The 56,873-nt window shown below is 54.3% G+C and carries 55 protein-coding genes and 1 tRNA gene (2 of these 56 running past the window's edge); 19 read left to right on the forward strand and 37 right to left on the reverse strand.

The genetic code is table 11. The features are described 5' to 3' along the window. A protein-coding gene (locus GQE98_RS10800; RefSeq protein WP_202526229.1) for a D-alanyl-D-alanine carboxypeptidase crosses the window boundary here: on the forward strand, window positions 1-337 show its 3' end. Its footprint begins 1,139 nt before the window's first position; only the last 337 of its 1,476 coding nucleotides appear in the window; its start codon lies off the left edge, out of view; the stop codon is at window positions 335-337. A 4-nt stretch (window positions 338-341) separates the two neighbouring features. Here GQE98_RS10800 and GQE98_RS10805 read toward each other — a convergent pair whose 3' ends face one another. Further along, window positions 342-1,202 (reverse strand): MBL fold metallo-hydrolase, encoded by an 861-nt coding sequence (locus GQE98_RS10805; protein WP_161315647.1) that lies wholly within the window; start codon window positions 1,200-1,202, stop codon window positions 342-344. Between the two features lie 106 nt (window positions 1,203-1,308). Here GQE98_RS10805 and GQE98_RS10810 point away from each other — a divergent pair, with 106 nt between their 5' ends. From GQE98_RS10810 to GQE98_RS10835, 6 genes are all read left to right on the forward strand, one after another. Continuing rightward, window positions 1,309-1,593: an ArsR/SmtB family transcription factor gene (locus GQE98_RS10810; RefSeq protein ID WP_161315648.1), complete on the forward strand. Its 285-nt coding sequence runs from the start codon at window positions 1,309-1,311 to the stop codon at window positions 1,591-1,593. An 18-nt stretch (window positions 1,594-1,611) separates the two neighbouring features. Further along, on the forward strand, window positions 1,612-2,055 hold the full coding sequence (locus GQE98_RS10815) for a YeeE/YedE family protein (protein WP_161315649.1): 444 nt from the start codon (window positions 1,612-1,614) through the stop codon (window positions 2,053-2,055). Between the two features lie 2 nt (window positions 2,056-2,057). After that, window positions 2,058-2,483 carry a DUF6691 family protein gene (locus GQE98_RS10820; RefSeq protein ID WP_161315650.1) on the forward strand — a complete coding sequence of 142 codons (426 nt, stop codon included), beginning with the start codon at window positions 2,058-2,060 and terminating at the stop codon, window positions 2,481-2,483. Window positions 2,484-2,569: 86 nt separating this feature from the next. Further along, window positions 2,570-3,337 carry an SDR family NAD(P)-dependent oxidoreductase gene (locus GQE98_RS10825; RefSeq protein ID WP_161315651.1) on the forward strand — a complete coding sequence of 256 codons (768 nt, stop codon included), beginning with the start codon at window positions 2,570-2,572 and terminating at the stop codon, window positions 3,335-3,337. Between the two features lie 8 nt (window positions 3,338-3,345). Continuing rightward, a complete protein-coding gene (locus tag GQE98_RS10830) occupies window positions 3,346-4,077 on the forward strand; it encodes a hypothetical protein (RefSeq protein ID WP_161315652.1) in 732 nt (243 codons plus the stop codon). Beyond that, on the forward strand, window positions 4,078-5,127 hold the full coding sequence (locus tag GQE98_RS10835; RefSeq protein ID WP_161315653.1) for an AbrB family transcriptional regulator: 1,050 nt from the start codon (window positions 4,078-4,080) through the stop codon (window positions 5,125-5,127). Window positions 5,128-5,133: 6 nt separating this feature from the next. On the opposite strand, the gene GQE98_RS10840 is transcribed toward GQE98_RS10835, so the two are convergent. Together GQE98_RS10840 and GQE98_RS10845 are read right to left on the reverse strand one after the other, a co-directional pair. After that, window positions 5,134-6,462 carry an MATE family efflux transporter gene (locus tag GQE98_RS10840; RefSeq protein ID WP_161315654.1) on the reverse strand — a complete coding sequence of 443 codons (1,329 nt, stop codon included), beginning with the start codon at window positions 6,460-6,462 and terminating at the stop codon, window positions 5,134-5,136. After that, entirely contained in the window at window positions 6,462-7,733 is a 1,272-nt protein-coding gene (locus GQE98_RS10845; RefSeq protein WP_161315655.1) for an NAD(P)/FAD-dependent oxidoreductase, read from the reverse strand. The genes GQE98_RS10840 and GQE98_RS10845 overlap by 1 nt, the downstream gene beginning before the upstream one ends. A gap of 144 nt (window positions 7,734-7,877) precedes the next feature. On the opposite strand from GQE98_RS10845, the gene GQE98_RS10850 reads away from it, so the two are divergent. The 5 genes from GQE98_RS10850 to pgmG all read left to right on the forward strand — a co-directional run bounded on the left by GQE98_RS10850 (window position 7,878) and on the right by pgmG (window position 13,007). Then, complete coding sequence (locus GQE98_RS10850) at window positions 7,878-8,585, forward strand: VWA domain-containing protein (RefSeq protein ID WP_161315656.1); 708 nt, start codon at window positions 7,878-7,880, stop codon at window positions 8,583-8,585. A 5-nt stretch (window positions 8,586-8,590) separates the two neighbouring features. After that, window positions 8,591-9,292 carry a DnaJ domain-containing protein gene (locus GQE98_RS10855; protein ID WP_161315657.1) on the forward strand — a complete coding sequence of 234 codons (702 nt, stop codon included), beginning with the start codon at window positions 8,591-8,593 and terminating at the stop codon, window positions 9,290-9,292. Between the two features lie 74 nt (window positions 9,293-9,366). Beyond that, complete coding sequence (gene galU / locus GQE98_RS10860) at window positions 9,367-10,248, forward strand: UTP--glucose-1-phosphate uridylyltransferase GalU (protein ID WP_161315658.1); 882 nt, start codon at window positions 9,367-9,369, stop codon at window positions 10,246-10,248. Window positions 10,249-10,285: 37 nt separating this feature from the next. Further along, the gene (locus tag GQE98_RS10865) at window positions 10,286-11,593 is read left to right on the forward strand and encodes a UDP-glucose dehydrogenase family protein (RefSeq protein WP_161315659.1); all 1,308 of its coding nucleotides are present in this window, start codon (window positions 10,286-10,288) and stop codon (window positions 11,591-11,593) included. Between the two features lie 34 nt (window positions 11,594-11,627). After that, complete coding sequence (gene pgmG, locus GQE98_RS10870) at window positions 11,628-13,007, forward strand: phosphoglucomutase/phosphomannomutase PgmG (RefSeq protein ID WP_161315660.1); 1,380 nt, start codon at window positions 11,628-11,630, stop codon at window positions 13,005-13,007. 3 nt (window positions 13,008-13,010) lie between these two features. On the opposite strand, the gene GQE98_RS10875 is transcribed toward pgmG, so the two are convergent. The 6 genes from GQE98_RS10875 to GQE98_RS10900 form a co-directional block, all read right to left on the reverse strand. Then, a complete protein-coding gene (locus GQE98_RS10875) occupies window positions 13,011-13,394 on the reverse strand; it encodes a VOC family protein (RefSeq protein ID WP_161315661.1) in 384 nt (127 codons plus the stop codon). A gap of 197 nt (window positions 13,395-13,591) precedes the next feature. Then, window positions 13,592-13,960: a hypothetical protein gene (locus tag GQE98_RS10880; protein ID WP_161315662.1), complete on the reverse strand. Its 369-nt coding sequence runs from the start codon at window positions 13,958-13,960 to the stop codon at window positions 13,592-13,594. 218 nt (window positions 13,961-14,178) lie between these two features. After that, window positions 14,179-15,231, reverse strand: coding sequence for a permease (locus tag GQE98_RS10885; protein ID WP_161315663.1), 1,053 nt, complete (start codon window positions 15,229-15,231; stop codon window positions 14,179-14,181). A 127-nt stretch (window positions 15,232-15,358) separates the two neighbouring features. Beyond that, entirely contained in the window at window positions 15,359-15,667 is a 309-nt protein-coding gene (locus tag GQE98_RS10890; protein ID WP_161316275.1) for a metalloregulator ArsR/SmtB family transcription factor, read from the reverse strand. 29 nt (window positions 15,668-15,696) lie between these two features. Beyond that, window positions 15,697-16,578, reverse strand: coding sequence for a division plane positioning ATPase MipZ (locus GQE98_RS10895; RefSeq protein ID WP_161315664.1), 882 nt, complete (start codon window positions 16,576-16,578; stop codon window positions 15,697-15,699). A 150-nt stretch (window positions 16,579-16,728) separates the two neighbouring features. Next, a complete protein-coding gene (locus GQE98_RS10900) occupies window positions 16,729-17,727 on the reverse strand; it encodes a DUF3179 domain-containing (seleno)protein (RefSeq protein WP_161315665.1) in 999 nt (332 codons plus the stop codon). A gap of 75 nt (window positions 17,728-17,802) precedes the next feature. Here GQE98_RS10900 and GQE98_RS10905 point away from each other — a divergent pair, with 75 nt between their 5' ends. Then, window positions 17,803-18,912 (forward strand): NAD(P)/FAD-dependent oxidoreductase, encoded by a 1,110-nt coding sequence (locus GQE98_RS10905; protein ID WP_161315666.1) that lies wholly within the window; start codon window positions 17,803-17,805, stop codon window positions 18,910-18,912. A 221-nt stretch (window positions 18,913-19,133) separates the two neighbouring features. Then, entirely contained in the window at window positions 19,134-20,201 is a 1,068-nt protein-coding gene (locus GQE98_RS10910; RefSeq protein WP_161315667.1) for a Leu/Phe/Val dehydrogenase, read from the forward strand. A gap of 11 nt (window positions 20,202-20,212) precedes the next feature. On the opposite strand, the gene GQE98_RS10915 is transcribed toward GQE98_RS10910, so the two are convergent. Genes GQE98_RS10915 through GQE98_RS10930 form a run of 4 tightly spaced genes read right to left on the reverse strand, consistent with a single transcriptional unit; the run spans window position 20,213 to window position 24,053 of the window. Next, entirely contained in the window at window positions 20,213-21,082 is an 870-nt protein-coding gene (locus GQE98_RS10915; protein WP_161315668.1) for a lysophospholipid acyltransferase family protein, read from the reverse strand. Between the two features lie 3 nt (window positions 21,083-21,085). Beyond that, window positions 21,086-22,069, reverse strand: coding sequence for a tetraacyldisaccharide 4'-kinase (lpxK, locus tag GQE98_RS10920; RefSeq protein ID WP_161315669.1), 984 nt, complete (start codon window positions 22,067-22,069; stop codon window positions 21,086-21,088). Continuing rightward, a complete protein-coding gene (locus GQE98_RS10925; RefSeq protein ID WP_161315670.1) occupies window positions 22,066-23,331 on the reverse strand; it encodes a 3-deoxy-D-manno-octulosonic acid transferase in 1,266 nt (421 codons plus the stop codon). The genes lpxK and GQE98_RS10925 overlap by 4 nt, the downstream gene beginning before the upstream one ends. A 5-nt stretch (window positions 23,332-23,336) precedes the next feature. Continuing rightward, entirely contained in the window at window positions 23,337-24,053 is a 717-nt protein-coding gene (locus GQE98_RS10930; RefSeq protein ID WP_214646493.1) for a lysophospholipid acyltransferase family protein, read from the reverse strand. Between the two features lie 217 nt (window positions 24,054-24,270). On the opposite strand from GQE98_RS10930, the gene GQE98_RS10935 reads away from it, so the two are divergent. Next, window positions 24,271-26,352: a molybdopterin oxidoreductase family protein gene (locus GQE98_RS10935; protein ID WP_161315672.1), complete on the forward strand. Its 2,082-nt coding sequence runs from the start codon at window positions 24,271-24,273 to the stop codon at window positions 26,350-26,352. Here the strand turns inward: GQE98_RS10935 and GQE98_RS10940 are convergent. From GQE98_RS10940 to GQE98_RS10960, 5 genes are read right to left on the reverse strand one after another with little or no spacing between them, the layout of a single operon-like run. After that, window positions 26,344-26,778, reverse strand: a complete 435-nt coding sequence (locus GQE98_RS10940) for a DUF1489 family protein (RefSeq protein ID WP_161315673.1) — start codon at window positions 26,776-26,778, stop codon at window positions 26,344-26,346. The two genes, GQE98_RS10935 and GQE98_RS10940, sit on opposite strands and share 9 nt — an antisense overlap. A 47-nt stretch (window positions 26,779-26,825) precedes the next feature. After that, complete coding sequence (locus tag GQE98_RS10945; protein ID WP_161315674.1) at window positions 26,826-27,731, reverse strand: hydroxymethylglutaryl-CoA lyase; 906 nt, start codon at window positions 27,729-27,731, stop codon at window positions 26,826-26,828. Next, entirely contained in the window at window positions 27,728-29,749 is a 2,022-nt protein-coding gene (locus GQE98_RS10950; protein ID WP_161315675.1) for an acetyl-CoA carboxylase biotin carboxylase subunit, read from the reverse strand. The genes GQE98_RS10945 and GQE98_RS10950 overlap by 4 nt, the downstream gene beginning before the upstream one ends. 22 nt (window positions 29,750-29,771) lie before the next feature. Further along, window positions 29,772-30,566: an enoyl-CoA hydratase-related protein gene (locus GQE98_RS10955; protein ID WP_161315676.1), complete on the reverse strand. Its 795-nt coding sequence runs from the start codon at window positions 30,564-30,566 to the stop codon at window positions 29,772-29,774. A gap of 9 nt (window positions 30,567-30,575) precedes the next feature. Continuing rightward, window positions 30,576-32,183 (reverse strand): carboxyl transferase domain-containing protein, encoded by a 1,608-nt coding sequence (locus GQE98_RS10960; RefSeq protein WP_161315677.1) that lies wholly within the window; start codon window positions 32,181-32,183, stop codon window positions 30,576-30,578. A 104-nt stretch (window positions 32,184-32,287) separates the two neighbouring features. Between GQE98_RS10960 and GQE98_RS10965 the strand changes: the two genes are divergently transcribed. Beyond that, the gene (locus GQE98_RS10965) at window positions 32,288-33,070 is read left to right on the forward strand and encodes an SDR family NAD(P)-dependent oxidoreductase (protein ID WP_161315678.1); all 783 of its coding nucleotides are present in this window, start codon (window positions 32,288-32,290) and stop codon (window positions 33,068-33,070) included. 68 nt (window positions 33,071-33,138) lie between these two features. Here the strand turns inward: GQE98_RS10965 and GQE98_RS10970 are convergent, their stop codons facing one another. Genes GQE98_RS10970 through GQE98_RS10985 form a run of 4 tightly spaced genes read right to left on the reverse strand, consistent with a single transcriptional unit; the run spans window position 33,139 to window position 37,327 of the window. Continuing rightward, on the reverse strand, window positions 33,139-33,744 hold the full coding sequence (locus GQE98_RS10970) for a 2-hydroxychromene-2-carboxylate isomerase (RefSeq protein WP_161315679.1): 606 nt from the start codon (window positions 33,742-33,744) through the stop codon (window positions 33,139-33,141). Window positions 33,745-33,756: 12 nt separating this feature from the next. After that, window positions 33,757-34,893: an acyl-CoA dehydrogenase family protein gene (locus GQE98_RS10975; RefSeq protein ID WP_161315680.1), complete on the reverse strand. Its 1,137-nt coding sequence runs from the start codon at window positions 34,891-34,893 to the stop codon at window positions 33,757-33,759. Window positions 34,894-34,925: 32 nt separating this feature from the next. Further along, on the reverse strand, window positions 34,926-36,113 hold the full coding sequence (locus tag GQE98_RS10980) for an acetyl-CoA C-acyltransferase (RefSeq protein WP_161315681.1): 1,188 nt from the start codon (window positions 36,111-36,113) through the stop codon (window positions 34,926-34,928). 41 nt (window positions 36,114-36,154) lie between these two features. Continuing rightward, window positions 36,155-37,327: an isovaleryl-CoA dehydrogenase gene (locus GQE98_RS10985; RefSeq protein ID WP_161315682.1), complete on the reverse strand. Its 1,173-nt coding sequence runs from the start codon at window positions 37,325-37,327 to the stop codon at window positions 36,155-36,157. Between the two features lie 253 nt (window positions 37,328-37,580). On the opposite strand from GQE98_RS10985, the gene GQE98_RS10990 reads away from it, so the two are divergent. Next, a complete protein-coding gene (locus GQE98_RS10990) occupies window positions 37,581-38,480 on the forward strand; it encodes a LysR family transcriptional regulator (RefSeq protein ID WP_161315683.1) in 900 nt (299 codons plus the stop codon). 7 nt (window positions 38,481-38,487) lie between these two features. On the opposite strand, the gene mgtE is transcribed toward GQE98_RS10990, so the two are convergent. The 4 genes from mgtE to GQE98_RS11010 form a co-directional block, all read right to left on the reverse strand. Then, entirely contained in the window at window positions 38,488-39,891 is a 1,404-nt protein-coding gene (mgtE, locus tag GQE98_RS10995; RefSeq protein WP_161315684.1) for a magnesium transporter, read from the reverse strand. Window positions 39,892-39,893: 2 nt separating this feature from the next. Next, window positions 39,894-42,221 (reverse strand): NADP-dependent malic enzyme, encoded by a 2,328-nt coding sequence (locus GQE98_RS11000; RefSeq protein WP_161315685.1) that lies wholly within the window; start codon window positions 42,219-42,221, stop codon window positions 39,894-39,896. A gap of 204 nt (window positions 42,222-42,425) precedes the next feature. After that, window positions 42,426-42,512, reverse strand: a tRNA-Leu gene (locus tag GQE98_RS11005). A gap of 66 nt (window positions 42,513-42,578) precedes the next feature. Next, complete coding sequence (locus GQE98_RS11010) at window positions 42,579-42,833, reverse strand: FliM/FliN family flagellar motor switch protein (RefSeq protein ID WP_161315686.1); 255 nt, start codon at window positions 42,831-42,833, stop codon at window positions 42,579-42,581. Between the two features lie 121 nt (window positions 42,834-42,954). On the opposite strand from GQE98_RS11010, the gene lipB reads away from it, so the two are divergent. Further along, the gene (lipB, locus tag GQE98_RS11015; RefSeq protein WP_161315687.1) at window positions 42,955-43,611 is read left to right on the forward strand and encodes a lipoyl(octanoyl) transferase LipB; all 657 of its coding nucleotides are present in this window, start codon (window positions 42,955-42,957) and stop codon (window positions 43,609-43,611) included. A gap of 90 nt (window positions 43,612-43,701) precedes the next feature. After that, complete coding sequence (locus GQE98_RS11020; RefSeq protein ID WP_161315688.1) at window positions 43,702-44,502, forward strand: adenylate/guanylate cyclase domain-containing protein; 801 nt, start codon at window positions 43,702-43,704, stop codon at window positions 44,500-44,502. Here GQE98_RS11020 and GQE98_RS11025 read toward each other — a convergent pair. The 11 genes from GQE98_RS11025 to GQE98_RS11075 all read right to left on the reverse strand — a co-directional run. After that, on the reverse strand, window positions 44,483-46,450 hold the full coding sequence (locus GQE98_RS11025) for an acetyl-CoA carboxylase biotin carboxylase subunit (RefSeq protein WP_161315689.1): 1,968 nt from the start codon (window positions 46,448-46,450) through the stop codon (window positions 44,483-44,485). The two genes, GQE98_RS11020 and GQE98_RS11025, sit on opposite strands and share 20 nt — an antisense overlap. Window positions 46,451-46,474: 24 nt before the next feature. Then, window positions 46,475-48,007: an acyl-CoA carboxylase subunit beta gene (locus GQE98_RS11030; protein ID WP_161315690.1), complete on the reverse strand. Its 1,533-nt coding sequence runs from the start codon at window positions 48,005-48,007 to the stop codon at window positions 46,475-46,477. Window positions 48,008-48,016: 9 nt separating this feature from the next. Continuing rightward, window positions 48,017-48,718, reverse strand: a complete 702-nt coding sequence (locus GQE98_RS11035; RefSeq protein ID WP_161315691.1) for an ATP12 family chaperone protein — start codon at window positions 48,716-48,718, stop codon at window positions 48,017-48,019. A 95-nt stretch (window positions 48,719-48,813) separates the two neighbouring features. Then, window positions 48,814-49,485, reverse strand: coding sequence for an HAD-IA family hydrolase (locus GQE98_RS11040; protein WP_161315692.1), 672 nt, complete (start codon window positions 49,483-49,485; stop codon window positions 48,814-48,816). A gap of 52 nt (window positions 49,486-49,537) precedes the next feature. Beyond that, entirely contained in the window at window positions 49,538-51,211 is a 1,674-nt protein-coding gene (gene leuA, locus GQE98_RS11045; protein ID WP_161315693.1) for a 2-isopropylmalate synthase, read from the reverse strand. Between the two features lie 387 nt (window positions 51,212-51,598). Continuing rightward, entirely contained in the window at window positions 51,599-52,597 is a 999-nt protein-coding gene (locus tag GQE98_RS11050; RefSeq protein WP_161315694.1) for an RluA family pseudouridine synthase, read from the reverse strand. Beyond that, the gene (crcB, locus tag GQE98_RS11055) at window positions 52,597-52,974 is read right to left on the reverse strand and encodes a fluoride efflux transporter CrcB (protein ID WP_161315695.1); all 378 of its coding nucleotides are present in this window, start codon (window positions 52,972-52,974) and stop codon (window positions 52,597-52,599) included. The genes GQE98_RS11050 and crcB overlap by 1 nt, the downstream gene beginning before the upstream one ends. Next, window positions 52,971-54,287 (reverse strand): replication-associated recombination protein A, encoded by a 1,317-nt coding sequence (locus GQE98_RS11060; protein WP_161315696.1) that lies wholly within the window; start codon window positions 54,285-54,287, stop codon window positions 52,971-52,973. The genes crcB and GQE98_RS11060 overlap by 4 nt, the downstream gene beginning before the upstream one ends. Continuing rightward, entirely contained in the window at window positions 54,284-55,699 is a 1,416-nt protein-coding gene (locus GQE98_RS11065; RefSeq protein WP_161315697.1) for a DegQ family serine endoprotease, read from the reverse strand. Before GQE98_RS11065 ends, GQE98_RS11060 begins: the two co-directional genes overlap by 4 nt. A gap of 153 nt (window positions 55,700-55,852) precedes the next feature. Continuing rightward, window positions 55,853-56,287: a 50S ribosomal protein L17 gene (rplQ, locus tag GQE98_RS11070; protein WP_161315698.1), complete on the reverse strand. Its 435-nt coding sequence runs from the start codon at window positions 56,285-56,287 to the stop codon at window positions 55,853-55,855. Window positions 56,288-56,317: 30 nt separating this feature from the next. Continuing rightward, window positions 56,318-56,873, reverse strand: the 3' portion of a protein-coding gene (locus tag GQE98_RS11075) for a DNA-directed RNA polymerase subunit alpha (protein ID WP_161315699.1). The gene runs 458 nt beyond the window's last position; 556 of the gene's 1,014 nt are visible here — the last part of the coding sequence; the start codon falls outside the window, past its right edge — the gene reads right to left on this strand; its stop codon occupies window positions 56,318-56,320.

The raw sequence follows: 56,873 nt of genomic DNA on the forward strand, positions 1-56,873 counted from the left end.
TAATACCATCAGCAGCAAACCCGCGGCCTTAAAGATGGATCGCATTGAGAGAACCAACTGGGCCATTCAAATCGGCGCATTTAGTCAAATGACGACAGCTCGCAACCAATTACACAAAGCCGCCGCCCAGGCTGGTGGTATTCTGGAGGGGCGACGCGTTAACATCGAAAAAGCCATTTCAGACGGCAAGCCTTTTTACCGGGCTCAACTTGTCGGCTTTGACGAGGCAGAGGCACGCGAAGCATGCAGCAACCTTGCGGAGCAGCGCTTTTCCTGCTTCGTCGTGGCGCCGGACTTAAGACTTCCCAACTATATTGCGCAGAACAGTAATTCCTGATCCGCTACAGGGCGTTTAATGGCACCTTGAGATAGGAAACGCCATTCCCTTCTGCTTTCGGCAAATTGCCTGCCTGCATATTTACCTGTATCGACGGGATAATCAGCACTGGCATTGAAAGCGTCGCATCGCGCTCCGTCCGCATTTTGACGAATTCCTCTTCACTGACGCCCTCATGTATATGGATATTCTTCGCACATTGTTCTGCGACCGTTGTCTCCCACGCAAATTCCCGGTCGTTCGGTCCATAGTCATGGCACATAAACAACCGCGTTTCCGGCGGGAAGGATAATATCCGGCGAATGGAACGATAGAGCGTTCGCGCATCGCCACCGGGAAAATCGCAGCGGGCCGTACCGTAATCAGGCATGAACAGCGTATCCCCGACAAACACGGCATCCCCGATCTTATATGAAACACAAGCCGGCGTATGGCCTGGCGTTTCCAGGACTTCCAAGGTCATGCCGCCAACCTTCACCGTTTCGCCATCCTTAAAAAGATGCTGGAACTGCGACCCATCCTCGGCGACATCACTCCCGAAATTATAGACCTTTTTGAACGTCGACTGGATTGACGTCACTACGCCACCAATGCCGATCACGCCACCCAGTTTCTCCTGCAGGTAAGGTGCCGCTGTCAAATGGTCTGCATGAACATGGGTTTCCAATATCCACTCAACCTCCAGTTTTTCTGATGCGATATAGTCGATAATATCATCTGCGGCAGTCGTTGACGTCCGGCCAGAGTTGTTTTCATAATCCAGCACGCTGTCAATGATAATAGCTTTCCGGCTGCTCGGGTCTGAAACGACGTAGGTGACCGTGAATGTCGGTTTGTGAAAAAATGCCCTTACATCTGGATTCATTGATCGCGCCCTCCGGTTAAATATTCGGCTGTCTTTTTTATACTATTAATCCTGCTTGACAATATATCTATACATCCGTAGCTATACAAGTATGTATATTAGTGATATGAAACATTCCGCCGCCCGCGCCAGCAACTTGATGAAAGCCTTGTCGAGCGAAACACGGCTGCTGCTGCTTTGCCGGATGAGCGAGGGAGAGGTCTCGGTCAAAGAATTAGCGGAAATACTGGAAATGCGTCCTTCTTCCGTTTCCCAGCAGCTTGCCCTGCTCCGAAAGGATGGCTTGGTAAAAACCCGCCGCGACGGACAACTAATTTACTATTCCCTCGACGGAGATGAGGCAAAGCAGGTTATTTCCGTTCTCTACGCTCTATTTTGCCAGACAGACTAGATAAAGGACGACTCGAAAATGGAAAATTTTACTCCTTATAGTTCCCTGATTGGGGGCATTATTCTCGGGATCGCCTCCACCCTGCTACTCATGGCCGGCCGCATCGCGGGCATTAGCGGAATCCTCTCTAACCTGATTCCGCCGCAATCAGGTGACGCTTTGTGGCGGGTATTGTTCATTGTCGGCCTGATTGCCGGTGCGGTGGCCTACCCTATTTTCGGCGGGGATATGGCCTTTTTGAACGTCAACCCCTACCAACTTTCCGACAACGCACATTATACCCTTCTGGTCATCGCCGGGCTTCTGGTTGGCGGCGGTACCTATGTCGGGGCCGGTTGCACCAGCGGTCATGGCATATGCGGGCTCGGTAGGCTGTCATTGCGGTCCCTCACCGCCGTACTGATCTTTATGGCGGTTGCGGTGGTCACTGTCTTCATCATGCGCAGCGTAGTGGGAGGCTGATCATGTTCAATATCATTAGTCTGATCTCCGGCCTTCTATTCGGGTTTGGCCTGGCGCTCTCCGGTATGGTCAGCCCTGGCAAGGTCATTGGCTTTCTCGACCTGACAGGCAACTGGGACCCGAGCCTCGCTTTCGTAATGGGCGGCGGCGTTCTTGTCACCGTCATCACTTTCCGTTTCATCCTGAAGCGGCCTGTCCCTTTATTTGGCCGGGAATTCAGGCTGCCGACGAAAACAGATCTCGATAAATACCTGATCTCCGGCGCCGTTCTGTTCGGCCTCGGCTGGGGACTTGGCGGGCTCTGCCCCGGCCCTGCGCTCAGCTCCCTCGCCTATGGCAATCCGAAAATCATCGTTTTCGTCGGCGCAATGGTAGCGGGCATTGTCATCGCCAAGGTCCTGACGGGGACGTTCAGGAAAGCGTCCTGATGACGGGTTGATATTTTCTCATTTATATCGCGGACAAACTTGGCTAGTCTGTGGAAAGAATATAAATAAAAACAACGGGAAATATCATGTCATCATCCAATAAAGTTGCCATCATTACAGGTTCCGCCACAGGCGCAGGCGCAGCAATTGCCCTCGCATTGGCTGAAAAAGGCTATAACGTCGTCATTAACTACACGAAAAGCGTGAAAGAAGCGGAGGAAACCGAGGCCGCCTGTGCCGCCAAGGGTGTCGAGACTCTTTTGTTTCAAGGGGACGTTTCCAAGGATGAGGATTGCCGCGCGATGGCCAAGGCCGCCGCAGACAAGTGGGGTCGGCTGGATGTGCTGGTCAACAATGCCGGCAAGACGAAATTCGTCGCCCATAATGATCTCGACGGGCTGAACGCCGATGATTTTTATGATATCTACAGTGTCAACACCGTCGGCCCGTTCCAGATGTCCCGCGCCGTCGCCCCCTATATGAAGGAAACCGGCAAGGGCTCCATCGTTATGATTTCCTCCGTCGCCGGGACAAACGGCATCGGTTCCAGTATTGCCTATGTCGCCTCCAAAGGGGCGCTCAACTCAATGACCAAGGCGCTTGCGCGGACGATGGGCCCGGAAATCCGGGTCAATTCCATCTGCCCCGGCTTTATCGAGACCCGTTGGCTCCTTCAGGGCTATGGCGAGGATAAATATGACGCTTATAAGAAGAGGCTGGTCCGCGACGTCCCGTTGAAGGCTGTCTGCCAGCCGGAGGATATCGCCGACGCGGTTCTCTGCTTTACCGAGGGCGGCCATATGATCACCGGCGAAATCGTGATCGTTGACGGCGGCATGCACTTGGGCGCCTGAACGCCGCTGTGCCATCCCTTCCCGACGATATTGCCCGCGCGCTTGGCTACCCCTATGCGCGGCCTGCGGGCTCCTTCCTGTTTTCCGGCGGCAGAGCAGAAGACCTGCCGCCGGATACGAATTTTGATGGCCGGATCGCCGTACTTGCCTGCGGTTCCAACGGTGCACCGACGCAACTGCGCCGGAAGTACGGCACATCGGAGGAGCATCGTATCCCGGTCACAGCGGCGCGGCTTCAGGGTATCTGCTGCAGCTACTCGGCGCATTTTTCCGGCTACGGGTCGGTCGCTGCGGCCCTGCACACAGCTCCGGGCTCCATCACGCATGTCCATATTACGTGGCTCAACGAGAGAGAGCTCACGCGCATGCATGAGACCGAAGCCATCGGGCAGAATTACCGTTTTGTCAGGATGGAAGGGGTTGACCTCACCTGCGCGAAACATGGCGCGATTGAAACCATCCATGCCTATGTCAGCCTGCGTGGCAGCCTTCTGATGGATGGATTGCCGGTCACCCTTGGCGGAATTAATTGCCAAAACGCCTGCTACCCGGTGATGGACCAGATCACCATCCAGTCCCGTCTTCGCGATTCCTTGGCGCCCGGGATGGACCTTCATGGCTTTATCCGGCAAAATATAACCGATGCAAAAATCAGGGCGGAGCGAACCGCCCGCCTTGCCCGCCAGGCGCAAGTTTTCGACCATCCCGGCATCACAACATTGCTCGATCAGGCAAGCTAAATGCAAGATTTCAAACGGACCAGCCTAGCACTCACCGTCGGCGGGATCGGCGGTGCCCTCTTTTTTATCGCCGATCTCCCGCTTGCCTGGATGCTCGGCTCGATGGTGTTTTCCACGATTGCCGCGCTTCGGGGCGTAAATCTCGCAGTCAATGGCACTTTACGTAAAATAATGACCGCTATCCTCGGTGTCATGCTCGGCAGCGGGTTTTCCACGGACACTTTCGCGGCCATGGGCCGTTGGAGCGGTGGCCTGCTCCTCCTGTTGGTAAGCGTCGCATTATCGATGGTGCTGGTCTATATTTTCTATCGCCGTGTTGGAAAATTCGATCCCATCACAGCCTATTTTTCCGCAGCCCCCGGCGGACTCAATGTCATGTATGAAGTTGGTGAGGCAAAGGGCGGACACGGCCCGACAATCGCCCTGATCCATGCTTCCCGTATCCTGATCCTTGTCATGACCGTGCCGTTAATCTTTCGCTATGGCGTGGGTTTCGCCGGAAATGATCAGGCTGTTTCGCTGTTCGGTTCAATCCACGATCTCGCAGGAGATGGCTGGCTGTTGGTTGCTACACTGATCGGCTATTTTGGCGGCTATCTGTGCCGATTGCCCGCCTATCACCTGATGGGGCCGCTGCTGGCAACCGCGGGCTTTCAAATGGCGGGAATTACAGACGTTTCCCCTCCGATGATTCTTGTTTATGCGTCGCAGCTGGTGATCGGCACCGCGATTGGCGCCCGCTTTCTCGGCACCCGTTTCCGCGACATTCGTCGTGTTATCGGCCTCAGCTTTGTCTCCACGACACTAATGGTGCTGATCGCCGCCATATTCGCCTATTTCTTTGCGGAATCGATCGGTGTCAGCATTGCAGGCATCATCCTTGCTCTCAGCCCCGGCGGCCTCGCCGAGATGTCGCTGGTTGCCCTCGCGCTCGGCATTGACGTAGCGTTTGTCTCCACCATGCATGTGATCCGTATCAGCCTGATTATCGCGCTTGTCCCGATGGCCTTTTCCGCAATTGAACGGATGCGGATCCGTCAGGCTAAATAGCGGCATTCAAGCCCCAGCGCGCTGCTCCACTCGCGGATACACCACGGCGAGAGTCACCGCCCGCAGGACGAAGAAGACGATCAGTGCTGCCCAGAAGCCGTGCGTTCCCCATTGGCTACCAAGAAGAAACATTGCCGACATATAGGCGGCGAAGGAGATAATCATGCCATTACGCATCTCTTTCGACTGTACAGCCCCAATAAAGATCCCGTCGAGCTGGTAGGACCAGATGGCAACCAGCGGCATCCCTATGAGCCACGGCAGAAACTCATTGGCACGCAGGCGCACCTCCTCGATGCCGGTCAGAAGATTGATGATCAGCGGACCGAACACGAGATAGACCAGCGCATAAAGGCAGGCCACCACCAGCGCCCAGAACCCGCTGACATAGACAATTTCTCTCAGCTTATCGATCTTTTTCGCACCAACCGCCGTGCCAACCATGCCTTCCGCCGCAAAGGCGAAACCATCCAGGCCGAAGGCCATGAAATGCATGAAATTCATCAGCACCGCGACCGCCGCCAACGTAACATCCCCCTCCTTCGCGGCCTGCGCCGTGAAATAGGCAAAGGCAAAGATCAACAGAATGGTACGGATAAAAATATCGAAATTAACCGCCAGAAGCCGCCCCATCTTGGCAAGGGACAGGATCGCCGAGCGTTTCCACACGCCGCCAATCTGCGCAAGCTCCCGCCGGACGATATAGAGCCCCAGCAGAAGCGCCAGGGATTCGGAAATCACCGTTGCCGCCGCGACACCGATCACATTCCAGCCAAATCCGATAACAAAGATCAGGTCGAGGATGATATTAAGGCCGTTCATGAATATCTGCACCGTGAGCGCGGCTTTGGTATTGCGGATCCCGATAAAGAAGCCCATCAGCGCATAGTTCGCGAGAACCGCCGGTGCCCCCCAAATGCGGACAAAGAAATAGTCCGCCGCGCCGCCTTCAACCTCAGCTGATCCCTCGATCAGCAAGAGCGCCAGCCAGAGAACAAATGCCTGAAGGATCAGGACAATGACCGCGATAATGCCCGAAAGGATCAGAGCACGTGCAAGGACCGAACGCACCTCTGTCGCGTCCTCCTGTCCTGAGGCCTGGGCAACAAAACCCGTCGTGCCCATGCGGAGAAACCCGAAGCCCCAATAGAGAAAGCTGAAGATAAGCGCACCGATGGCGACGGCCCCGATGTAATGTGGTTCCGGCAGATGCCCGACAACGGCCGTATCCACCGCGCCAAGCAGCGGCACCGAGGAATTCGACAGGATAATCGGCCAAGCCAGGCGCAACGTCTCGCGATGGGTCGGCAAGGAGAAAAAGGCAGAAATTGTCATCAGAAACCAAAATAATCCCGAAAGCGGTAACCAATCATCGCGACCGGCAGAAACCAAGGCTTACCGTTATAGTAGAAACGATCCTCAAACGGCAATCCGTCAAATGCTGTTTCCCCCTCCGGATCACCAAGTATCTTGAGCGCTGCCTTATGCCCGAAATAGCCGGACATAGCGACACCCGAGCCGCAATAGCCCATGGCATAGAAGACGCCCTCATGCTCCCCGATGGTCGGCATGGCGGCAAAGTCATACGCGACATTGCCAGACCAGATATGGCTGACCGATGCCTGCCGGAGCGCGGGAAAGATGGAATCCAGCGTCTTCTTGAGGGAGCGCGCCTGTACCTCGGGCGCGGCGGGAAAGATGGTCGGGCGTGCGCCAAGCAAAACACGACGACCATCCGGTGACGGACGATAGTAGCTCAGCATCTTGCGTGTATCCGTGATCATCCGCCGGGTCGGGAACAGGCTCGCCACCAGATTTTCGGAGAGTTCCTCGGTCGCAATCATTGTGCTGCCGACAGGAAAGACACGTTTTTGCAAGAATGGATAGAGGCCGGCGCCATAGCCATTGGTCGCGATCAGGAGCGTGCGGGCCTCAAGCGTTCCAGTCGCCGTTTTAACAGCGAACCCGTTTGAATTTTTAATTATTTCCTCTGCGCGAAGTGGTGCGATTATCCGGGCCCCTGCCCTCGTTGCGGCTTGCGCCAGGCCCTTTACATATTTTGCGGGATGCAGCCCGCCGGTGTGGTGCTGGCGGAGGCCACCCTTGTAACCGGCGCTGTCGACATCTTCCGCGTAGTCATTTGGCCCCACCATCTCTTCGGGAATATCGAGATATTTCTGCCGAACCTTGAAATCACCCTCCATGGCCTGCAAATGCTTATCCAAAACAGCGGGATAGAAGCGGCCATTCAACTCAAGGTCACAGTCGATCCCCTCCTCTCCGATCCGCTTTGCAATAAACTCAACTGACGCCAGCGCCTCTTTATAGATAGCGCAACCCCGCTCCACGCCATAGCTGTCGATCAGGCCGGAAAGTCCCGGCTTCAGCAAATTGCCAATCATACCGCCATTCCGGCTGCTGGCGCCAAAGCCCGGCATCTCTGCTTCCAGAACCGTGACCGACTGTCCTCTTTTGGCAAGGGTCAGCGCCGCCGACAGGCCTGTATAACCACCCCCGATAATCAGCACATCGCTGAGGGCGTCCGGCAACGCCAAATGGGTCGGTTCCGGCCGAGCCGCATCCCACCAGAAAGGATCGGTTTTCATGGGCAGATCTTCCTTTCATTTTTCTTTTGTTGCCATTCTTGTCCGAGCCCTGTTCACAGAGCAAGCCAATTTGCTCTTTAATTGAATTTTTACGCAAAACCTCCTATTTAAAGGTTAGGGAACGACAATGGGGAAAGGCTGAAGTTGGCCAAAAATATCGAAAAAACTGAAGATGAAACTGGCAGGGATGATGTCGCTGAATTCCTGAAAAAGGTAGCGGCAACCCCTGTACGTGTCGCGAACGGCAAGAATGGCCGACTGATTTTCGCCATTGATGCCACAGCAAGCCGGCAACCAACCTGGGACAGGGCCTCGCATTTACAGCATGAAATGTTTGAAGAAGCGGCGGCAATCGGCGGCCTTGAGTTACAAATCGCTTTTTTTCGCGGATTCGGGGAGTTCAAGGCAACCGGCTGGACATCCGATAGCCAGGCACTGATCCGTCCGATGTCGCGGGTGTTCTGCCTTGGCGGTCATACACAAATCGAAAAGGTTTTGAAGCATGCTCTCCGTCAAACCAAGAAGGAACGGGTCAATGCCCTTGTTTATGTGGGTGACTGCATGGAGGAAGACGCGGATCAGCTCTGTCATCTGGCCGGGCAACTGGGCATGCTGAAAGTCCCCATTTTCCTCTTTCAGGAGGGGCATGATACGATCGCGGAAAATTGCTTCCGGCAGATTGGCAAGCTTTCCGGCGGTGCCTATTGCCGGTTCGACAGCGCCAGCGCGGCAACGCTGCGCAACCTGCTCCGGGCTGTCGCGGCCTATGCTGCCGGGGGCCGCAAAGCCCTTAGCGATCTCAGCCAGAAATCCGGTGGTGAAGCTCGACTGCTTCTCAAGCAGATCAAGTAGCCCGGATGCTGGCTTATTTTATCATTGGAGTTTCATTGCTGCTGGCTTTGATGGTCGGCAGTCAGGCAATTGCAACCGCGGATCCAAAAAAATTAATCAAGGCATTGCGGATTTCGGCGGTGATAATTCTTTCTGTCCTCGCAGGTTTTTTTATACTGACGGGCCGCTTCGCCTATGCGCCGCCGCTCATCGTTGCCGCGCTTTTCTTCATGCGAAACAAGTCCCTATTCAGCGCCCGCCAACCTTCTGCAGGACAAAAATCAGATGTTGAAACGGACTGGCTGCAAGCAACGCTCAATCATGACAGCGGCGAGATGGACGCGACGATACTGCAAGGTCGATTCGAAGGGCGCCAGCTTTCCACCCTTTCGCGTATGGAAATTGGAGAATTTCAACAGGAATGTATCGCCGATGAGCAGACCATGGCTATTCTGGAAAGCTTTATTTCTCGAAAGTTTGGTGAAGATTTCACGACAGAGAGCGGCGAAAGCAAGTCGAAGGAAGAGCGCACCCGCGCCGCAAGTAACGACGGCCCCATGACCCGGCAGGAGGCCTTTGAAATCCTTGAACTAGACAGCAAAGCCTCGGCTTCAGACATAAAGGCCGCCCACCGCAGACTTATGAAAAAGTTCCACCCTGATCACAATGGTTCCGACTATATGGCAGCCAAACTCAACGAAGCGAAAGACGTACTCTTAAAAAGCTAGATACAATAAGGGCTTGCCTTCGCGGCAGGTGAAATGCCATAAATTTTACAGTTAATTCAGCAGGTCAAATCAGTATGCCCAAAAAAGTTCGCAAGGCCGTGTTCCCTGTCGGGGGACTTGGAACGAGATTTCTCCCCGCGACAAAAGCAATGCCCAAGGAGATGCTCCCCGTCGTCGACAAGCCACTTATTCAATATGCCGTTGAAGAAGCGCGCGACGCCGGGATTGAAGAGTTTATTTTTGTCACAGGACGCGGCAAGACCATCATCGAGGATCATTTCGACCGATCCTATGAACTGGAAAGCGTGCTAAGCGAGCGGCAGAAAAATGATGTCCTAAGAGAGATACAGGAAAGTGTGCCCAAAGCCGGTTCCATCGCCTATATCCGTCAGCAGGAACCTCTGGGCCTCGGCCATGCGGTCTGGTGTGCAAAACGCCTGGTGGGTGATGAACCCTTCGCCGTCATTCTCGCGGACGACCTTATCCTTGCGGACACTCCCTGCCTCGCTCAGATGACAGCGGCGCGGGAAAAGGTTGGCGGCGGCAATATGCTGGCGGTGATGGAAGTACCAAAAGAGCATACTTCTCGTTATGGTATTTTAAGCCCGGGTCAAGAAAACGGAAATCTTATTGAGATCAATGGCCTTGTGGAAAAGCCGGCACCGGCAGATGCCCCGTCCAATCTCGCGGTCATTGGCCGCTATATTCTGGAGCCTAATATCTTTGACCTTCTGGAAAACCAGGCCCGCGGTGCCGGAAATGAAATCCAGTTGACCGACGCGCTCTCCGCAATGCTCGGTGGAGATCCCTTTTTCGGCATGAAATTTGACGGCACCCGCTACGACTGCGGTGATAAAATTGGCTTTCTCGAAGCCAATATCGCTTTTGCCCTCAACCGTGACGACATGAAGAGCGATTTATCGGATATTGTCAAAAAAATTGCCAATAAGCTGTAATATAATATCTCACGACTAACAGGACGGAGATTTTGCGATGCGTATCGCTGTAATTGGAACTGGCTATGTCGGGCTGGTTTCGGGTACCTGCTTTTCGGAATTTGGGCATGATGTAATCTGCATTGACAAGGATGCAGAGAAAATTACGAGCCTGAACGCAGGCAAAGTCCCGATATTCGAGCCTGGCCTTCAGGCGATGATCGAGAAGAATTCCCGATCAGGGTATCTTAAATTCGGAACTGACCTGAAAACCGCCGTCGAGGATGCTGATGCGGTGTTTATCGCCGTTGGCACTCCCAGCCGGCGCGGAGATGGTCAGGCGGATCTCACTTATGTCTACGCCGCCGCAAGGGAAATCGCAACCGCCTTAACCGGTTATACGGTGGTTGTCACAAAATCTACGGTCCCCGTCGGGACGGGACGCGAGGTGGAGCGCATCTTGCGCGAGACCAGCCCTGAGGCGGATTTCGATGTAGTCTCCAACCCGGAATTTCTGCGCGAAGGGGCCGCAATCGAGGATTTTATGCGTCCTGACCGCGTGATTGTCGGCACCACGGAAAAGCGCGCACAGGAGGTTATGGGGGAAATTTACCGGCCTCTCTCGCTCTTTCAGACACCGCTTGTCATTACCAGCCTGGAAAGCTCAGAGCTGACGAAGTATGCAGGCAACGCATTTTTGGCGACCAAGATTACCTTCATCAATGAAATCGCGGACCTGTGCGAGAAAGTCGGCGCGGATGTGCATGATGTCGCGCGCGGGATTGGTCTTGACCGGCGTATCGGAGCGAAATTCCTGCATCCGGGTCCGGGCTTCGGTGGCTCCTGTTTTCCCAAGGACACACGCGCCTTATTCCAAACCTCTATCGAGGAAGGCTCCCCGCTTCGCATTGTCGATACGGTCATTGATATCAATGAAAAGCGTAAAATGGAGATGGCCGAACGTGTGATTGATGCCTGTGGCGGTTCTGTATCGGGCAAACAGATTGCCGTTCTCGGCCTCACCTTCAAGCCGGATACCGACGATATGCGCGAAAGCCCCAGTCTTGATATCCTTCCTGCATTGGTCGCCGGGGGCGCAATTATCCGGGCTTATGATCCAGAAGGCATGGAGGAGGCGCGCAACCTGCTCGCTGATGTTGATTTTTGCAATAGTTCCTATGCTACTCTTGAGGGGGCAGACGCCCTCGTCATTATTACCGAATGGAATGAATTCAGGGCGCTGGACCTTACGCGCGTAAAATCCATGATGAAGTCACCTGTTATGGTGGATTTACGGAATATTTATGATCCTCATGATATGGCTCTAAAAGGGTTTACCTATCGAAGTATCGGGCGCCCTAATTAGTTGAGAAAATTAGAATTCTGGAAAGCATCGACAAATGACCAAGCATGAGTTTAACCCGACTATCTTGCGCGAATATGATATCCGGGGGATCATTGATGAAACCTTGTTCGAGGCCGACGCCGAGGCCATTGGCCGCACTTTCGGAACGCTGCTCAAACAGGGTGGGTTTCACAATGTCGCTGTCGGTTATGACGGGCGGACAACATCGCCCAAGTTAAAAGCCGCCCTTACAAAAGGGTTGACGTCTACAGGCGTTGATGTCTTCGACATCGGGATGGGCCCGACACCGATGCTTTACTATGCGACCTACGCCCTTGAAGCGGGCGGCGGGATCATGATTACCGGGTCTCACAACCCGCCAAGCCACAATGGCTTCAAGATGATGCTGGGAAGCAAATCCTTTTATGGATCGCAAATCCAGGAACTCGGGCGCTTAAGCGCTAACGGCCCGTTTGCAGAAGGTACCGGCAAAGTCATCGATCATCCCATCATGGAAGACTATGTCGCCCGCGTCCTGCAGGACTTTGTTGCGGGTCGCGAATTAAGCGTGGTCTGGGATTGCGGCAACGGCGTTACCGGTGAGGTCTTGCGCAAGATAGTCGCCAAACTTCCTGGCAGCCACTCGCTGCTATTTGATGAAATCGACGGCAGTTTCCCGAACCATCATCCCGACCCGACCGTCGCGGAAAACCTGGAAGACCTGATCCGCACGGTGAAGGGCGTGAATGCCGATCTCGGCATCGCCTTTGACGGCGACGGGGACCGCATCGGCGTTGTCGATGGACAAGGGCGGATACTCTGGGGCGATCAACTGCTCGCCATTCTTTCGCGGGAAATTCTGGCTAACAGTCCCGGTGCCCCGGTTATTGCCGATGTAAAGGCGAGTCAGGTCCTTTTTGATGCGGTGCGCGATCTTGGCGGCGAGCCGATCATGTGGCGGACCGGTCATTCCCTGATCAAGTCAAAAATGCAGGAAGTCAATGCCCCGCTAGCTGGCGAGATGAGCGGGCATATCTTCTATAACGATCACTATTACGGCTATGACGATGCGCCTTATGTCGCGCTCCGTCTTCTCAATATAGTTGGCAAAAGCGACAAATCTCTTGATCAGATGCGTGATGAGCTGCCGGAAATGATCAATACGCCGGAGTTGCGTTTCGCCTGCCCGGATGAGGAGAAATTCGATGCGGTTACCCGCATTCAGGACGCCCTTGCAGCCGCTGGCGCGAATTATTCCGATATTGATGGCGTTCGGGTGAATACCGAGGATGGCTGGTGGCTGTTGCGCGCATCCAATACTCAGGCGGTTCTGGTTGCACGCTGCGAAGCCAGGGACGAAACAGGGCTCTCCCGCCTTAAATCCCAGCTTCAGCAAGCGCTCCTCAATGCGAATGTCGAGGCCCCAACTTTTTAGGCGTCAGTCTTTCGCCTTATTCGGCGCATAGAAAGCGATCTTGTGCCCTTCCGGATCCCGGAAATAGCCAAAGAATAGCTGACCGCCACCACGTGGGCCCGGCGCACCTTCGTCTGTTCCGCCCAGTTCAATTGCCTTGGCGTGCATTTTGGTGACTGTTTCAGTGCTGTCGAGCAATAGCGCAGGCATCGTACCATTGCCGAAGGTGGCCGCTTCCCCGTTATGGGGTTTGATAACGCCCAGCATCGGCTGACCGCGCGCAACACTCCACATTTTCAGGTGGTCTTCATTAACAACGCGCTTCGCCCCGATTTCGCTGAGCAGAGCTTCATAGAATTCCGTCGCTTTATCAATGTCATTTGTTCCGAGGGTAATGTAACCGATCATGTTTTTTCCTTCTTGTTTGACCTGTAGAAAACCTCAGATGCAAGCTACGCAAATTTCAGGAAACTGTATAGCCCGCTGTCGCGCTTCATGGAAAAAACACGAAAAAGAGCCGGATCAACCGACCCGGCTCTTCTCAACCATATACATCACAAAGCCCTACCTGACGCTACGCGCTTTAATTAAGCATGTATATGCGGCTAACTGACTTTGCCTTTTTTGGATTTCTTCACGCCAACCCAGGATTCACCCGACGCCATCACACAGGTTGCGCCATTGGGCTGGGTCAGAACTATTGTCCAGGTTACCCCGTCGGGGCTTGAAAAGACCTCAAGTACACTTCCATTCGCAGCGAGACCCGCTGCAACCGGTGCCTCTTCAAATTTACCGCCTAAATGCTTCATTAGGGCGGTTCGTTCAAAGCACATATTCTGGGCTGTTGCGTCTGTCACTTGGAATGAAACCAACGTGGCTGCGAGAAAGAGCACTGCAAGTCCAAAAGAAATGACAGAGCGCATGCCGGCATAACGAAAGATAAAATGCCTGGTATGGTTAATAAAGCTTAACATACGCTCCTCCTTTTCTGCGAGATTGTCCCGTTATTCTCCCGAAGGATTATAAGGAGACCTGTCGCCATAATGAAAAGCGTAGAGAGTAAAGGTTAATTTTCGATTAGCCGGACCTAATAAATGGTCCGGCCATCTATTTATTTTATATTTTTCTAATATTATGGAGCCAAATGAATGGCTTTTCAGCATTCTGCCCCGGAGCTCTTTGGCGTCACCCCTTAAAAAGATTCGCTAAAAACCTGCCAGGCGATGCCAGTCACGATGGATCCTGAAACCCCGAGGAAGAGATAAAGCGCGAAAACAGGTTTCTTGACGAGGCCGAACACCGCGATTGCCGCCGGGATGGAGGATACCGCCCCTGCCGTCATAAAGGCCATTGCGGCTCCTTGCGACATGCCAAGATCGATAAGGCCACTGACCAACGGTATAGCCGCATAGCCGTTTAAATAGCTCGGGATTCCGATCAGGACGGCAAGCGGAATGGCAAAAATGTTATCCTGTCCGACCAGAGCTTCAATAAAGCTTGTCGGAATATAGGTCACCATCAGGCTTTCAATCAGAAATGCCAGGATCAACCAGCGACCGATCAACCAGCCATTAGAGGCCGCTGCGCTGGCGAACTGCCGAGACCGATCTGTCTCCTGCCAGAACTTCCACTGCACGTCCACCGGACCGGTGAGCGAAATTTTCTTGCGGCAGCCAGAAAGTTCACCCTTCAGCGGGTCGGCCGCCCAACCCCGCTGCTGCAGCAGATATACCGCCGATCCCGCAAACAGTCCCAGCGCAACGGCAATAAAGGTTTTTCCGATGGCAAATTCAAAGCCAATCCCGACGGAGGTCAGCACGAAGATCTCCGGATCCATGATGGGGGAGGCAATCCAGAAGGCCATTACCGGAGCAAGCGGCACTCCGGCTGTAAGCAACGAGGCAACCAGCGGGATCACACCGCAGGAACAGAAAGGCGACAGGGCACCTACCATTGATGCCGCGGCAATCGCCGTCATCGGTGAGCCAGAGAAGGCCCGCGCGATCAGGTTATCGGCACCGGTTGCCGAGAAATAGGCAGCAAGACCGATGGCAATGGCGAAAAAGGGTGCCATGCTGACAACAGCATCCCACAGGAATGCAAGACTAACCGGGAGGTTTGCGGGATCAACGATTGCCAGCAGCAACACGATGGAGAGCGACGCCAGAATGACGCGATCAGTCAGCAGAGCCCATAACCGGGACCGGCTGTGCGAGAGATTTTGTAAAGCTTCATTAATAGACATATCAATAATTCCATATTTCGAGTTTTATCGAATTATTGAATAAATAGCATTCACACTGACTCTTTGCAAGCAGTTGTTTCGATAATTGTCGAAATAATAGATTTTTGGTGCAATCAGCCGCTTTCGGTCAAGCCTCGGCCTTCGGAAGATCAATTCCTGCGCAACATTTATCGGTCAGCAGTTCAACAAGCCCTTCCACCTGCTTGTAATTAACAAAACAGCGTAAGGTGCGGCTTTCACGCTCCTGACGGATCAGACCGCCAGTCACCAGATGGGAGATATGATGAGATAAGGTGGAGCCGGGTATTTCCAGAAGCGCCTGAATTTCTCCGACAGACAGCCCCGCCTCCCCTGCCTGAACAAGATATTGAACAATCTTAAGTCGGACAGGATGACCCAGCTTCGCAAGCGCAACCGCGGCTTCTTCTGTCGTCATCATCTTGAATCTCTTTCACGGAGCCGTAGCTAGAGTTTTTCGACCTTGTCTTCAATACCGGGCAAGTTCAGTGACCTGATCAAATGGCGCAGTTCATGGCGCGCGGCCACATGGCTCATGGACATTTTAACGCCGACGCCCTTTTTATTCAAATCAAGCATCGTCAGCCCTTTCAGGAACAGTTCACGGAAAACGACCCGCTCACCAAAGCCCGGAGCAGCCCGAAAGGAAATCCGAGAGGACAGCTTTTTCAGGATTTTCTCGATATGGCGCTTGTTATGCGCATCCGTATGAGAGAGCCGGTTGCGCATTACTACCCAGTCAATCTTGTGATTATCGATAAGCGCCCGTCTTTTACGTTGTTCCCAGACCATTTCGCTGTACCAGCTTGGCTTTTCAACCTCCAGGCTGGTCCCGTTTACCGTGGCTAGCAAATCGAGATCGATAAAGCTGTCATTCATCGGTGTCAGCAGGGTATCGGCAAAGGAATGGCCGAGCTTGGAAATAAAGCTGTCGGCACCGGGACAATCGACGACAACAAAGTTATTCTCATAGACAAGTTCCTGCAGGGCACCGACAAATCTCGCCCGCTCATCCGACTGCGCCTCGTCCATATTTTTCTTCGGGCTTGGCTCGATCACCTTGAGTGATGGCATCGGCAGTTTCAGATTTTTCTTCGTGATATAATTCTGCCGGTTTTCAATATATCGTCCGAGCGTCTTCTGCTTGCCGTCCAGATCGATAGCCCCGACCTTGAAGCCCATGGTCAGCAAAGAAATAATAATATGCATGGCGGTTGTGGATTTACCCGAACCACCCTTGGCATTTCCCACCACAATAATATGCGCGCGGGTAGGCTGCTCTTCTTTCTCAGGATTTGAGTCGTCCAAAGTCACCGTCACGTTTGACACGTTCTATTCGCCCCCAGCAATTCTCACCGCCGCCAACTGGCATCCATGATCTGATATGATGCGGTAATTTAGTAAACCAGCCACCGATACAAGACAAGCACCATATCCGGATCGCATTTACAAAAAGTTGACGGAAAGTAGAAATCATCCTTACTCAAAGATGATTGGCTGATCAGGGTGAAAAGCGTGATGGGCAAAAGCAAAATCAACCGTATAAAGGATATCCTTGTATCCCGTGTCCGTACGGCGGCGCACGGTTACGTTGCCAATATCGACACCTTCTCCGATTATGGCAGCATCAAGCGCAGAATTCTGCCCTTTTTCCCATTCCAGAATGAGCCCGTCCGGCGTCTCGATGCGCGTTCTCTGGCGCAGAAAATCCAGCGCCCAGGCGCGCCCCTCCGCTACCACAACCCGGGAAAGCGGCGGGACGACATCTGGCAGGTCCCCGTTATACAGGAAAGGTTGCCAGGCGCTGTCATATTGCTGATACGGATTCATCCCGTAGCGGCGAAAATTTTCCTCATTCGGGACAAGAACCAAGCCACTTGGCTGGCGTTCTTTGAACTTGGTAAAGGATTCGATTCTCACCGGGAGCATTTCCAACTCTGTTCCGGTCAATTCCCCGATAATCGCCCGACCGACAAATTGCTGCCACCAGCTTTCCGTCTGTCGGTCATACATGACAAGATCGGAATGGCGGAGCTTTCCGGTCGTTCCGAATTCAAGCAATATTTCCCCCTTCTCCGGATGATTTATGCGCCGGTCAAACACCATGGAGGCATTGCAGAGCGGACAGAAGGTCACGGCGACGGGAACGCCGCCGATCTCATCATTCACGATTTCATGCCAGATCAGGACCTGCAGGGGATAGGCCTTTGCTTCGCCATTCACAACAACGCCAATCACAGGCTCCGTCGCTGTTAGATGATCAGCCTCGGCGACAGGAATAAACCTCGGATTGTCAATTGACGGGATACCGTCTTTTGGGACGCCGCCATTTCGAATTTCATCAAACGGCACTTCGCTTCGGGAGAAATCCGTCTGCGGCCAGAACTTCGCCCATAATTCCGGATTGGCGTTCGCCGGCAAGGCACCGATAAACGGTCCGAACATGGCAAGAAAGACGATGGCGAAAATTTGTCTCATACCTTATCGTAAACGTCTCCACGCGCAGGTAAAATCAACCCTTTGTGAATGAAGTGAAAACTGTTAGGGACGGCTATGTCTTTTGATGTTGAGAATATCGTAATTGGCGCCGGCGTTATCGGCCTCGCCATTGCCCGGACTCTCGCGGTCGCGGGCCGAGATGTGCTTGTACTGGAGCGTGCTGCGCATTTTGGGGAAGAAACATCGTCGCGCAACAGCGAGGTTATCCACGCGGGGATCTATTATCCCAAAGACAGCCTGAAAGCGCGGTATTGCGTTGAGGGGAAGCATCAGCTCTATGACTATTGCGCCTCCCGCCATATCCCCCATCAACGCTGCGGCAAGCTGATTGTCGCGACCTCGGAAGCGGAGCTGGAAACGCTCGATTCCCTCGCAGCAAAGGCGGCCGCCAATGGCGTTGACGACATCCAGTATCTTGCGCGCGACGCGACCTTGAAGATGGAGCCATCGCTCAACTGCACGGCGGCGCTCCTCTCCCCCTCCACCGGGATTATCGACAGTCATCAGCTCATGCTCTCCTATGTGGGGGAGATTGAGAATAGCGGCGGCGCCATTGCCTACAACACCCCGTTCGATAAGGCGGAGGCAATAGTGGACGGGTTTGCCGTCACTGCCGGGGGAACAACAGTGCACTGTCGCAACCTGATCAATTCGGCCGGGTTATCGGCACAAAATGTGGCGGCGAAGATCACCGGCCTCTCACCCGACCATATCCCGACGCGCTACCTCACCAAGGGTAGTTACTTTACCATGACGGCGCGCTCTCCCTTTTCTCACCTGATCTATCCGGTGCCAAATACAGCGAGCCTCGGCATCCATGTCACGATCGATCTTGGCGGACAGATCCGCTTTGGCCCCGATCAGGAGTGGATCGATCAAATCGACTATGAGGTTGATCCCGCCCGCTGCATTGATTTTTACGAGGCGATCCGCCGCTATTTCCCGGCGCTACCTGACGACTGCCTGATCCCCGCCTACTCCGGCATCCGCCCGAAAGTCCAGACACCAGAAGGTGCAGCGGCAGATTTCATACTCTCGGGAGAGCCCGAGCACGGCATTCAGGGCCTGGTCAATCTGTTCGGCATGGAGAGCCCGGGGCTAACATCCAGCCTCAAGATTGGAGAAGCGGTTAAGAGTATTCTCACCGAGACAGACCGCTTGTGAATCACGTGAATCAAGCCCATTCCCGACAAAACCGCATTTTTTGAGCGGATTTTTATTTCTTTTCATTAAAGCCAGTGGAAATTTTGCAAATCCTTTCCGGAATTTGGCGCAAGGATGCTGCGAAGATTAAAAATCAGTGAAAATTGCATTGATTTCGGGGTTTATTAGGAAAATATCAAGGATACGGAGCTAGATTCGGTAATTATTTTTAGAGGATCGCGATGACTGTATTTTCCGCAAAAGAATTCGACAATCACGAAGATGTTTTGTTTTTCCATGATAAAAAATCGGGTTTGAAGGCAATTATCGCCGTCCACGACACGACACTCGGACCGGCTCTCGGCGGCACCCGCATGTGGGATTACCAGAATGAGGAAGAGGCCATTGCCGATGTCCTGCGCCTCTCCCGCGGCATGACCTATAAATCTTCCCTCGCCGGAATAAATCTCGGCGGTGGCAAGTCAGTCATTATCGGCGATTCACGCACCGAAAAGACTCCCGATCTTATGGAAGCCTTTGGACGGGCGGTCGATCAATTGGGCGGCACCTACATCGCGGCGGAAGATGTCGGCACCTCTGTCACGGATCTGGAAATTGCCCGTCGTTCCACCCGCCATATCGCCGGGATCAGCGAAGGCAATAGCGGCGATCCATCGCCCGCAACTGCGTGGGGCGTCTTTCATGGCCTGCGCGCGGCAGTCGAATTTGAACTGAAACAGAAATCTCTTGCCAGCATTAAAGTCTCTGTACAGGGTCTTGGCAATGTCGGCTATGGCCTGTGCGAACTCTTGAAAGATGCCGGAGCGGAATTGATCGTCGCCGACCTTAATGAAGCTGCGGTCGAAAAAGCAGTCAAGAACCTCGGTGCAAAGGCGGTTTCCATCGATGCGATCTATGATCAGGAAGCAGATGTTTTCGCGCCCTGCGCACTTGGCGCAGTCCTCAATGATGATACAATCGACCGGTTAAAGGTTCGCGTTGTTGCCGGGTCCGCCAATAACCAGCTCGCCGAGGATCGCCATGCCCGTACGCTGACGGAAAAAGCTATTCTTTATACACCCGACTACGCGATTAACGCGGGCGGGATTATTATCATCAGTCATGAAGGCCCGAGCTTTGACCGTGAGAAGGCCATGCAGCATGTCGCAGGCATCCATGACACCTGCCTGAGTATCTTCGAACGGGCCAAGCGGGAAAAGGTAACGACCGCCGAAATTGCTGACAAGATCGCCCTTGAGCGCCTTGAACGTGTCCGGAATGAAAAAGCGCGCCTCGCCTTGGCAAGCTAACGCATAAAATCTTAGGACCAGCGGTTATGGACCCAAAACCAGTGGTCCGGCCGCTCGGTTATCCATTGCTCATAAATCTCGTTAATCTCTTTTAACAGCGCGTAGACATCCACTTTTCTATCTCCACTGCGCGAGATTTCCAGGGCGGGATAGATGGTCAGGCGGCGACGCCCGCCTTCCAGCCGCTCGGCCCGCATGGGATAAACCGGCACATTCTTCTTGATGGCAATTTCCGCCACCGCCGGCGCGGTCATGGCATCTTGCCCGAAAAAGGGGACCGCAACGCCGGTGTTCAGCTTTTGATCGTTGAGCAGGACAATCGCCCCGCCGTTACGAGCTGCCTTGACGATGGTCCGCGCACCTTCTGCCCCTTTTGGAACAAAGCTATAATTTGGATCGGCGCGCATGGCCTGAAAATACGCCTCAACCAGCGGATTGTTCGCCGCGCGATAGATGCCGGTCGCGCGCGCACCAAGCCGACGCCCGATCAGCCCAACCAATTCCCAGGGACCATAATGAGCAGTCACAAAAAATGCTGCCTTGCCGCTTTCAGAATAATCCTTCAAATATTCCTCGCCGACAATTTCAACCGTTTCCGTATCGCTCAGGATCTCGCGATTAAACGGAATCTCCCCAACATTACGACCGAGATTACCCCACATTTGCATGAGGCTCTCATCAACTTCCCGCCCCGTGAGATGCGGCAAAGCAGTTTTCATATTTTCCCGTGCAAGCTGGTGAACGCTCATGCGAGGGCCGATCTTGCGGGCGAGCCAGGCCCCAAACCCGGCGGCATTCTTTCGGCCCAGCACACGAAAAATCGCCATAAAAACCCTGACGGCGATATACTCCAGTCGATATTTAAGGGAGACTTTTTTCATGAACTACCCTTCTTTCTGTACTGAAAGAAGAAGGGGCTGCAAGGCGTCCGGCTTCTCAAATATCATGTCGACATCGAATACAGTGACCATCATTTTTGCTTCAACCGGAAGTCGGACATAATCCTTCCGGGTCGTGACAAGGACAGCATTCTCATTGGAAGACTGCTCAACCATAGTCATGATTTCGTCTTTGTTATAAATATGATGGTCCGCATAGCTAAAGCATTTTATTAATTCGCATCCAACCTCTCGAAGGCTGGCAAAGAATTTCTCTGGCCGCCCTATGCCTGCGAAGGCAACGACCTTCTCCCCGCCAATAACTTCCGAAGAGGGTTTGGGAGCGAGTTTTGATGCAAAAACCGGTTTAAAGTTATTTAACTGGATTTTTAAGACATTGCTGACTTCATTTCCAACAAGAATAACTGCATCCGCCCGTGCCAGTCCTGCTGCCAGATTTTCCCGCAGCGGTCCGGCAGGAAGCAGACGCCCATTGCCCACTCCATATTCGGCATCAAGCACAAGCAGGGAAAGATCCTTTACCAGGGACGGGTTCTGGAATCCATCATCCATGATGATCACATCCGCCCCCGCCTCTGCGGCTGCACGCGCCCCGGCGGCCCGGTCCTTCGCGACCCAAGTCGGGGCCGTCTCGGCCAGGATAAGCGGCTCGTCCCCGACATCCTGGTATGTATGCACGTCCAGCACAACACGAGTAGGCTCAGAAATTGAGCCCCCATAACCGCGTGTTAAGAAATGAGGTCTCTTTCCTTCAGCCAGTAAGAAGCGGGCGATGGCAACGGCGGTCGGTGTCTTGCCCGCACCGCCTGCCACAACATTGCCAATACAGATAACCGGAACTGATACGCTCTCCCCTTTTTGCAAGGAACGATGAAAACGGCTGACAGCCCCATAAAGCCAGGCGGCCGGAGTCAACAGTTGTGGCAGGAGGCTATTGCTATCGCGTTGCCAGAATTGTGGCGTCTTCATTGCGCCCTCCCCGTCAGGAGGTCTTCGATCTTCTTTAGCGTTTTCTCAAGTGTCTCCTGTCCCCCGGCCACGACTTGCGCCGCGCGCATGGCCATTTCCCTGCAGAGTTCTGGCGTCTGGAAATACTGTCCGACGGCCTCCGCCAGAGACGCGGCATCAGCAACTTCCTTGCTTGCCGAGAATTGATCAAAACTATCCAAAATATCCGCGAAATTATCCATATGAGGCCCATGCAACAACGCGCAGTCAAGACGCGCGGCCTCCAGCGGATTTTGCCCTCCATTCGGCACCAGCGAACCGCCGATAAAGGCAATATTCGACAAACGGTAAAACAGGCCCAGCTCACCAATCGTATCCGCGATATATACGCCTGTTTCCGGCAAAACCGGATCCTGCGCGGATCGCCGGGCCGTCACAATTTCCTGGTTGGCGGCCAGGGCAGCCACCTCTTCTCCCCGTTCCGGATGGCGGGGAACAATAATCGTCAGGAGTTCAGGCCATTTCACTGTAAGCTGCTTATGCGCCGCAAGAATAAAGGCTTCCTCCCCCCGATGGGTACTGGCGGCGAGCCAGAGGGGGCGCCCCGCGACAGAGGATGACAATGTTTCATGCGCCGCCGTATCAACCGGCAAGGGTTCCGCCGTGAATTTGAGGTTGCCGAAACATTCTACGGAATACGCCCCCAGATCACGCAACCGGTCCGCAGAGATTTCCGATTGGGCGGAGCAAAAGCTGAAACTCCGCAGGAGTTTTCGAGAAAAACCAAGAGATTTCTGCCAAGTACGATAGGATTTCTCTGTGATCCGGGCATTGACCATCATCATCGGGATGTGCCGATGTGCGCTTTCCATGATCAGGTTTGGCCAGATCTCCGACTCCATCCAGATGGCGAAATCCGGCCGCCAATGATTGAGAAAGCGTCGTACCGAGCGTTTTTCATCAATAGGAACATATTGATGAAAGGCTTGATCCGGCAATCTTGCGGCCATGATTTCAGCCGATGTGCGCGTTCCAGTCGTCACCAGAATATGCCGCCGGGAGTGCTTTTCCAGCAACCCATCAACCAGCGCAAGCGCAGATATGGATTCTCCTACAGAAGCGGCATGTATCCAGATTAACTGGCCCTCAGGGCGCGAGAAAGATGCCGTCCCCATCCGTTCTTGAAACCGGCTTGGGTCTTCCTTGCCTGCCTCAATTCGTTTTCGCATATGTCGACGCAGGATCGGCGCACCAATCCACAAGAGGCTATTGTAAAGAGCCATATGCATCAGTTTTCAGCTGCTTTCTTATGCGGTTTGACGAGTTTATCCCGGGGCTCCGGCTCCACCATCTCGCGGCCACACGCCTTGTCTGCTGCATGGGTGATTTCATTGAGACTGTCTTCAATCGCATTCCGCGCCTTTTGAAAGGCACCATCCTTATCGTGCCGCGGGACCTCGATCGCGTCTCCCCAGATGACCACTCCCCGACTGAAGGGAGCGGCAAGAAAAAACCGATCCCAGCTGCCGAGTATTTTGCCGCGCGTTGTGGAGAAACTCACCGGGTAAACGGGCAAGCCGGACAGGGCCGCGAGACGCACCACCCCCTCTTGCGCGCGCATTCTGGGCCCGCGCGGGCCGTCCGGTGTGATGACGGCCACTTCACCCTTCTTCAGGACCTTCAGCATTTGCTTGATCGCGGCGGCCGCGCCCTTGGTCGCGGACCCCCGGATACTTTCCTGCCCCCAATGCTTGATCGTCCGGGCAATGATCTCGCCGTCTCCATGATGGGAGATCATGACATGAACCGGGGTTTTACGCTGCACGGATATCGGCATCATCAACAGGCGGCCATGCCAGAAGGCGAGAATAAACGGCTCGCCCGCTGTCATTCTTGCATGAGGGGCTTCCCCATTGATGACCTGCCAGCGACTTGTGCGGGAGACAAACCAGATGTACCCCGCCGCCAACAGGCTGATTACCGCCTTGGCGCCATCGCTCTTCAATATTTTCTTTAGTCGCTTCAAATATCTGTGCTTTCACCGGGTTATCTCACGCCCCGATATATCTTGCCCGCCTCGCCAATTCCAGCCTATTCACCAAAAAACGATCATTTTCGCTGCCAAGGATTGCGGTGCATTCAATATCTCATTAATCTAACAGCTAATTCTCAAATACGAAAACACGCTGCGACAGCCCTTAAAAGTTGAAGAATATTACCCCATGAACCGTTCCGCACAGCCTGAAATTCTCCCGTCTGCCTGTCCGCATGATTGCCCATCCACCTGCGCACTGGAGGTCGAGCGATTAGGGGATCAGAAAATAGGCCGGGTACGTGGTGCCGCAGACAACAGCTATACGGCCGGTGTGATCTGCGCAAAGGTCGCCCGCTATGCAGAGCGAACCCATCATCCGGATCGCCTTATGCATCCGATGCGGCGCGTTGGCGAAAAAGGCGGCGGTGACTGGCAGCAGATCAGCTGGGACGATGCCCTTGACGAGGTGGCCGAAGCCTTCCTCAAGCGCGAAGCCAAGTATGGTAGCGAGACCATCTGGCCCTATTACTATGCGGGAACCATGGGCTTGGTCCAGCGCGACGGAATTAACCGGCTGCGCCATGTCAAAAAATACTCGCGGCAGCATTCCACCATCTGCACAATGTTAGCCTGGACCGGCTGGAATGTTGGCACCGGATCGCTGTACGGGACTGATCCACGGGAAATGGCAAAATCCGACCTCGTCGTCATATGGGGAACCAATGCAGTTCATACCCAAATCAACGTCATGACCCATGCGACTCGCGCCCGCAAAGAGAGAGGCGCAAAGATTGTCGTCATCGATCCCTATCGCAATGCTACCGCCATTGCCGCGGATATGCACCTATGCGTCAGGCCCGGCACGGACGGCGCGCTGGCCTGCGCGGTAATGCATATCCTGTTCGCGGAAGATATGGTGGATCGCGCCTATATGGCAAAATACACCAAAGGCGCCGCTGAGCTGGAAGAGCACCTTAAATCCCGGACACCGGAATGGGCGGCTGATATTACGGGCCTCACGGTTGAGGAAATATATGAATTTGCCCGGCTTTATGGCCAAACGAAGAAATCCTTCCTCCGGCTCGGCTATGGTTTTTCCCGCAGTCGGAATGGCTCCGTCAATATGCATGCTGCAAGTTGCCTCGCTGCAGTGACCGGCTCCTGGCAGTATGAAGGCGGCGGCGCATTTCATAACAACGGGGCCATTTACCATTGGAACAAAACCCTGATTGAAGGGCTGGATGAGGTGGACCCAAATATCCGTGTGCTTGATATGTCCCGCATCGGGCCTGTCCTGACAGGAGATAAACGAGATCTTGGGGAGGGTCCCCCCGTCACAGGCCTGTTTATTCAGAACATGAACCCGATGGATGTCGCCCCGGATCTCACGAAAGTTCATGCCGGCTTCGCGCGCGACGACCTGTTTGTCTGCGTGCATGAACAGTTCATGACGGAAACAGCCAAGATGGCGGATATCCTGCTGCCCGCCACGACCTTCGTCGAGCATGACGATTTTTATCAGGGTGGCGGACAGAACCACATCATGATGGGCGGCAAGATTATCGAGCCACTCGGCGAATGCCGGTCAAACCACGACGTTATCTGCGGCCTTGCAAAGCGGCTGGGCGCAAAACATCGCGGTTTCGAGATGACGGAAATGGAGATAATCGACGACACCCTGAAAGTATCGGGCTGGCCGGACGCCGCCAGCCTCACCGCGAGCAAGTGGCATGACTGCCAGATCCCCTATGAGGAGGCCCATTATCTAAATGGCTTTGGGCACGCGGACAAGAAATTCCACTTCACGCCGGACTGGTCACGCATGGGGCCAAATTTTGACGGCATGCCGTCCCTGCCCGACCATTGGGATGTGATTGACCAGACGGATGCGGAACATCCGTTTCGTATGGTGACGGCACCGGCGCGGAATTTTCTCAATTCCTCCTTCACCGCTACGCCGACGTCCCTGAAAAAGGAAAAGCGGCCAACAGTCAAAATACATAGCGATGATGCAGCTCGCCTCGGCACCGAGGACGGCGCCATTGTCCGGCTGGGCAACAAACTGGGGTCCCTGCTCATTCATGTTGAAATATTTGACGGGGTTCAGCCCGGCACAGTGATTTCAGAAGGGGTCTGGCCCGGAAAGCATTTCATCGAGAAAGTCGGCATCAATATTCTGATCAGTGCCGAGGCCGCAAAGCCAAACGGCGGCGCAGTTTTCCATGATACGGCCATCTGGATCAGGCCGGAAGCCGCGCTGTCAGAGTAGGCCAAGAGAGCGTAATTCGGCGGCCATTTCCTCGGACAGCTCACCTTCGCTGTCATCATCAGCTTCGCTTTCCTCCACGAGGTCTCGCAGGTCACGCGGTGCATCCTCTGCTTCCAGATAGCGCCAGCCCTGATGCGGATTGCGCGAAAACAGTTCTGTCTCGATCAATTCCGAATCAAGGATCAGGCCGCATTTCTCGCCTTCAGTATCGAAAAGCCGCTCAAGCTCCACGACCTTCTGACGGGCGGCGATGTGGCCCTTGATAATCCAATAGACAGAACCGCCGTCAAGCAGCTCCGCTTCACGGGTCGGGCGCTGCTTAGTGACATGGCACAAAGGCCCTGCAATCAGCCGTCGAGACTGATTCGCGCGAAGTTGATCGACCGACGTATTGCCGACGCTAACGATTAGAAGATGTACTGCCATAATTGATAGATACCCCGAAAGGGCCCCGCTTGTCCAGAAATCGCCGTTTAATTGAGTTTGTTCTTAAGGGCCCGCGCAACACTGGAAACCGGCGGACGTCCCAGAAAATTGGAGATAAACCAGGCTGTCTTGACGAGTTTTTTAAGATCGATCCCGCTCTCGACCCCCATTCCGTCAAGCATATAGACAACGTCTTCCGTGGCTACATTGCCCGTAGCGCCTGGCGCATAGGGACAACCGCCCAGTCCAGCAACGGAACTATCAAACCGCGAGATCCCCATTTCGAGTGCCGCAAGATAATTCGCGAGCGCCTGACCATAGGTGTCGTGAAAATGCACACCAATGACCTCCAGGGGGATAACATTCGCCACGGCCTCGATCACCTTTTTAGTCCGAATCGGTGTCCCGACCCCGATGGTATCGGCAATGGAGACCTCATAGGCGCCCATATCATAAAGCTTTTTGGACACATCCGCGACCACATCCACCGCCACATCTCCCTCAAACGGACAACCAAGCGCGCAGGAAATACTCGCCCGATATGGAATACCAGCCGCTTTGGCCGCTTCCGTCACCGGCTCAAATCGTTCCAGACTTTCGGCGATGGTACAATTGATGTTTTTCTGGTTAAAAGCCTCAGACGCCGCACTGAAAATCTCAATTTCATCAGCCTTGGCGGCAATGGCGCCCTCATACCCCTTCATATTCGGAGTCAGAACGGCATAAGTGACATTCTCTTGGCGGGAGAGCTTCGCCATCACATCCGTTGTGTCCGCCATCTGCGGCACCCATTTCGGGGAGACAAAACTGCCGGTCTCAATGGCGGTGATACCTGCATCGACCAGCCGCTCGATCAACTCGACCTTGATATCCGCCGGCACCATCTGCTTTTCATTTTGCAGGCCATCCCGCGCACCGACTTCAAAAATACGCACCTTGGAGGGAAGCGTCATGATGTTTCCTCACTTTCAAGGCGGACAAGCACTGTGCCATCATCCACCTGGTCTCCGACCTCAAAAAAGATATCTTCAATTGTGCCGTCTCGGGGGGCCGTCAATGTATGCTCCATTTTCATGGCTTCCAGGACAACCAGCGGATCGCCCTTGTTAACGGTCGCGCCAGATTCGATAAAAATCTGTATTAGCTTGCCGGGCATCGGCGCCGTAATGGCGCCCACCCCAGCCTCACCTCCCACATCATCGAAATCATTGGTGATCTGCATCAGCTCAACCTGCCGACCCGTTGTCATGACGATGATCTTGTCGCCCTGGGTGACCGCGGCGGCCGACAGCTTGTGTCCGGCGATATCCGCGAGAATACCGCCATCCGCTGTGCGCTCGGCCTGTACGGGGAGCACGCCCGTCGGCAGGTCGATCTGATAGCCGCCATTTTCATAGACAATATGGATGGTGACTTCCATATCGTTAATCTCGAATTTGAAATCGTCATGCCCCGTATCATTCGGGCGCCATGCGGTGAGATCATCCCAAGGAGAATATGGATCATTAGTTGCCGACCGCATTTCCTTGTGGGCTTTCTCCCGCTCCAGCAGAAGATGTGAGACCGCAATCGCCATATCGTCATCCGTCGGCGTCAGCGGTGCCGGCACCAGATCATCCTTGAAACGATCGATGAAACCGGTATCCAGATCCTTTGCCGCAAAAGACGGATGATCAGCGATATTGCCGAGGAACGCGAGGTTCGTCGCCACGCCTGCCACCTGATACTCATCAAGGGCGGCACTCAGCTTCTGAAGGGCCATCTCGCGGGTTTCATCCCAGACAATCAGCTTGGCAATCATCGGATCATAAAACGGCGTTACCGTGTCGCCCTCTCGCACGCCGGTATCTATCCGCACGCCGTCTGATTCCCGCGGCGGCCGCAAACGGAGCAATTGACCTGTCGCGGGCAGAAAGTCATTTGCCGGATCTTCAGCATAGAGCCGCACCTCGAACGCATGGCCGGAGATGGAGAGGTCTTCCTGCGCACAAGGGAGTTCACCCCCCGCAGCAACCTTCAACTGCCATTCCACCAGATCCTGCCCGGTGATCATCTCCGTGACCGGGTGTTCCACTTGAAGGCGGGTGTTCATCTCCATGAAATAAAAGGCATCTTCCTTTAGCCCATCTGACACGTCCGCGATAAATTCGATCGTGCCGGCACCGACATAACCGATGGCCTTAGCTGCCGCCACCGCTGCTGCACCCATGGCCTCTCGCATCGTCTCAGGCATATCCGGCGCCGGCGCTTCCTCGATCACCTTCTGGTGCCGCCGCTGCAGGGAGCAATCGCGCTCGAACAGATGCACGGCATTACCGTGGGAATCAGCGAAAACCTGAATTTCGATATGGCGTGGCTTGGTCAGAAATTTCTCGATCAGAACGCGACTATCCCCAAAGGCCGACTGCCCCTCCCTCTGGGCGGAGGCAAGCGCCGCCGGAAATTCCTTTGGTGAACTCACGCTCCGCATGCCCTTGCCGCCGCCGCCCGCGACCGCCTTGATCAGGACGGGATAGCCAATTTTCTCCGCTTCCGCCGCGAGCATATCGGGGTCCTGGCCTTCTCCATGGTAGCCCGGAACGACGGGTACGCCAGCCTTGACCATCAGGGCCTTCGCGGCATCCTTCAGACCCATGGCACGGATTGCATCGGCAGGCGGCCCAATAAAGACAATACCGGCGTCTGCACATTTCTCCGCAAATCCCGCATTTTCGGACAGGAACCCATAGCCGGGATGGATCGCCTCGGCTCCGGTCCTCTGCGCGACCTCGAGAAGGGTATCCCCCTTCAGGTAACTCTCGGAGACTTCCGCCGGGCCGATCAGGACGGCTTCATCCGCCATCTCGACATGGCGGGCATTGGCGTCCGCCTCGGAATAAACGGCGACGGTGCGGACGCCGAGCTTCGCTGCCGTGGCCATAACCCGACAGGCAATCTCTCCGCGATTTGCTATGAGTATTTTTTTAAACACCGGTTAATAATCCTGTTATAGGTTAAATTATATGCCAGTTGGGCTTGCGCTTTTCAAGGAAGGCCTCGACGCCTTCCTTCCCCTCATCAGTTGCCCTTCGGGAGGCGATGAGTTCCGCTGTTTCCTCGATCACTTCCTGCTCGATCGGGCGGTCCGCAACCGTGTAGATCAGGTCCTTTGAATCGGCCATGGCGCCCGGGGCATTCTTCATGATCAGATCAAGCAGTCGGTCCCGCGCCTCGGCCAAATGATGCACATCTTCAACCACCTCATGCAGCAGGCCGAGACGATGAGCTTCGGCCGCATCGAATACTTCCGCAGTCAGGAAATACCGGCGGCAGGCGCGAATGCCGATGGCTTCCACCACATAGGGAGAAATCATCGCCGGCAACAGGCCAAGCTTCACTTCGGACAGACAGAATTTAGCTGCCTTGACACCGATGGCGATATCGCAGGCCGCAACCAGCCCAAGGCCCCCGCCATAAGCCGCGCCCTGCACCAGCGCGATAGTCGGCTTCGGAATGGCATGGAGGTTCTTCAGCATCCGGCCAAGCGCGCGGCTATCCTCCAGATTGTCCTCCTCGGTGAAATGGGCGGCGCGCTTCATCCAGTTCAGATCCGCGCCCGCACAGAAGCTTTTGCCCGCGGCTGCGACGACAACGGCGCGCACCCCATCCTGATGCCCCACATCCTCGAACATGTCACCGAGACGCTCGATCAGTTCCTCATCGAAGGCGTTATGCAGATCCGGCCGGTTAAGGGTGATGGTCGCAATCCCGTCAGTGGAAAAGTGCAGTACAGCTGATTCTTCACTCATAAAAGTCTCCTACATTCTGAACAGGCCGAACTTCGTCGGCTCAATGGACGCGTTAAGGGCGGCGGAAATGCCAAGACCCAGTACCATCCGGCTATCTGCCGGGTCGACAATACCATCGTCCCATATTCGGGCGCTCGCGAAATAGGGATGGCCTTCCTCTTCATATTGCGCCTCGATTGGCGCTTTAAAGGCGGTTTCCTCCTCCGCACTCCAGCTTTCACCGCGCGCTTCCATGCCGTCGCGTTTGACGGTGGCCAGCACAGCCGCAGCCTGCTGCCCGCCCATGACGGAGATGCGCGCATTCGGCCACATCCAGAGAAGCCGCGGACTATAGGCGCGGCCACACATGCCATAGTTACCCGCCCCGAAGGATCCGCCAAAAATCATGGTGAATTTCGGCACCTTTGCTGTGGCGACCGCCGTCACCAGCTTGGCCCCATCCTTGGCTATGCCTCCGGATTCGTATTTTTGCCCGACCATAAATCCAGTAATATTCTGCAGGAAAACGAGCGGGATATTCCGCTGACAGCAGAGCTCAATAAAATGCGCTCCTTTGATAGCGGATTCCGAGAAGAGGATTCCATTGTTTGCCACAATACCAACGGGATAGCCATGGATATGGGCAAAACCGGTAACGAGGGTCGTTCCGTAGTTCTTCTTGAATTCCTCAAATTCGGAGCCGTCGACAACACGCGCGATAATTTCCCGCACATCAAAGGGCGTGCGCATATCCTTCGGGATAAGGCCGTAAATTTCCTTTGGATCATATAGCGGCGGCTTAGGATTGCGGACCTCAAGCGGCATTAGTTTCGGACGATTAAATCCCGCCACGCAGCTTCGGGCAATCTGCAGCGCATGCAGATCATTCTCCGCCATGTGATCGGTGACGCCGGAAATGCGGGAATGAACCTCCGCTCCGCCCAAATCCTCCGCCGAGACAACTTCGCCTGTTGCCGCCTTCACCAGCGGCGGACCGGCAAGGAAGATGGTGCCCTGATTGCGCACGATAATACTTTCATCGCACATCGCCGGAACGTATGCGCCCCCTGCCGTGCAGGAGCCCATGACCACTGCAATCTGCGGAATGCCAAGCGCGGACATATTGGCCTGATTATAGAAGATCCGGCCAAAATGCTCACGGTCGGGGAACACGTCCTGCTGATTGGGAAGGTTCGCCCCGCCAGAATCGACGAGATAAATGCAGGGCAGATTATTCTGAAGCGCCACTTCCTGCGCGCGCAGATGTTTTTTCACAGTAAGCGGATAATAGGTGCCGCCCTTGACCGTCGCATCATTGCACACGATGACGCATTCGCGCCCCTCGATGCGGCCAATGCCGGTGATCACACTGGCGGAGTGGATGTCCCCACCATACATGTCCCAGGCGGCCATCTGGCTGAACTCAAGAAAGGGGGATCCGGGATCAAGAAGTTTGCGCACCCGCTCCCGCGGGAGGAGTTTGCCACGGGAGAGATGCTTTTCGCGCGCCCGCTCTCCGCCCCCCTGCTTGATGGTGGCAACTTTTTCCTTCAGATCCTCGACCAACCCCGCCAAATGCGCAGCATTGGCCTTGAAGTCGTCACTTCGGGTATTAAGGCTGCTTTTCAATACAGTCATTTATTTCATTTTCCCTTTCAGCACGCGAGAATCGATTGCTTGGCGAAAGTCGCCCTATGTGTTACGGATTCGGCTCTACACAAGAAACAATAAAGGAGCCATGAATGGCCTATAATCCATTTGACCTGACCGGGAAGGTTGCCCTGATCACAGGCGGGAACGGCGGCATCGGCCTTGGCATGGCGGACGCCATTGCACAAGCGGGTGGCGATGTCTGTATCTGGGGTACGAACGAAACCAAAAACGCGGCGGCCATTGAACAGTTGAAGGCCCACGGAACGCGCGTTTCCTCTATCATCTGCAATGTTGCGAGTGAAGCAGAGGTTAAAGACTGCTTTGCCGAGACGCTGTCGCAATTTGGTCGCGTCGATGGCTGCTTCGCGAATGCGGGCGTCAGCTCGGGCAAGAAATCCTTTCTTGATATTGACGATCAGGAATGGCATCGCATTCTCAACATCAATCTTGATGGCGCCTTTTACACACTTCAGGCCGCGACGAGACATATGGTGGAGCGCGCCGAGAACGGCGATCCCGGCGGACGTCTTGTTGGCACGGCCAGTCTCGCCGCCATTTCCGGCGCCGCACGGAATGAGCATTATGCCGCGACCAAGGGCGGCGTGATTTCCATGATCCGGGCGCTGGCTGTGGAATTTGCCGGCAAGGGCATTACCGCTAACGCGATCCTGCCCGGCTGGATTGAGACCGCGATGACGGAAAATGCCATTGCCTGGCAGAAATTCTCCGATGCTGTGAAGCCGCGCATCCCGGCCAAACGTTGGGGCCAGCCCGAGGATTTCGGCGGTATGGCCGTTTATCTGATGTCGGACGCCAGCGCCTATCACACGGGCGATACCATGTTGATCGACGGCGGCTACTTCCTCTTCTAGGTCGCGCGCATATTCCGGTTCCGCATTAGCGGGACCGGATAGCTGGCAGTTTCGCACGCGCAAAACCATTACCAACCCCCTCTCGTCAGCCATTCATCGAGCTGACCCACGCGATCCGCCCCCCAGAAGCGCTCTCCCTCAACAATGAAAAACGGTGCGCCAAATACTTTCCTGTTAAAAACGATATCCTCAACCGAGGCCTTGAACGCCGCCTTGATTTCTGCATCCTGAACAGCTGTTTTGAAGGCATCGCGGTCAACACCGACTTCGCCCGCGATATCGGCCACGATCTCAATATCGGAGATATCCTTTCCCGAGACAAAATAGGCGGCGAAAACTTTCTTCGCGAAAGTGACGGCTTTTTCCGGATCCTCGCGCGATATCCATAGGAACCCACGGGACGCACCCAAGGTCACCTTCGGAAAATCCGTCGGCATGGCGAAGGGAATTTTGTGATAACGGGCGGTGCGTTCAAAATCCATCCGTGAATAGTCCCCTTTCAGGGGATACTGCGTCAACGGAAAGGATTTTTCCCCCTGCATGGCGACACCCAGCATAAAGGGATGCCAATTGATCTTGCGGCCGTGTTTTGCTGCAACCGGTTCAATAAGATAGCTACCGAGATAGGCATAAGGAGAGGAGAAATCGAAATAAAAATCAATATCTTCTGACATTTTCCTAATCCTTTATCCTGCTGCCAGGTTACGGGCTATAACCAGCTTCTGGATATCAGAAGTGCCTTCATAAATCTGGCAGACCCGGACGTCCCGATAGATTTTTTCAACCGGGTAATCAGCAATATAGCCATTGCCGCCGAGGGTCTGGATCGCGGCAGAACAGACTTCTTCCGCCATTTCGGACGCAAAGAGTTTCGCCATACTCGCTTCCGTCAGGCAGGGTTGACCCGCATCCTTCAGGCTGGCCGCATGCAACACCATCTGCCGCGCAACTTCCAGCTTGGTTGCCATGTCCGCAAGGCGGAATCCAACCGCCTGATGATCGATAATTGTCTGGCCGAACGCCTTCCGTTCCTTTGCATAGGTCAGCGCATGTGCAAACGCTGCACCCGCCATCCCAACGCTTTGTGCGGCAATACCAATCCGCCCGGTCTCCAGATTGGCGAGCGCGATCCGGTACCCTGCCCCTTCCGGTCCCAGCATATTGGCCGCCGGAATATGAACGTCATCGAACGCGATCTGGCAGGTGTCGGAGGCTTTCTGGCCCAGCTTTTTCTCGACCGAGACGACGCGATAGCCCTCGCTGATCGTCGGGACAATGAAACAGCTGATCCCTTTCTTGCCAGCATCCGGGTCCGTCACCGCAAAGACCAGCGCAATCCCGCCGATCTTGCCCGATGTAATAAACTGCTTTGTGCCGGAGATGACATAGTGATCCCCTTCCTTTCGCGCCCGGGTTTTCAGCGCGGACGCATCGGAACCAGCCTGCGGTTCGGTCAGGCAAAAAGCGCCAATCTCCTCCCCCTTGGCAAGCGGGGTCAGGAAAGCCTGCTTCTGCGCCTCGGTCCCTTCCTTGAGAAGGGCCGCACAGCAGGGAGAATTATTAACGCTCATCACCGTGGAGACGGCGCCGTCACCGCCCGCAATTTCCATCAGCGCAAGGGCGTAGGAGACATAATCAGCCTCCGCCCCGCCATGTATCTCGGGCACTGTCATGCCCATCAGGCCAAGTGTGCCCATCTCGCCAAGAACGCTGCGCGGGATGGCCGCCTCTTCTTCCCACTGGACGGAGTAAGGAGCCAGACGATTTTGCGCAAAGTCGCGCGCCATGTCACGGATCATGGTCTGCTCTTCTGTTAAAATCATCCCGCTCCCTCCGTTTTTCGTTGTTTCAGCGCTTAGTTGACGAGTTCCAGCGCCATTGCCGTTGCTTCACCACCACCAATGCAGAGGGAGGCAACGCCGCGTGTCTTCCCATATTTCTGCAACGCAGAGAGAAGTGTCACAACGATCCGCGCACCGGATGCGCCAACCGGATGGCCAAGCGCACAGGCACCGCCATGGACATTGACCTTCTCATGATCGAGGCCGAGGTCCTTCATTGCCGCCATGGTGACAACGGCAAAAGCCTCGTTAATCTCGAACAGGTCAACATCGTCCTTGGTCCAGCCAACCTTGTCCATCACCTTCTGGATCGCATCGATCGGCGCCAGGGTGAATTCAGACGGTTTGCGGGCATGGGTGGAATGGGCGAGGAATTTCGCGATTGGCTTCAGGCCGCGCCGCTTCGCCTCGCTCTCCTTCATCAGGACCAGCGCCGCACCACCATCGGAAATGGAGGAACTGTTTGCCGCAGTGACCGTGCCATCTTTCGCAAAGGCAGGCTTCAAGGACGGAATTTTATCCGGACGGCCTTTTAGTGGCTGCTCATCCTTATCGATGGTCACCTCGCCCTTGCGGGTCTTGAATGTAACCGGGGTAATTTCCGCCTCAAAGGTACCGTCTTCCGTTGCCTGTTTCGCCCGCCGCAAGGATTCAATTGCGTAAGAATCCTGCGCTTCCCTCGTGAACTGATAAAGACCCGCGGTTTCTTCCGCGAAGTTACCCATCAAGCGTCCTTCCTCATAGGCATCTTCCAGCCCGTCGAGGAACATGTGGTCCTTTACCTCACCATGACCAAGCCGCAGCCCGGTGCGCATCTTCGGCAGGATATAAGGTGCATTCGTCATGCTCTCGAACCCGCCTGCGACGACGACATCGTTGCTGCCGGCCTTGAGGGCATCATAGCCATACATTGCCGCGCGCATGCCCGAGCCGCACATCTTGTTCACGGTCGTGCAGCCGACGCTGTCGGGGATACCCGCGCCAAAAGACGCCTGACGTGCCGGTGCCTGACCCAGGCCTGCCGGCAATACGCAGCCCATGATCACCTCATCAATATCCGTTCCGGTGACCCCGGCTCTGTCCATCGCCGCCTTGATCGCCACTGCGCCCAATGTCGGGGCCTTGACGTCAGAAAGGTCGCCCTGAAATCCGCCCATTGGCGTCCGTGCCATACCAACGATGACAATTGGATCTTCACTCATTTTCTACTCCTTATTATTAGTCGAGGATTTATTTCCTGACATCAGGTTGTCTCGTTAAACAGTTCGCGCCCGATCAACATACGCCGAACTTCACTCGTGCCTGCGCCAATTTCATACAGCTTGGCATCGCGCAAAAGCCGCCCGGTTGGATATTCGTTTATATAGCCGTTGCCGCCCAGCGCCTGAATCGCCTCCAGCGCCATCCAGGTAGCTTTCTCTGCCGCATAGAGAATAACCCCGGCGGCATCCTTGCGTGTCGTCTCCCCGCGATCACAGGCATTTGCCACGGCGTAGACATACGCCTTGCACGCATTCATGGTCGAATACATGTCGGCAACCTTGCCCTGCATCAGCTGGAACGTCCCGATGGGCTGTCCGAATTGTTCCCGATCATGGATATAGGGGATTACTGCATCCATACAGGCCTGCATGATGCCAAGCGGACCGGCGGAGAGAACAACCCGTTCATAGTCGAGCCCGCTCATCAGTACGCGCACGCCTTCATTAAGGGGCCCGAGAATATTCTCTTCCGGCACTTCGCAATCCTCAAAGACGAGTTCGCAGGTGTTGGAACCGCGCATGCCGAGCTTGTCGAGCTTTTGCGCCGTCGAGAAACCCGGAAACCCTTTTTCAATCAGGAAGGCCGTAATTCCGCGCGGGCCACCATCCGGGATCGTTTTTGCATAAACCACCAGAACATCCGCATCCGGACCGTTGGTAATCCAGAATTTATTACCATTCAGGATGTAACGGTCCCCTTTCTTGTCCGCACGAAGCCGCATGGAGACAACGTCTGAACCTGCTCCCGGCTCACTCATGGCGAGCGCCCCAACATACTCCCCGCTTATCAGCTTGGGCAGATACCGGGTCTTCTGCGCCTCAGTTCCGTTGCGCGATATCTGGTTGACACACAAGTTCGAATGCGCGCCATAGGATAGCCCTACTGAGGCCGATGCCCGACTGATCTCCTCGACGGCGATGCAATGTTCCAGATATCCCAATCCAGCACCGCCATAGGCTTCATCCACAGTAATCCCGAGCAACCCGAGATCTCCCATTTTCCGCCACATATCCATGGGAAATTCATTGGTCGCATCGATTTCTGCCGCTCTCGGCGCCAATTCTTCGGCAGCGAACCCGGAGACTGTATCGCGGATCATATCCGCGGTTTCACCAAGGCCGAAATTGAGACCGGGAAAATGAATTGCAGCCATCTTCTTTTTCCTTTTCTTCGCAACAAGGACAAGTACTCACGCCCCATAACATAGCGCGCCAGCTCGTCTTGAATTACTGTTTTAACGCTCTTTCATACAATCGGGATTTGTCCGTATATTCCCAAACTTCTGCTATTTAGGCGCGGCAGTGCAACACTCCGCACGCAGAATTTTTATTACCGAAGAGTATAGTCACGATGTCATCATAGATAAAATCATTTCTTTCGATCATAACTATTGATATCATCAATGAATGGATATTTACCAGCTCCGCTACTTCCTGGCGATCGTCGAAACCAACAACTTCTCCCGTGCCGCGGAAAGGGCATTTGTCAGTCAGCCGACTTTGTCCACAGGCATCAAGAAGCTAGAGACAGAGCTCGGCACGCCCCTCTTCAACCGTGACGCACGCAAGATTTCACTGACGGAGGCCGGGCGTCGCTTCCTGCCGCATGCCCGTACAATCATTTATGAATGTAACGCAGCAAAGTCAGATGTTACCCGGAAGAGTCCGGTCAAGCGGTTACAACTCGGCCTGTTAAGAAGTGCGCCAACACTGCGGGTTGCCGCTTTGCTGAATGACTTTGGCAAGGCACATGCGGATATTCAGATATCTATCAAGGAAGGCACAGCCTCCCAGTTGCAGGGATGGCTTAATGAAGGGCGGATCGACCTTGCCCTTTCCATCCCACCAGAAGAAACAAGCGATATCCAGTTTATACGCCTCTATACCTGGAAATACACGCTCGCCGTTCCCACCAACCACTCTTTTGCCAATCGGAATGCGATTCCCCTTAAGGAACTCGATGGCCTTTATTTCGTGCATCGATCCCATTGCGAGGCGGCAACCGACCTTACCCGGGCGTTCGCCAGCGCTGGCGTCAATCCGCACATTGTTTTCAGGACGGACCAGGACGAAAAAGCTCTGGCTTTTATCAGCACGGGTTTGGGGATCTGTATGGTCCCGGATATCCTGACGAGTCCCGGCATCACAAAGGTTTCTGTAGAAGGGATCAACATAGACCGCTCAATCGGGCTTAGCTGGCCCAAGAATAAAGAGACTGATTTAATCCGTTCATTTCAAATGTTCGCGACCAGCCATGACTGGCAGCCGGACCGACTCATCGGAAAAAATCTCGATTGGGCGCGATAAGCAACTGCTAGAGCAAAACAATCGTCGCGAGGCCAAGAAAAGCAACAAAACCGACAATATCTGTTACCGTTGTCACGAATACACTTGAAGCTATGGCGGGGTCTATCTTCATCCGATCCAGGGTAACCGGCACAATCATGCCCGCAACAGCCGCGACAATGATATTTACGATCATTGCAAGGGCAATGATCAAGCCAATATTTAAACTGGAAAACCAAAGCCAGGCAACAATGCCGATCAGAACAGCAAAAATACTACCATTCAAGAACGCCACCATGGTTTCCTTGCTCAATATTCGGAGCATGTTGCCCGCCGTTAACTCCTTGGTTGCAAGGGCCCGCACCGCAACAGTCAGGGTTTGCGTCCCTGCGTTCCCGCCCATGCTGGCGACAATTGGCATCAGGACAGCAAGGGCAATAATCGCCTCCATCGTCGCATCGAAGAGGCCAATCGCGACAGAGGCCGCAATTGCCGTCAGCAAATTAACAAACAGCCATAGAAACCGGGCCCGTGTGGTCGACATGACACTGCCGAACAGGTCATCCTCGGAAACACCACCAAGACGCAGGATATCCTCTTCCGCCTCTTCACTGATAACGTCGACGATATCGTCAACCGTGATCACACCGATTAATGCGCCGTCTTCATTAACGACCGCAGCGGAAGCAAGTCGGTATTGCTGGAAAAGATAGGCGACTTCTTCCTGATCCATATCGACAGGAATTAATTTCTGTTCCGTATCCATGATATCGCGGACTAGCACCTGGCGCTTGCTGCGCATCGCCCGATTAAGGGAGAGAGTTCCGATCGGGTGGTGACGCGGATCAACAACGAAGATTTCGTAGAACTCATCCGGCAGATCATCGGTATCGCGCATATAGTCGATAGTCTGGCCAATATCCCAATATTCCGGCACCGCAATCAAATTGCGCTGCATCAGGCGGCCGGCACTATCCTCACCGTAAGACAGGCCTTCCTGGAGTACAACGCGTTCATCTGCCGGAATTTCTTTCAGAACCTCGCGCTGCTCGTCTTCCTCGAAGCTTTCAAGAACGTCAACGGCGTCATCAAGTTCCAGTTCATTCAAGAACGCGGCAATCTCCGCCGGCTCCATATCGTCGACCAGATGTTCACGGACATTTTCGTCCAGGTCTGAATAGACGTCCGGATCGACGCGCTCTCCCATGATTTGCAGAAAGGGCAAACGCAGTTTTGGCTTCAACTGCTCGATCAGGTCCGCCATATCCGCGGAATGCCAATCTGCCAGCCTTTCGTAAATGAGCGCGGCGTCTTCGCGTTCAATGGCCTCCTGGATCTCCTGGACGATTTCATCGTTCAGGCCATAAAACCGGGTACCGCTGTCCTCCCCTACGGCAGCATCTTCCTCTCTATGTTCCTGCGCATCGTTCATGGTCACCCTTCATCTATTAAACGTTCTCTTCTCGCGATCGGCCCTGGCATCATCTTGCCAGCCTTGTGATCCTGCGCATCGACAGCGGCAATGGCCGTCATATTAACAAGTCCCCGCACCGTTATAGACGCCGCAGTAACATGCACAGATTTCGACATTCCAATAAGGATCGGGCCAACGGCAATTCCCTGCCCGATGCTTTTCGCAAGATTATAGCTGATGTTTGCCGCATCCAGGTTGGGCATAATCAGCAAATTAGCCGACCCCTGAAGCCGGGAGTTGGGAAAAATCGCCTCCCGGATTGAGGGAATGAGGGCCGTATCCGCCTTCATCTCCCCCTCAATTTCGAGTTCTGGCGCCAGTTTCTCAATAATCTTCAAAGCTTTACGTGCATGGCGGGCCGAGGGCATGTCCGTTGAACCGAAGTTGGAATAGGACAAGAGAGCTGCCTTGGGTTCAATTCCGAACCGCCGCACCTCGTCCGCCGAGAGGATTGCCAGTTCCGCCAGTTCCTCTGGCGTCTGCTCATGACTGATCTGGGTATCTGTGAAAAAGAGCGTACGGTCAGGCATGATTAGCAGATGCAGCGCGGAGGCATCACGTACCCCATCACGAAAAGGAATAATGTCGGACACCCTGCGGTAATGCTGCTCATACTTGCCGTAGGTGCCGCAGATCATGGCATCTGAATGTCCAAGATGGACCATCATTGCACCGATGATGGTGGTGTTTGTGCGAATGCGGGCTTTAGCAGTCTCGACATCAACGCCATACCGCTCTCTCAGCTTGTGGTAGGCTTGCCAGTACTCGCGGTAGCGCGGATCATCTTCCGGATCAACAATCTCGAAATCAACTCCGGGCTTGATGCGAAGGCCGAGCTTCTCAAGCCGGTAGTCAATTACCTTACGGCGTCCAATTAAAATCGGAGACGCCAGCCCCTCATCGACAACCGTCTGCACGGCCTGCAGGACGCGCTCGTCCTCCCCTTCCGAATAGGCGACGCGCATCATTTCCTGGCGCGCGCGATCAAACAGTGGCTTCATGACAAAGCCCGTACGATAAACAAAATGCGAGAGATGCTGGTGGTACTTCTCCAAATCCTCCATAGGGCGAGTGGCCACGCCGCTTTCCATTGCCGCCTTGGCGACCGCAAAGGATACTTCCAGGTAAAGGCGGGGATCGAAAGGTGTCGGGATCAGGTAGTCAGGACCGAAACATGCCTGCGTTCCCCCATATGCCTTGGAAACGATGTCGGATTGTTCCGCCATGGCGAGATCTGCAATGGCCTTGACCGCCGCAATTTTCATCTCCTCATTGATTTCCGTTGCACCCACATCGAGGGCGCCCCGAAAAAGATAAGGAAAACACACAACGTTATTAACCTGGTTCGGATAGTCCGAGCGACCGGTGGCAATAATGGCATCCGGGCGGACGGCCTTGGCATCTTCGGGCAGGATTTCCGGCGTAGGGTTGGCAAGCGCAAGAATGATTGGCTTGTCCGCCATCGTCGCCACCATTTCAGGCTTCAGCGCACCCGGACCGGAACAACCAAGGAAAATATCTGCGCCATGCATGGCATCGGCCAGTGTACGCTTGTTCGTATCCACCGCAAAGACAGATTTATACGGATCCATCTCGACTGTGCGTCCCTCATAAACGACGCCATGAATATCACAGACAGTAATATTCTCCAGAGGCAGGCCCAGACTGACAAGTAGGTTAAGACAGGCAAGCGCCGCCGCCCCTGCTCCGCAGGCCGTCAGCTTGACCTCTGCGATATCCTTCTCCACAACGCGCAGGGCATTGTATACGGCAGCGGCGACACAGATCGCTGTGCCATGCTGGTCATCATGAAAGACGGGGATATTCATGCGCTCCCGGCAAAGCTTTTCGACCACAAAGCATTCCGGCGCCTTTATATCCTCAAGATTAATGCCGCCGAAGGTTGGCTCCATGGCAACAATAATGTCAACGAGCTTTTCAGGGTCCAACTCCGCGAGTTCGATGTCAAACACATCGATACCGGCAAATTTCTTGAACAGGACCGCCTTCCCCTCCATCACCGGCTTGGAGGCAAGCGGGCCGATTGCCCCAAGCCCAAGAACGGCCGTGCCATTGGTTACGACACCGACAAGATTGCCGCGTGCAGTTAATTCGGCGGCCTGTACGGGGTCATCAGCAATTGCGAGACAAGGATGCGCGACGCCCGGTGAATAAGCGAGAGCAAGATCAGTCTGGGTATCCATTGGCTTGGTTGGCATAACGGTCAGTTTTCCCGGTCTTGGTAGCCGGTGATAGTCCATTGCCTTCTTAGAAATATCTTTCGCCATACTTTCCTGTTCTCCCGAATAAACCGATGTTTGCGTTTAACCGATAGGAATATCCAACGCCACCACAAATACTTTAGTGGCGTCAATATTTTAAGGAAACACGCGAACATCCCTTTACCACGCTATCATAACGCAGTTGGGGAAAGTTTCATGAAAATGTTGTGGAAATTTTCTCAAGCCCCAAAAAAACAGGGGAGAGATAAATGGTGCGGTCGAGAAGACTCGAACTTCCACCCGTGTTACCGGACAGCGACCTCAACGCTGCGCGTCTACCAATTCCGCCACGACCGCACAATGGAGGAGGGAAATAGCAAATGTTTTCCCCCTTAGCAACAACTGAATTGAAAATTCGATGAATTAAAATTCCGGAAGATTTTTCTTGATGCTATCCGTGATCGAAATACCGATATTATCGTCGACAATTATAATGCCGCCATAAGCGATCGGTTTGTTGTTAGCAAGGACAACAGCGTCGTCGTCAGCGCCGGCATCAAGCTCGATTACGGCGCCGCGCCCCATTTTCAGGAGCTGATGAACTGGCATGACGGCTTTTCCCAGAACAACTGAGATTTCCACATCTACGCCTTCTATCGCTTTGTCTTCGTCGCTCATGCCCTTACGTTCCTTTAATCCGAAGTGATGCCATTATCATTGATCAGGGTTAACAGGATATTAAGATTGCGCGAAGCACGGGAAATATTGCTGTTTTTCCGGAAACTGCTATATAGCCATCATGCAGGAAATCGAATGGAAAATCTCGGACGACCCGATCCCCTATGAGAAGGCACTTGCCGCGATGGAGGCACGGGTTGCCGCCATTCGGGATGGGACAGCACGGGAGCTTGTCTGGCTGCTGGAGCACCCTCCCCTATACACCGCAGGCACCAGCGCAAACATCGCCGATCTGAAAGAGCCGAACCGATTCCCGGTTCATAACGCCGGCCGCGGGGGACAATACACCTATCATGGCCCCGGACAGCGTATCGCCTATGTTATGCTGGATCTTAAAAAGCGCAATGCGGATATCCGCGCCTATGTGCAGGATCTAGAAGACTGGGTAATCGATGTGCTCTCGCAATATCAGATCAAGGGCGAGAAACGCTGCGAGCGGGTCGGCGTCTGGGTCGACCGGGGATTTCGCGAAGACAAGATCGCCGCCATCGGGGTCAGGGTGCGCCGCTGGGTGAGTTTTCACGGCATCTCAATCAACGTTGACCCCGACCTCAGCCATTATGAGGGGATTGTCCCCTGCGGTATTGCCGAGCACGGGGTAACCTCCCTCGTCGATCTAGGGATACCAGTAAGCATGCCGGAGTTTGATATGGAGCTGAAGGCCGCCTTCAAGCGCGTGTTTCTGAAAGACGGAGCGCTCGGTTCTTTATCAAGTTAAATGCCGGCCGCTCAGGCGGTTCTTGGAATGCCCCTCGTGACTTAATTAGTTTTTTCTGATATACTGATTGCGTCAGCAAGGCGCACCGAAATGTCAGATGACCTGCAAATCGACCTGCAAACCGAAAGATGGCGGAAAGTACTGTGCGACGGACATCTTGGGAAGAAATACTGGAACCGGGCCATGAGGCTCCTTCCCGGCCCACCGCGCTGCAAGGGATGCAACAATCCGTTTGGTGGAGTCGGCGGCTTCTTTTGCCGAACCATCGGTCTGTCCCCTTCGAAAAAGAACCCCCGTCTTTGCAGCCTGTGCTGTGAAAAAATGCCGCCAGGTGGCGCGGAGGTCGAGACCGCCATTCTGTTTGCCGATGTCCGCGGCTCAACCGAACTTGCCGAACGGCTCGGTCCGGAGAAATTTGCGAATACTTTAAATCGTTTCTACAACACCGCGACTGAGATTCTTATCCGCCGTGATGCAACGGTCGACAAGCTGATCGGCGATGAAGTCATGGCCTTTTTCGTGCCGGGCTTTGCCGGCCCGGATTTCAGGAAAGTGGCAATTGACTCCGCGATATCATTGCTGCGCGCCCTTGGTAATGGCTCAAAGGATGGCCCGTGGCTTCCCGTTGGCATCGGGATAGACTCCGGAACCGCCTATGTCGGGAATGTCGGCAATGAAGAGTTTGTAGATTTCACCGCCCTTGGCGATCCTGTCAACACGGCCGCACGAATTCAGGCCGCAGCAGGCCCCGGACAGCTTCTTGTCAGCACAAGAACGCTATCCGGAATTGCCGGTGATTATTCGGGCGCGAAGCCCATTTCCCTGACCGTCAAAGGAAAGAAGGATACGGTGGAGGTCTATGCCATCCCCATCACTCAAATTCCAGGATAACGTCGTCCACCGCCAGAACATCCCCTGCCCCTGCCTTCACGGCCGAGACAACGCCGTCCTGTTCGGCACGAAGGATATTCTCCATCTTCATGGCCTCGACCACAGCGAGCGCCTGACCGGCCTTCACTTCATCGCCTTCATTGACATTGACGGAGACAACCATCCCCGGCATCGGGCAGAGAAGGAATTTCGACATATCCGGCGCGACCTTGATCGGCATAATCTCCGCGAGCGATGCCGCGTTTGGCGTCTGCACAGCCAGATTAACTTCCGCCCCGCCATGGGTAAGACGGACGCCCCCCCGGAATAACGCCAGCTGAGCAATCATCTTGAGGCCATTGACCTTGGCCTTAACGCGGCGTTTGCCCGGCACCCATTTTGAGCGTACGGCGATAACGCGATCACCAATATGGACATCGATACCACCTTTTGCATCCTCAACGGAAATCTCGACCGACTTCTCCTTACCCTCACTGACGACCCATTTTTCAGCAGTCTTCGCGACCACATCCTTCAGCGACCGGCTGACGGACCGCAGATGAACAAGGGCTGCAACGGCGACAAGCTTCTCATAGGTTTCATCGCTCAGCGGCGCACCATGGAAACCTTCCGGATATTCCTCGGCAATAAAACCGGTGGTAAGGTTGCCCGCCTTGAAGCGTGGATGGTTGCAAACCGCATTCAGGAAGTTGATGTTGTGGGCAATACCGCTCACCTCATAAGCATCGAGTGCGCGGCCCATCTCCTCAATCGCCTCATCACGATCCTTGCCGTAGGTAACAAGCTTGGCAATCATCGGGTCGTAGAACATGGTAATTTCGGAGCCTTCCGTGACCCCGGTATCTACCCGGACGTTGTCCCCTTTCGGCACCTTGTAGCGGCTCAGGCGGCCAATGGAGGGCAGGAAGCCCCGGTAAGGGTCTTCGGCATAGAGTCGGCTTTCCAGCGCCCAGCCAGTGAGCTTGATGTCCTTCTGTGTCATGGCAAGCTTCTCGCCATAGGCAACGCGGATCATCTGCTCGACAAGGTCGATTCCGGTGATCAACTCCGTCACCGGATGCTCCACCTGCAGACGGGTATTCATTTCAAGGAAATAGAAGCTCTTGTCACTGCCAACAATGAACTCGACCGTGCCGGCGGAGTGATAGTCGACGACCTTTGCCAACGCGACCGCCTGTTCGCCCATCGCTTTACGAAGCTTTTCGTCAACGAAGGGGCTCGGTGCCTCCTCAATTACCTTCTGGTGCCGTCGCTGGACTGAACATTCACGCTCCCCCAGATAAAGGCAACTGCCATGCTTGTCGGCCAGCACCTGAATCTCGATATGGCGCGGATCGACAACGAACTTCTCGATGAAAATGCGGTCATCGCCAAAGCTGCTGATCGCTTCATTCTTGGCGGACTGAAAGCCTTCACGCGCCTCCGCGTCATCATGGGCAATGCGCATGCCCTTCCCACCGCCACCGGCGGAGGCCTTGATCATGACAGGGTAGCCAATTTCCTTCGAAATCTTGACGGCATGATCCGCATCCTCGATCAGGTCCATATGACCCGGTACCGTGTTCACACCAGCCTCAAGCGCCAGTTTTTTAGAAGCAATCTTATCGCCCATAGAGGCAATTGCTTTTTTGCCAGGGCCGATAAACGCAATTCCCGCCGCATCCAGAGCATCGGCAAATGCCTGGTTCTCAGACAAGAAGCCATAACCCGGATGCACGGCCTCCGCGCCGGTTTCCTTACAGGCATTAATGATCTTCTCGATGACGAGATAACTCTCGGCGGCGGCTGCCGGGCCAATATGAACGGCCTCATCGGCCATCTGCATATGCACTGCACCATCATCCGCATCGGAATAGACGGCAACGGTTTTAATGCCCATAGCGCGAGCGGAGCGGATAACACGACAGGCGATTTCGCCACGGTTGGCTATCAGGATCTTTTTAAACATTTTTCTTTCCCTCTACCTTCGACCCTATAGCGGAATATTGCCGTGTTTTTTCCACGGATTTTCCAGTTGTTTGTTCTTCAGCATGCGCAGCGATGTAGCGACACGGTGCCGGGTGTTGTTAGGCATGATCACATCATCGATAAAGCCGCGATGACCGGCGACGAACGGATTGGCGAAGCGGGCCTGATATTCATCGGTACGCTTCTGGATTTTCTCCTCATCCCCAATTTCAGAACGGAAGATGATCTCCACCGCGCCTTTCGAGCCCATCACGGCGATTTCCGCCGACGGCCAGGCATAATTGACATCCCCGCGCAAGTGTTTGGACGCCATCACATCATACGCTCCGCCATAGGCTTTTCGCGTAATCACGGTGACTTTCGGTACCGTTGCCTCCGCATAGGCATAGAGCAGCTTCGCGCCATGCTTGATGATACCGCCATATTCCTGCGACGTGCCGGGCAGGAAGCCGGGAACATCGACAAGGGTCACGATCGGGATATTGAAGCAGTCACAAAAACGCACAAACCGCGCCGCCTTCTTCGAGCTGTCGATATCCAGACAGCCAGCCAGAACCATCGGCTGGTTTGCAACGATACCAACGGTCTGCCCCTCCATCCGGCCAAAACCGGTGATGATGTTCTTCGCGAAGTTTGGTTGGATTTCGAAAAAGTCTCCCTCATCGACCAGCTTCTCCACAAGCTCCATCATGTCATAGGGCTTGTTCGGATTGGCGGGGACCAGCGTATTGAGCGATTTTTCCTTGCGATCCGGATCATCGAAGCTGTCCCGGACAGGCGAGGATTCCAGGTTGCTGGAGGGGAGGAAATCGACGAGGCGGCGAACTTCCGTCAGGACTTCCATGTCGTTATCATAGGCGTTGTCCGCAACGGATGACTTGCTGGTATGCGTACCCGCGCCGCCGAGTTCCTCTGCCGTCACTGTCTCGTTGGTGACGGTCTTCACCACATCCGGGCCCGTCACGAACATGTAAGAGCTGTCGCGGACCATGAAGATAAAGTCTGTCATCGCCGGGGAATACACTGCACCGCCCGCACAAGGACCCATAATAACAGAAATTTGCGGCACAACACCGGAGGCCATTACATTGCGCTGGAACACCTCGGCATAGCCCGCAAGGCTGTCTATACCTTCCTGAATGCGCGCGCCGCCAGAATCATTGAGTCCGATAACCGGGGCGCCAACCTGAACGGCCTTGTCCATGATCTTGCAGATTTTCTTGGCATGATATTCGGAGAGGGAACCGCCAAAGACTGTAAAGTCCTGACTGAACACAAACACCAGCTTGCCGTTGATCGTCCCATGGCCGGTGATGACGCCATCACCAATGATCGTTTCCTCCTCCATGCCGAAATCGACGCAGCGATGCTCGACGAACATGTCCCATTCCTCGAACGAGCCCTCATCAAGGAGCAGGCTGATCCGTTCACGCGCGGTGAGCTTTCCCTTGCTGTGTTGCGAGTCGATCCGCTTCTGACCGCCGCCGAGCCGCGCTCTGGCCCGCTTCTCTTCAAGCTGTTGAATGATGTCCTGCATGTCCACTCCTCAGGTAATAATGCCGCTTAATTGTAGAAAGCGCACGCTCGCGGCTAGGCTTTCCTTATTTTTATTTCGTCGGTTAACAGCTTCCGCATCCGCTCCCCAGAACTCCATCACATGGGTTTCGTCAAGCTCACTGATCTCGAAGGCTTCCTCTGCCGTGATATGTCCATCCAGCACTGCCAGCGCAATCACCAGAGAGCCACACAAAGAAGTTATATTATGAAGTGGGGCAAGCGTCATATCATTTTGTGCCGCGACGACACCCCGCATCCGCGCCAGATCGTCCTCCGGCTGCTGTATATGCATGATGCCGTGGCAGGTTTTCAATGAAACGTTATGGCGTGCCTTGACCCAGTCCAGCATCGGATCCCAGGCCGCTTTTTGCCGTTCCACCAGACTTTGCGGGTATGTTGCACGATAACAGACGAGGTCAGTGCCGCCAAAGTTCGAGATTTCCTCGATCACTTTTTCGCGCTGCGTCATGACTCGGTCAATGGCCGTTGCGGCCGCCTGCATAAGAGGCATGGATGAAGGATCGATTTCCGCTTCCTGAGCGTCCCACTCTTCAGCAATGGCGTTCGCAAGCGCGTAGGTCGGCAAGCGCAAAGGCGCTTTCGCTGGTGTCTTGATCACCCGCCCATCGAGCAGAACGGAATAGGCTCCGCCCTCTTCTTCTGCCGTTACTTTTTTGTAAAAGCGTTTCATTCCCGTCCGTATTCGCGCCGTCAACCTAACAGTCGTTTGGTTTATAGAGATTACGCGAGAAAAAGCAAGATCAGACTTGTCTTTTTAGGGTTATGCTAGTCCGCCTCGATGATTCCCACTAAATCCTCAAATCGGTTGATCAGCTTTTCCGCCCCGCTCTCCAGCAGATCGGAGTCATCATGATAACCCCATGTCACACCGATCCCCCGGCATCCGGCATTTTTCGCGAGCATCATATCGAAGCTGGTATCCCCAATCATGAATGTACGCTCGGGCAAGGTTCCTGCTGCCAGCATTGCCTTTTCCAGCATTTGCGGATGCGGTTTGCCGGGATTGTGATCCGGGGTTTGCAATGAACCAAAATATCCATGCAAGCTATGCTTTTCGATCACTATATTGACGCCACGCAGGGATTTTCCAGTTGCCATTGCCATGGCGATATTCCGGCCCGCGAAATGGTCGAGAACCTCCCGCACACCGTCGAATAATGGTTCGTGATAATCCGCCTGAAGCCGCCGATGAAAAAAGGCCTGTTTGTAGCCGCTGACAATCTGTTCAAGTATTGGGTCATCCAGCGGTTCCGCGGCAAGTGACCTTACTGCCGCATCCGGGTTTAGGCCGATGGACCGGCGAATGGCAAGATCTGTCGGGGCAGGAAGCCCCGCATCTTCAAACGCCAACCTCATACAGGCAAGGACATTATGCGCGCTGTCGACCAGCGTACCATCGCAATCAAAGACCACGAGAATATCAGACGTGTCTGTCATTCAAACCTACTACATGAAAAAGGGCCGAAGAGTTTCTCCGGCCCTTGTTTATTTACTGAGTTTTAGAGCGGTTAACCGCGCTTGTAATCGCCTTGAGAGAGGCCGTTACAATATTCGCATGCCGACCAACACCAAAAATCGGCTCGCCCTTGTCATCGCGCATCTCGACATAGGCAACCGCCACCGCGTCCGAGCCGAACCCGGTGGTATGCTCCCGATAGTCATTGACCTTGAGATCAAATCCGTAAGTCTCCTTTAGGGCAGCCATATAAGCATCGATCGGCCCGGTGCCGACGCCTTCAACCTTTCGTTCGCTGCCCTTCTCGCGGATTGTCGCGATCAGTTTGCGCCGCTCTGATGCATGAGTATCCACCGTTGTCTGATGATCGACAAACTCGATGTCTCCCTTGGCGTTGAGATATTCATTTTCAAAAATCTCGTAAATTGTCGCCGAGGACAGCTCCTTACCGGTCTTGTCGGTAACGCCCTGTACGACCTTGCTGAATTCCACCTGCAAAAGCCGCGGCAGCTCTATGCCGTAGTCTTCCTCCAGCAGGTAGGCGACCCCGCCCTTGCCGGACTGGCTGTTGACCCGGATTACCGCATCATAGTTGCGGCCGAGATCCGCCGGGTCAATCGGCAGATAAGGAATGGCCCAGAGAGGATCGTTTGACTGCTTCATCGCCCCGAAGCCCTTCTTGATCGCATCCTGATGCGAGCCCGAGAAGGCCGTGAAAACCAGATCACCGCCATAGGGATGGCGCGGATGCACCGGCAGCTGGTTACAATACTCAACCGTGCGGACAACTTCGTTGATGTCGCTGAAGTCCAGTTTTGGATCAACACCTTGGGTATACATGTTCATGGCGATATTCACCACATCGACATTACCCGTGCGTTCGCCGTTACCGAACAGGGTCCCTTCCACCCGGTCAGCGCCCGCCATGATGCCAAACTCGGCGGCGGCAACACCGGTGCCCCGGTCATTATGCGGATGCAAGCTTAACAGTATCTTGTCCCGATCGGGCAGGTTGCGATGCATCCATTCAATCTGGTCGGCATAGATATTGGCGCTCGCGACCTCGACCGTGGCCGGCAGGTTGATGATGATCTTGTTTTCAGTCGTTGGTTTCCAGATTTCCATGACCGCCGCACAGACTTCGCAAGCATAATCGAGTTCCGTCTGGGTAAAGCTTTCCGGTGAATATTCCATCTGGATATGGGTTTCCGGCATTTCATCGGCAAGCTGACGGACGAGTGTCGCCCCCTCGATCGCGATCTGCTTGATCCCTGCCTTATCGAGATCGAACACCACCCGGCGCTGCAGGGTGGACGTGGAGTTGTACAGATGCACAATCGCTTGTTTCGCTCCCTTGATGCTCTCGAATGTGCGGCGGATCAATTCCTCACGGGATTGGGTCAGAACCTGGATTTTCACGTCATCGGGGATCTCCCCTTCCTCGATCAGGAAACGGACGAAATCAAAGTCCGTCTGGGAGGCGGAGGGGAAGCCTACCTCGATCTCCTTGAAGCCAAGTTCCACCAGATGGCGGAACATGCGCAACTTGCGTTCATGCCCCATCGGCTCGATCAGCGCTTGGTTCCCGTCGCGCAAATCAACGCTGCACCAGATGGGGGCCTTATCGATGACCTTTGTTGGCCACTGTCGGTCCGGTATGTCAATCGGCGTGAAGGCCTGGTATTTTTCGCCGGGTGTGAAAGTCATTTCAAAATCCTCTTGTCTCGCTTGGACGCCGCGCGTCCCTTGTTTCTTATAAGTTCGGTTTAATGCAGCCTGCATACGGTCGCCGGGCGCCGCGCGTACCCGTACGACCGCCAGGAAGTCGAGAGAGCCCCCCGGAGGAGCCAAGTAGCTCTTCCTGCCGTAAACCGTTTAATTTTTCAGAGATGGACGACCCGGTGGTCTTCGTTACATTCATTCGTTTATCCGACAATTTTGAGAATAGGACAGCTTTCGCCCCGGCACCAGTTTCAGAGTGCCGGGCCAATAAGTCGTAGGCTCAATAGTCGGTTAGAAATCATCATGCGTGAAAATCTAGCGATTAGAAGTCATTAGTCAAGCCAAAAGCGGTATTTTCCTGCGCTTGCAACGTCAGAGGTCCAAATCTAGAAACGGATCTTCATAGTCATTTTCCTGAAATCCGAACAGTTTCCAGCTTTCTGCCATATGACTATCAAGCGGGGCGGATACCGTAAGATCATTGCCTTCGGGATGGGAAATCGTTATCTCCCGCGCATGCAGATGCATCTTTTTGCTGACGATGCCATCTAGAAAAGCTTCTGGGCCGCCATATTTTCCATCACCCACAATAGGCGTGCCAAGCGCCGTCGCATGGACACGAAGTTGATGAGTACGGCCCGTCAATGGTTTAAACGCAACCCAGCAGGTTTTCTGCGCCGCTACTTCAATAACAGAATAGTCTGTGATTGCCTTCTGCCCTTCTCGATCGACAACCACCTTTTCGCCATTCGATGTAACGATCTTGGCAAGGTTATAGCTAATCGTTCCTTCGCGTGGCTTCGGAACACCGGAGAGCAACGCCCAGTATATCTTTCGTGTTGTGCGGCGTTTGAAGGCTTCTGCCAAATGCTTTGCCGCCAGTCGTGTCCGGCCCAGCACCAGAACGCCAGATGTATCCTTGTCCAGCCTATGCACAAGGCGCGGTTTTTCCGGATAGTCGAACCGGAGCCCTTCAAGCAGGCCGTCAATATGGCGTTTCTGGCCGCTACCTCCCTGAACCGGCAAACCCGCCGGTTTGTTGAGGACGATTACCGCATCATCCATATGAAGGACCATTTTGCGAATGTCGGCAATATCCCGATCGGAGAGTTTTTCCACCTCATGCGGGCGGGCACCACCTGCCTGCGCCGGTTTATAGATATCATCCGGCAGTGGGGGAACCCGAACGGTCTGTCCTGCCTCCAAGCGGTCATTGGCTTTTGACCTTTTCTTGTCAACGCGGATATCGCCTTTCCTGAGATGCTTTTCAAGCTGACCATGGGTCATGCCCGGAAAATGCGCCTTGAACCATCGATCAAGCCGCTGGTCCGCCTCGTCTTCACTGACTATGAGATGCTGTACCCGACTCATTAAATTATCGCCTTTATTAAATGCAGCCCTGCGAAAAGCCCTGCAACCGAAAGCAGGACGGACATCAGGACATAACTCGCCGCCGACACTGTCTCTCCCTTTTGCACCATCAAGGCAACATCCAGAGAAAATGCAGAAAAAGTTGTAAAGCCGCCCAGGAATCCCGTTACCAGAAAAACCCGCAGTTCCGGCGAGGGGGACCAACGCAACGCGATTATCTCGATCAACACCCCTATCAGGAAGGAACCGACAATATTCACGAACAAGGTTCCGTAAGGATAGCCCGGGCCCAACTGCCGCAGCATCACCTGAGCCACACCATAACGCGCGCAGGCGCCAAGCGCACCGCCCATTGCGACTGATAGGAACATATTCATTTGTCCGACTTTCCGCCCTGTCTCTCCGCCCTCAACCGCGCCCAATATTCAAGGCGTTTCTTTATATCACGCTCAAACCCGCGCTCAACCGGAGAATAATACTGCTCGCGCTTCATTTCATCGGGAAAATAACTCTGTCCCGAAAATCCGTCTTCTGCGTCATGATCATAGGCATAACCCGCGCCATAACCCAAATCCTTCATCATGCCCGTCGGGGCATTGAGGATATGCTTGGGCGGCATGTGTGAGCCATGCTTGCGCGCCGCCTTCTTTGCCTGTTTAAAGGCACCGTAGGCGGCATTCGACTTCGGGGCGGTGGCGAGATAGATGACCGACTGCGCAATGGCGAGATCACCCTCCGGGGAACCAAGAAACTGATAGGCATCTTTCGCGGCATTGGCCTGCAACAGCGCGTTGGGGTCCGCCATGCCAATATCCTCGACTGCGAAACGAACCAAGCGCCGCGCAATATAGAGCGGGTCCTCTCCCCCGTCCATCATGCGGGAGTACCAGTAAAGCGCCGCATCCACATCCGACCCTCGCAGCGACTTATGAAGCGCGCTGATCAGGTTGTAATGTCCGTCGCGATCCTTATCGTAGGCTGGCGCGCGTTTGGAGATCACCTGCGACAAAGCCTCGGGGTCTAGCAATTCCTCCCCCGAATGAAAGACCGCCTCCACCATATTCAGAAAGAAGCGTCCGTCCCCATCGGCAAGCTGCAGCAGCGCTGCTTTCGCCGCGTCATCAAGCGGAATGGGCCTGGCTTCCAACTCTTCCGCCCGGTCCATCAGGACCCGGAGTGAGGTTTCGTCATGACGGTTGAGGACCAGCACCTGACAGCGTGAGAGCAGAGCGCCGTTCAGTTCAAACGAGGGATTCTCTGTCGTCGCACCGACCAGGGTAATTGTGCCATCCTCCACAAAGGGCAGGAAACCATCCTGTTGCGAGCGGTTAAAGCGATGGATCTCATCAACAAAAAGAAGGGTTCTTTTGCCGTCCTGGCGACGCATTTTCGCGGCGTCAAATGCTTTTCGCAAATCCGCCACACCGGAAAAGACGGCGGAAATCTGCTCGAAATGCATGTCCACTTCCTTGGCAAGAAGTCTCGCGATGGTCGTCTTGCCCGATCCCGGCGGCCCCCAGAAAATTATGGAGGCGAGCCAGCCCGCATCCAGCATCCGTTTAAGCGGCGCATCCTTTTTCAGCAGATGATCCTGCCCCACGACCTCATCCAGACGGGAAGGTCGCAACCGATCAGCAAGCGGCCTATCGGCGCCGGTATCGGGAAGGCCGGTATCAAACAGGCTGGTCATAGACTGACCTTGAAAGACAATGTTCGCCCATTCCGACGGATCGCGATCTGCCAGCTTCCCTCTGCCGACTCAAGGACTTCTTTAGCTTGCGCGACATTCGTTATTTTTTGGCCATTGACCCGGAACAATATATCCCGTTGCCGCAGTCCGTAACGTTCAGCAACGCTGCCCTTCATTGTGCCGGCCACAACAACTCCTTCGGAAAAAGCAGAAAGGCCCAGCTCCAACGCATAGGCAGGCGACAGGTTTCCAACTACGGCTCCCGATAAGGGATGTCGCCCGGTTAGCGTCTCAATACTGCGGGCAGGGCTTTCAGGTGCCGCCTGCAGCTTCATTTCAAGTGATATACGTTCTCCGTCCCGATAAACACCGAGGCGAGCTGTCTCACCAATCATGCTCGACGCGACACGGAAAGTAAGCGTTTCCGGCCCCAGAATCTCCTTATCATCAATAGAGACAATGACGTCGCCAACACGAAGACCAGCCTGATAGGCCGCACCAAAAGAATGTACGCGATTGATCAGGACTCCCCCCGGCCTTTCAAGGCCAAGTCCATCCGCAACGTCCCCGGTAATTTCCTGACCGGTCGCGCCGAGCCAGGGACGCACGACCTTACCCGTTGCCAACCCGTTTGTAAGAACCGCTTTCACCAGATTTGCAGGTATCGCAAACCCAATACCAAGTGAACCGCCACTTTTACTGAAAATTGCAGAGTTGATACCGGCGATTTCCCCCTTCATCGTCAGGAGAGCGCCGCCTGAATTTCCGGGATTAATTGCCGCATCCGTTTGAATGAAGGACTGAATATCATTCGCCACGCCGGCGCTGCGATCAAGCGCAGAAATAATGCCGCTGGTTACCGTCTGGCCGACACCAAAGGGATTGCCTATTGCAATGACAAGGTCGCCGATCTCAAGTGCATCCGAATCGGCAAACTCCAGATAGGGTAGCCTCTCCCCTTCCACATCTATCTTCAGAATGGCGAGGTCCGTTCGTTCATCGGCAACAATCAGCCGCGCATCAAACTCACGCCGGTCTGACAGGGCAACCGTAATTTCATCCGCACCATTGACGACGTGGTAATTGGTGACGATGACCCCGTCCCCATCCACCAAAACGCCGGAACCCAGTGAATTCTGTATTTTCTGTCGTTGCCGCTGCGGACCAAAATTTCCGCCAAAAAACCGTTTAAAAAAAGGATCATCAAACAGGCTTGGCCGGGTCTGGATAACACGGGTCTTCGTGAAAATATTAACAACCGCCGGCACCGCTTTTTTCACAAGGGGCGCAAAAGACAGCATCATCTGTGATTGGCTGGTTGGAACCACATCCTTCGCCACGACCGGTCGGCCCACCACAAAACATGATACCAGAAAAATACTGAAAATAGCTGTGCGGGAATATCTCTTCATTCGTATAAAACCAGTTCCTGAAAGGTTAATCTTCACCCTACAATAGATGAACATATTAACCTGTTTTTCAAGCTATTGTCAGGTGCCCGACACTTGGCCGAAAAAAAAGGCAGCCCCGGGGACTGCCTTTTCCTATTAAGTTGCGGTACCGTTTTAGGCCACGGCTTCCGCTTCAAATTCATCTTCAACAGCGTTCTGATCTGGCCCGGAATCCTGACCTTTAGCCTCAACATCCCTGTCGATCAATTCGATCACGCCCATTGGAGCCGCATCACCCGTGCGAAATCCTGCCTTCAGTACACGTGTATAGCCGCCCTGACGTTCTGTATAACGTTCACTCAACGTGGTGAACAACTTGTCGACAGCAGACTTTTCATGCAACTCAGACAGGGCCTGCCGACGTGCGTGGAGGTCTCCACGCTTACCAAGCGTAATCAGCTTTTCGACAATAGGCCGAAGCTCCTTCGCCTTTGGCAAAGTTGTCTGGATTTGCTCATGCTTAATCAGGGAAGCCGCCATATTGGCGAACATTGCCTTGCGATGAGCAGAGGTTCTATTGAGCTTACGCCCGGATTTACGATGCCGCATTTTTCTTACTCCACAGCCAGTGTTGCTGTTCTAAAAAGGTTCTTCCAGCCGTTTGGCCATATCTTCAATATTTTCTGGCGGCCAGTTCGGCACTTCCATACCCAGATGGAGGCCCATCTGCGCCAGAACTTCCTTAATCTCATTCAGGCTCTTGCGGCCGAAGTTCGGCGTCCGCAACATTTCCGCTTCAGTTTTCTGGATCAGATCACCAATATACACGATATTGTCGTTCTTCAAGCAGTTTGCCGAGCGTACGGACAACTCAAGCTCGTCCACTTTCCGGAGCAGGTTCCTGTTGAATTCAGGCTCATGGCTCTCTTCCTTGACAACCACTTCTTCCGGTTCATCAAAGTTCACAAAGAGCTGGAACTGTTCCTGCAGAATACGAGCAGCAAACGCCACTGCATCTTCCGGTGACACGGTTCCGTTAGTTTCCACCTTCAGGGTGAGCTTATCATAGTCCAGCACCTGACCTTCGCGGGCGGCTTCTACCTTATAAGAGACCTTGCGGACCGGGCTATACAGGCTATCCATCGGGATCAGGCCAATTGGCGCATCTTCTGGATGGTTATTGACGCCCGGTACA

The sequence above is a fragment of the Sneathiella litorea genome, assembly GCF_009882915.1.
Lineage (GTDB): Bacteria > Pseudomonadota > Alphaproteobacteria > Sneathiellales > Sneathiellaceae > Sneathiella > Sneathiella litorea.

What these genes read in the sequence shown, in the direction of transcription:
- GQE98_RS10805 (WP_161315647.1), bottom strand. Translation starts at nt 1,202, where the DNA reads ATGAATCCAGATGTAAGGGCATTTTTTCACAAACCGACATTCACGGTC.
- GQE98_RS10810 (WP_161315648.1), top strand. Translation starts at nt 1,309, where the DNA reads ATGAAACATTCCGCCGCCCGCGCCAGCAACTTGATGAAAGCCTTGTCG.
- GQE98_RS10815 (WP_161315649.1), top strand. Translation starts at nt 1,612, where the DNA reads ATGGAAAATTTTACTCCTTATAGTTCCCTGATTGGGGGCATTATTCTC.
- GQE98_RS10820 (WP_161315650.1), top strand. Translation starts at nt 2,058, where the DNA reads ATGTTCAATATCATTAGTCTGATCTCCGGCCTTCTATTCGGGTTTGGC.
- GQE98_RS10825 (WP_161315651.1), top strand. Translation starts at nt 2,570, where the DNA reads ATGTCATCATCCAATAAAGTTGCCATCATTACAGGTTCCGCCACAGGC.
- GQE98_RS10835 (WP_161315653.1), top strand. Translation starts at nt 4,078, where the DNA reads ATGCAAGATTTCAAACGGACCAGCCTAGCACTCACCGTCGGCGGGATC.
- GQE98_RS10840 (WP_161315654.1), bottom strand. Translation starts at nt 6,462, where the DNA reads ATGACAATTTCTGCCTTTTTCTCCTTGCCGACCCATCGCGAGACGTTG.
- GQE98_RS10845 (WP_161315655.1), bottom strand. Translation starts at nt 7,733, where the DNA reads ATGAAAACCGATCCTTTCTGGTGGGATGCGGCTCGGCCGGAACCGACC.
- GQE98_RS10855 (WP_161315657.1), top strand. Translation starts at nt 8,591, where the DNA reads ATGCTGGCTTATTTTATCATTGGAGTTTCATTGCTGCTGGCTTTGATG.
- galU (WP_161315658.1), top strand. Translation starts at nt 9,367, where the DNA reads ATGCCCAAAAAAGTTCGCAAGGCCGTGTTCCCTGTCGGGGGACTTGGA.
- GQE98_RS10865 (WP_161315659.1), top strand. Translation starts at nt 10,286, where the DNA reads ATGCGTATCGCTGTAATTGGAACTGGCTATGTCGGGCTGGTTTCGGGT.
- pgmG (WP_161315660.1), top strand. Translation starts at nt 11,628, where the DNA reads ATGACCAAGCATGAGTTTAACCCGACTATCTTGCGCGAATATGATATC.
- GQE98_RS10875 (WP_161315661.1), bottom strand. Translation starts at nt 13,394, where the DNA reads ATGATCGGTTACATTACCCTCGGAACAAATGACATTGATAAAGCGACG.
- GQE98_RS10880 (WP_161315662.1), bottom strand. Translation starts at nt 13,960, where the DNA reads ATGTTAAGCTTTATTAACCATACCAGGCATTTTATCTTTCGTTATGCC.
- GQE98_RS10885 (WP_161315663.1), bottom strand. Translation starts at nt 15,231, where the DNA reads ATGTCTATTAATGAAGCTTTACAAAATCTCTCGCACAGCCGGTCCCGG.
- GQE98_RS10890 (WP_161316275.1), bottom strand. Translation starts at nt 15,667, where the DNA reads ATGACGACAGAAGAAGCCGCGGTTGCGCTTGCGAAGCTGGGTCATCCT.
- GQE98_RS10900 (WP_161315665.1), bottom strand. Translation starts at nt 17,727, where the DNA reads ATGAGACAAATTTTCGCCATCGTCTTTCTTGCCATGTTCGGACCGTTT.
- GQE98_RS10905 (WP_161315666.1), top strand. Translation starts at nt 17,803, where the DNA reads ATGTCTTTTGATGTTGAGAATATCGTAATTGGCGCCGGCGTTATCGGC.
- GQE98_RS10910 (WP_161315667.1), top strand. Translation starts at nt 19,134, where the DNA reads ATGACTGTATTTTCCGCAAAAGAATTCGACAATCACGAAGATGTTTTG.
- GQE98_RS10915 (WP_161315668.1), bottom strand. Translation starts at nt 21,082, where the DNA reads ATGAAAAAAGTCTCCCTTAAATATCGACTGGAGTATATCGCCGTCAGG.
- lpxK (WP_161315669.1), bottom strand. Translation starts at nt 22,069, where the DNA reads ATGAAGACGCCACAATTCTGGCAACGCGATAGCAATAGCCTCCTGCCA.
- GQE98_RS10925 (WP_161315670.1), bottom strand. Translation starts at nt 23,331, where the DNA reads ATGGCTCTTTACAATAGCCTCTTGTGGATTGGTGCGCCGATCCTGCGT.
- GQE98_RS10935 (WP_161315672.1), top strand. Translation starts at nt 24,271, where the DNA reads ATGAACCGTTCCGCACAGCCTGAAATTCTCCCGTCTGCCTGTCCGCAT.
- GQE98_RS10940 (WP_161315673.1), bottom strand. Translation starts at nt 26,778, where the DNA reads ATGGCAGTACATCTTCTAATCGTTAGCGTCGGCAATACGTCGGTCGAT.
- GQE98_RS10945 (WP_161315674.1), bottom strand. Translation starts at nt 27,731, where the DNA reads ATGACGCTTCCCTCCAAGGTGCGTATTTTTGAAGTCGGTGCGCGGGAT.
- GQE98_RS10955 (WP_161315676.1), bottom strand. Translation starts at nt 30,566, where the DNA reads ATGAGTGAAGAATCAGCTGTACTGCACTTTTCCACTGACGGGATTGCG.
- GQE98_RS10960 (WP_161315677.1), bottom strand. Translation starts at nt 32,183, where the DNA reads ATGACTGTATTGAAAAGCAGCCTTAATACCCGAAGTGACGACTTCAAG.
- GQE98_RS10965 (WP_161315678.1), top strand. Translation starts at nt 32,288, where the DNA reads ATGGCCTATAATCCATTTGACCTGACCGGGAAGGTTGCCCTGATCACA.
- GQE98_RS10970 (WP_161315679.1), bottom strand. Translation starts at nt 33,744, where the DNA reads ATGTCAGAAGATATTGATTTTTATTTCGATTTCTCCTCTCCTTATGCC.
- GQE98_RS10975 (WP_161315680.1), bottom strand. Translation starts at nt 34,893, where the DNA reads ATGATTTTAACAGAAGAGCAGACCATGATCCGTGACATGGCGCGCGAC.
- GQE98_RS10980 (WP_161315681.1), bottom strand. Translation starts at nt 36,113, where the DNA reads ATGAGTGAAGATCCAATTGTCATCGTTGGTATGGCACGGACGCCAATG.
- GQE98_RS10985 (WP_161315682.1), bottom strand. Translation starts at nt 37,327, where the DNA reads ATGGCTGCAATTCATTTTCCCGGTCTCAATTTCGGCCTTGGTGAAACC.
- GQE98_RS10990 (WP_161315683.1), top strand. Translation starts at nt 37,581, where the DNA reads ATGGATATTTACCAGCTCCGCTACTTCCTGGCGATCGTCGAAACCAAC.
- mgtE (WP_161315684.1), bottom strand. Translation starts at nt 39,891, where the DNA reads ATGAACGATGCGCAGGAACATAGAGAGGAAGATGCTGCCGTAGGGGAG.
- GQE98_RS11000 (WP_161315685.1), bottom strand. Translation starts at nt 42,221, where the DNA reads ATGGCGAAAGATATTTCTAAGAAGGCAATGGACTATCACCGGCTACCA.
- GQE98_RS11010 (WP_161315686.1), bottom strand. Translation starts at nt 42,833, where the DNA reads ATGAGCGACGAAGACAAAGCGATAGAAGGCGTAGATGTGGAAATCTCA.
- lipB (WP_161315687.1), top strand. Translation starts at nt 42,955, where the DNA reads ATGCAGGAAATCGAATGGAAAATCTCGGACGACCCGATCCCCTATGAG.
- GQE98_RS11020 (WP_161315688.1), top strand. Translation starts at nt 43,702, where the DNA reads ATGTCAGATGACCTGCAAATCGACCTGCAAACCGAAAGATGGCGGAAA.
- GQE98_RS11025 (WP_161315689.1), bottom strand. Translation starts at nt 46,450, where the DNA reads ATGTTTAAAAAGATCCTGATAGCCAACCGTGGCGAAATCGCCTGTCGT.
- GQE98_RS11030 (WP_161315690.1), bottom strand. Translation starts at nt 48,007, where the DNA reads ATGCAGGACATCATTCAACAGCTTGAAGAGAAGCGGGCCAGAGCGCGG.
- GQE98_RS11035 (WP_161315691.1), bottom strand. Translation starts at nt 48,718, where the DNA reads ATGAAACGCTTTTACAAAAAAGTAACGGCAGAAGAAGAGGGCGGAGCC.
- GQE98_RS11040 (WP_161315692.1), bottom strand. Translation starts at nt 49,485, where the DNA reads ATGACAGACACGTCTGATATTCTCGTGGTCTTTGATTGCGATGGTACG.
- leuA (WP_161315693.1), bottom strand. Translation starts at nt 51,211, where the DNA reads ATGACTTTCACACCCGGCGAAAAATACCAGGCCTTCACGCCGATTGAC.
- GQE98_RS11050 (WP_161315694.1), bottom strand. Translation starts at nt 52,597, where the DNA reads ATGAGTCGGGTACAGCATCTCATAGTCAGTGAAGACGAGGCGGACCAG.
- crcB (WP_161315695.1), bottom strand. Translation starts at nt 52,974, where the DNA reads ATGAATATGTTCCTATCAGTCGCAATGGGCGGTGCGCTTGGCGCCTGC.
- GQE98_RS11060 (WP_161315696.1), bottom strand. Translation starts at nt 54,287, where the DNA reads ATGACCAGCCTGTTTGATACCGGCCTTCCCGATACCGGCGCCGATAGG.
- GQE98_RS11065 (WP_161315697.1), bottom strand. Translation starts at nt 55,699, where the DNA reads ATGAAGAGATATTCCCGCACAGCTATTTTCAGTATTTTTCTGGTATCA.
- rplQ (WP_161315698.1), bottom strand. Translation starts at nt 56,287, where the DNA reads ATGCGGCATCGTAAATCCGGGCGTAAGCTCAATAGAACCTCTGCTCAT.